The 57,671-nt window shown below is 69.6% G+C and carries 49 protein-coding genes and 1 tRNA gene (1 of these 50 running past the window's edge); 21 read left to right on the forward strand and 29 right to left on the reverse strand.

All coding sequences use genetic code 11. From position 1 onward, the window contains the following. Positions 1-1,304 (forward strand): IS4 family transposase (locus N5079_RS24745; RefSeq protein ID WP_261586424.1); only part of this gene is annotated, 1,304 nt, incomplete at its 5' end. Positions 1,305-1,524: 220 nt separating this feature from the next. Here the strand turns inward: N5079_RS24745 and N5079_RS24750 are convergent. Then, positions 1,525-1,908, reverse strand: coding sequence for an HNH endonuclease family protein (locus N5079_RS24750; RefSeq protein ID WP_261586425.1), 384 nt, complete (start codon positions 1,906-1,908; stop codon positions 1,525-1,527). Between the two features lie 384 nt (positions 1,909-2,292). After that, on the reverse strand, positions 2,293-3,369 hold the full coding sequence (locus N5079_RS24755) for an LLM class flavin-dependent oxidoreductase (protein WP_261586426.1): 1,077 nt from the start codon (positions 3,367-3,369) through the stop codon (positions 2,293-2,295). Between the two features lie 199 nt (positions 3,370-3,568). Between N5079_RS24755 and N5079_RS24760 the strand changes: the two genes are divergently transcribed. Further along, positions 3,569-4,621 (forward strand): LLM class flavin-dependent oxidoreductase, encoded by a 1,053-nt coding sequence (locus N5079_RS24760; protein WP_261586427.1) that lies wholly within the window; start codon positions 3,569-3,571, stop codon positions 4,619-4,621. A gap of 27 nt (positions 4,622-4,648) precedes the next feature. On the opposite strand, the gene N5079_RS24765 is transcribed toward N5079_RS24760, so the two are convergent. Then, the gene (locus N5079_RS24765; protein WP_261586429.1) at positions 4,649-5,308 is read right to left on the reverse strand and encodes a CBS domain-containing protein; all 660 of its coding nucleotides are present in this window, start codon (positions 5,306-5,308) and stop codon (positions 4,649-4,651) included. A 238-nt stretch (positions 5,309-5,546) separates the two neighbouring features. Here N5079_RS24765 and N5079_RS24770 point away from each other — a divergent pair, with 238 nt between their 5' ends. From N5079_RS24770 to N5079_RS24780, 3 genes are read left to right on the forward strand one after another with little or no spacing between them, the layout of a single operon-like run. Then, entirely contained in the window at positions 5,547-7,205 is a 1,659-nt protein-coding gene (locus N5079_RS24770; protein WP_261586430.1) for an FAD-dependent oxidoreductase, read from the forward strand. Next, positions 7,202-8,623, forward strand: coding sequence for an ATP-binding protein (locus tag N5079_RS24775; protein WP_261586432.1), 1,422 nt, complete (start codon positions 7,202-7,204; stop codon positions 8,621-8,623). The genes N5079_RS24770 and N5079_RS24775 overlap by 4 nt, the downstream gene beginning before the upstream one ends. Before the next feature lie 52 nt (positions 8,624-8,675). Then, positions 8,676-9,533, forward strand: a complete 858-nt coding sequence (locus N5079_RS24780; protein ID WP_261586434.1) for an NAD(+)/NADH kinase — start codon at positions 8,676-8,678, stop codon at positions 9,531-9,533. 3 nt (positions 9,534-9,536) lie between these two features. Here the strand turns inward: N5079_RS24780 and N5079_RS24785 are convergent, their stop codons facing one another. Beyond that, the gene (locus N5079_RS24785; RefSeq protein ID WP_261586435.1) at positions 9,537-10,361 is read right to left on the reverse strand and encodes an SAM-dependent methyltransferase; all 825 of its coding nucleotides are present in this window, start codon (positions 10,359-10,361) and stop codon (positions 9,537-9,539) included. Between the two features lie 112 nt (positions 10,362-10,473). On the opposite strand from N5079_RS24785, the gene N5079_RS24790 reads away from it, so the two are divergent. Further along, complete coding sequence (locus N5079_RS24790) at positions 10,474-11,805, forward strand: MFS transporter (protein WP_261586436.1); 1,332 nt, start codon at positions 10,474-10,476, stop codon at positions 11,803-11,805. 103 nt (positions 11,806-11,908) lie between these two features. Here the strand turns inward: N5079_RS24790 and mgrA are convergent, their stop codons facing one another. Then, positions 11,909-12,910 (reverse strand): L-glyceraldehyde 3-phosphate reductase, encoded by a 1,002-nt coding sequence (gene mgrA / locus N5079_RS24795; protein WP_261586437.1) that lies wholly within the window; start codon positions 12,908-12,910, stop codon positions 11,909-11,911. Positions 12,911-13,565: 655 nt separating this feature from the next. On the opposite strand from mgrA, the gene N5079_RS24800 reads away from it, so the two are divergent. Continuing rightward, positions 13,566-17,390 (forward strand): S8 family peptidase, encoded by a 3,825-nt coding sequence (locus N5079_RS24800; protein ID WP_261586438.1) that lies wholly within the window; start codon positions 13,566-13,568, stop codon positions 17,388-17,390. Positions 17,391-17,485: 95 nt separating this feature from the next. On the opposite strand, the gene N5079_RS24805 is transcribed toward N5079_RS24800, so the two are convergent. From N5079_RS24805 to N5079_RS24820, 4 genes are read right to left on the reverse strand one after another with little or no spacing between them, the layout of a single operon-like run. Further along, entirely contained in the window at positions 17,486-18,118 is a 633-nt protein-coding gene (locus tag N5079_RS24805; protein ID WP_261586439.1) for an alpha-ketoglutarate-dependent dioxygenase AlkB, read from the reverse strand. A 41-nt stretch (positions 18,119-18,159) separates the two neighbouring features. Beyond that, positions 18,160-19,359, reverse strand: coding sequence for an FAD-dependent monooxygenase (locus tag N5079_RS24810; protein WP_261586441.1), 1,200 nt, complete (start codon positions 19,357-19,359; stop codon positions 18,160-18,162). A 46-nt stretch (positions 19,360-19,405) separates the two neighbouring features. After that, complete coding sequence (locus N5079_RS24815; protein WP_261586442.1) at positions 19,406-22,651, reverse strand: BTAD domain-containing putative transcriptional regulator; 3,246 nt, start codon at positions 22,649-22,651, stop codon at positions 19,406-19,408. 51 nt (positions 22,652-22,702) lie between these two features. Next, positions 22,703-23,878 (reverse strand): cytochrome P450, encoded by a 1,176-nt coding sequence (locus tag N5079_RS24820; protein WP_261586443.1) that lies wholly within the window; start codon positions 23,876-23,878, stop codon positions 22,703-22,705. 325 nt (positions 23,879-24,203) lie between these two features. On the opposite strand from N5079_RS24820, the gene N5079_RS24825 reads away from it, so the two are divergent. From N5079_RS24825 to N5079_RS24840, 4 genes are all read left to right on the forward strand, one after another. Then, positions 24,204-25,580 (forward strand): lipase family protein, encoded by a 1,377-nt coding sequence (locus N5079_RS24825; RefSeq protein WP_261586444.1) that lies wholly within the window; start codon positions 24,204-24,206, stop codon positions 25,578-25,580. 215 nt (positions 25,581-25,795) lie between these two features. Next, positions 25,796-26,437, forward strand: a complete 642-nt coding sequence (locus tag N5079_RS24830) for a DUF402 domain-containing protein (protein ID WP_261586445.1) — start codon at positions 25,796-25,798, stop codon at positions 26,435-26,437. A 134-nt stretch (positions 26,438-26,571) separates the two neighbouring features. Beyond that, entirely contained in the window at positions 26,572-27,654 is a 1,083-nt protein-coding gene (locus N5079_RS24835) for a GNAT family N-acetyltransferase (protein ID WP_261586446.1), read from the forward strand. 165 nt (positions 27,655-27,819) lie between these two features. Then, positions 27,820-29,826, forward strand: a complete 2,007-nt coding sequence (locus N5079_RS24840) for an NPCBM/NEW2 domain-containing protein (RefSeq protein ID WP_261586447.1) — start codon at positions 27,820-27,822, stop codon at positions 29,824-29,826. A 183-nt stretch (positions 29,827-30,009) separates the two neighbouring features. Here the strand turns inward: N5079_RS24840 and N5079_RS24845 are convergent, their stop codons facing one another. The 12 genes from N5079_RS24845 to N5079_RS24900 all read right to left on the reverse strand — a co-directional run bounded on the left by N5079_RS24845 (position 30,010) and on the right by N5079_RS24900 (position 41,580). Then, positions 30,010-30,651, reverse strand: a complete 642-nt coding sequence (locus N5079_RS24845) for a restriction endonuclease (protein WP_261586448.1) — start codon at positions 30,649-30,651, stop codon at positions 30,010-30,012. A gap of 294 nt (positions 30,652-30,945) precedes the next feature. Next, positions 30,946-31,272: a GNAT family N-acetyltransferase gene (locus N5079_RS24850; protein ID WP_261586450.1), complete on the reverse strand. Its 327-nt coding sequence runs from the start codon at positions 31,270-31,272 to the stop codon at positions 30,946-30,948. A gap of 240 nt (positions 31,273-31,512) precedes the next feature. Continuing rightward, positions 31,513-31,869: a hypothetical protein gene (locus N5079_RS24855; RefSeq protein ID WP_261586451.1), complete on the reverse strand. Its 357-nt coding sequence runs from the start codon at positions 31,867-31,869 to the stop codon at positions 31,513-31,515. Then, positions 31,866-32,513, reverse strand: coding sequence for a DUF4240 domain-containing protein (locus tag N5079_RS24860; RefSeq protein WP_261586453.1), 648 nt, complete (start codon positions 32,511-32,513; stop codon positions 31,866-31,868). The genes N5079_RS24855 and N5079_RS24860 overlap by 4 nt, the downstream gene beginning before the upstream one ends. A gap of 149 nt (positions 32,514-32,662) precedes the next feature. Continuing rightward, positions 32,663-33,016, reverse strand: coding sequence for a 2'-5' RNA ligase family protein (locus N5079_RS24865; protein WP_261586455.1), 354 nt, complete (start codon positions 33,014-33,016; stop codon positions 32,663-32,665). A gap of 22 nt (positions 33,017-33,038) precedes the next feature. Then, positions 33,039-33,572 carry a DUF6461 domain-containing protein gene (locus N5079_RS24870; protein WP_261586457.1) on the reverse strand — a complete coding sequence of 178 codons (534 nt, stop codon included), beginning with the start codon at positions 33,570-33,572 and terminating at the stop codon, positions 33,039-33,041. A 146-nt stretch (positions 33,573-33,718) separates the two neighbouring features. Continuing rightward, positions 33,719-34,555, reverse strand: coding sequence for a hypothetical protein (locus tag N5079_RS24875; protein ID WP_261586458.1), 837 nt, complete (start codon positions 34,553-34,555; stop codon positions 33,719-33,721). 26 nt (positions 34,556-34,581) lie between these two features. Continuing rightward, positions 34,582-36,312 (reverse strand): Hsp70 family protein, encoded by a 1,731-nt coding sequence (locus N5079_RS24880; RefSeq protein WP_261586459.1) that lies wholly within the window; start codon positions 36,310-36,312, stop codon positions 34,582-34,584. Then, positions 36,309-37,685, reverse strand: coding sequence for a hypothetical protein (locus tag N5079_RS24885; RefSeq protein WP_261586460.1), 1,377 nt, complete (start codon positions 37,683-37,685; stop codon positions 36,309-36,311). Before N5079_RS24885 ends, N5079_RS24880 begins: the two co-directional genes overlap by 4 nt. Positions 37,686-37,706: 21 nt before the next feature. After that, complete coding sequence (locus N5079_RS24890; protein WP_261586461.1) at positions 37,707-37,991, reverse strand: hypothetical protein; 285 nt, start codon at positions 37,989-37,991, stop codon at positions 37,707-37,709. Between the two features lie 310 nt (positions 37,992-38,301). Further along, the gene (locus tag N5079_RS24895; protein ID WP_261586462.1) at positions 38,302-40,986 is read right to left on the reverse strand and encodes an AAA family ATPase; all 2,685 of its coding nucleotides are present in this window, start codon (positions 40,984-40,986) and stop codon (positions 38,302-38,304) included. Between the two features lie 520 nt (positions 40,987-41,506). Continuing rightward, positions 41,507-41,580 (reverse strand) — tRNA-Lys (locus N5079_RS24900). 161 nt (positions 41,581-41,741) lie between these two features. Here N5079_RS24900 and N5079_RS24905 point away from each other — a divergent pair. After that, positions 41,742-42,107, forward strand: a complete 366-nt coding sequence (locus tag N5079_RS24905) for a PRC-barrel domain-containing protein (protein ID WP_261586463.1) — start codon at positions 41,742-41,744, stop codon at positions 42,105-42,107. 215 nt (positions 42,108-42,322) lie between these two features. On the opposite strand, the gene N5079_RS24910 is transcribed toward N5079_RS24905, so the two are convergent. After that, positions 42,323-42,919 (reverse strand): nucleotidyltransferase family protein, encoded by a 597-nt coding sequence (locus tag N5079_RS24910; RefSeq protein WP_261586464.1) that lies wholly within the window; start codon positions 42,917-42,919, stop codon positions 42,323-42,325. Between the two features lie 56 nt (positions 42,920-42,975). On the opposite strand from N5079_RS24910, the gene N5079_RS24915 reads away from it, so the two are divergent. Then, a complete protein-coding gene (locus tag N5079_RS24915) occupies positions 42,976-43,479 on the forward strand; it encodes a DUF1360 domain-containing protein (RefSeq protein WP_261586465.1) in 504 nt (167 codons plus the stop codon). Beyond that, entirely contained in the window at positions 43,472-44,026 is a 555-nt protein-coding gene (locus tag N5079_RS24920) for a DUF6328 family protein (protein WP_261586466.1), read from the forward strand. The genes N5079_RS24915 and N5079_RS24920 overlap by 8 nt, the downstream gene beginning before the upstream one ends. Before the next feature lie 147 nt (positions 44,027-44,173). Here the strand turns inward: N5079_RS24920 and N5079_RS24925 are convergent, their stop codons facing one another. Further along, a complete protein-coding gene (locus N5079_RS24925; protein WP_261586467.1) occupies positions 44,174-45,136 on the reverse strand; it encodes an LLM class F420-dependent oxidoreductase in 963 nt (320 codons plus the stop codon). A 119-nt stretch (positions 45,137-45,255) separates the two neighbouring features. Here N5079_RS24925 and N5079_RS24930 point away from each other — a divergent pair, with 119 nt between their 5' ends. Continuing rightward, a complete protein-coding gene (locus N5079_RS24930; protein ID WP_167530303.1) occupies positions 45,256-45,405 on the forward strand; it encodes a GPGG-motif small membrane protein in 150 nt (49 codons plus the stop codon). 272 nt (positions 45,406-45,677) lie between these two features. On the opposite strand, the gene N5079_RS24935 is transcribed toward N5079_RS24930, so the two are convergent. Next, a complete protein-coding gene (locus N5079_RS24935; RefSeq protein WP_261586470.1) occupies positions 45,678-46,409 on the reverse strand; it encodes a metallophosphoesterase in 732 nt (243 codons plus the stop codon). Then, complete coding sequence (locus tag N5079_RS24940) at positions 46,406-46,663, reverse strand: BON domain-containing protein (RefSeq protein WP_261586471.1); 258 nt, start codon at positions 46,661-46,663, stop codon at positions 46,406-46,408. Before N5079_RS24940 ends, N5079_RS24935 begins: the two co-directional genes overlap by 4 nt. Positions 46,664-47,220: 557 nt before the next feature. Here N5079_RS24940 and N5079_RS24945 point away from each other — a divergent pair. Together N5079_RS24945 and N5079_RS24950 are read left to right on the forward strand one after the other, a co-directional pair. Further along, positions 47,221-48,444 carry a glycosyltransferase gene (locus tag N5079_RS24945; RefSeq protein WP_261586472.1) on the forward strand — a complete coding sequence of 408 codons (1,224 nt, stop codon included), beginning with the start codon at positions 47,221-47,223 and terminating at the stop codon, positions 48,442-48,444. 100 nt (positions 48,445-48,544) lie between these two features. Next, positions 48,545-49,531, forward strand: coding sequence for a glycosyltransferase family 9 protein (locus tag N5079_RS24950; protein WP_261586473.1), 987 nt, complete (start codon positions 48,545-48,547; stop codon positions 49,529-49,531). Here N5079_RS24950 and N5079_RS24955 read toward each other — a convergent pair. Further along, the gene (locus N5079_RS24955) at positions 49,491-50,489 is read right to left on the reverse strand and encodes a DNA topoisomerase IB (protein ID WP_261586474.1); all 999 of its coding nucleotides are present in this window, start codon (positions 50,487-50,489) and stop codon (positions 49,491-49,493) included. The genes N5079_RS24950 and N5079_RS24955 overlap by 41 nt on opposite strands. A 215-nt stretch (positions 50,490-50,704) precedes the next feature. Then, positions 50,705-51,748: a glycosyltransferase family 9 protein gene (locus N5079_RS24960; protein WP_261586476.1), complete on the reverse strand. Its 1,044-nt coding sequence runs from the start codon at positions 51,746-51,748 to the stop codon at positions 50,705-50,707. Positions 51,749-52,088: 340 nt separating this feature from the next. Here N5079_RS24960 and rfaE2 point away from each other — a divergent pair, with 340 nt between their 5' ends. The 4 genes from rfaE2 (at position 52,089) to N5079_RS24980 (ending at position 56,845) form a co-directional block, all read left to right on the forward strand. After that, positions 52,089-53,519, forward strand: coding sequence for a D-glycero-beta-D-manno-heptose 1-phosphate adenylyltransferase (rfaE2, locus tag N5079_RS24965; protein WP_261586477.1), 1,431 nt, complete (start codon positions 52,089-52,091; stop codon positions 53,517-53,519). 10 nt (positions 53,520-53,529) lie between these two features. After that, the gene (locus N5079_RS24970; protein ID WP_261586478.1) at positions 53,530-53,778 is read left to right on the forward strand and encodes a hypothetical protein; all 249 of its coding nucleotides are present in this window, start codon (positions 53,530-53,532) and stop codon (positions 53,776-53,778) included. 10 nt (positions 53,779-53,788) lie between these two features. After that, positions 53,789-54,784, forward strand: coding sequence for an SDR family oxidoreductase (locus tag N5079_RS24975; protein WP_261586583.1), 996 nt, complete (start codon positions 53,789-53,791; stop codon positions 54,782-54,784). Between the two features lie 234 nt (positions 54,785-55,018). Continuing rightward, complete coding sequence (locus N5079_RS24980) at positions 55,019-56,845, forward strand: transketolase (protein ID WP_261586479.1); 1,827 nt, start codon at positions 55,019-55,021, stop codon at positions 56,843-56,845. A 236-nt stretch (positions 56,846-57,081) separates the two neighbouring features. Here the strand turns inward: N5079_RS24980 and N5079_RS24985 are convergent, their stop codons facing one another. Together N5079_RS24985 and N5079_RS24990 are read right to left on the reverse strand one after the other, a co-directional pair. After that, the gene (locus N5079_RS24985) at positions 57,082-57,474 is read right to left on the reverse strand and encodes a ChaB family protein (protein ID WP_261586481.1); all 393 of its coding nucleotides are present in this window, start codon (positions 57,472-57,474) and stop codon (positions 57,082-57,084) included. 81 nt (positions 57,475-57,555) lie between these two features. After that, positions 57,556-57,671, reverse strand: partial view of a DUF6458 family protein gene (locus tag N5079_RS24990; protein WP_261586482.1) — the 3' portion only. It continues 142 nt past the right edge of the window; the window shows 116 of its 258 coding nt (coding positions 143-258); the start codon falls outside the window, past its right edge — the gene reads right to left on this strand; it ends in the stop codon at positions 57,556-57,558.

Genomic DNA, 57,671 nt, shown 5'->3' on the forward strand with positions numbered 1-57,671 from the left:
TGGACGCGGTACTGGAGGAGACCGGGACCCGCGAGCGCAGGCTGCGACTGCTGCCCTCGCGGGTGGTGGTGTACTTCGTCCTCGCGCTGGCGTTGTTCGAGCACTGCTCCTACCGGGCGGTCTGGAGTAAGCTCACCGCCGCTTTGGCCAGCTTGCCCCTCCTCGCGCCGAGCCTGTCCTCGCTGTCGCGGGCCCGGCGCCGGATCGGCGTCGCCCCGCTGCGCCGGCTCTTTGAGATTGTGGCCGGGCCGGTCGCCGGACAGGCTGTGCCGGGCGTGTTCTACCGGGGCCTGCGCACGGTCGCGATCGACGGCACGCACCTGCATGTCCCCGACACCGAGGCGGTCACCTGGCGCTATGGCAAGCGGGCGGGTGAGACGCTGGAGTTCGGCTACCCGCTGCTGCGTCTGCTGGTGGTGATCGAGTGCGGCACCCGCGCCCTGCTGGCGGCCGCTTTCGGCCCTGAGCGCGACGGTGAGCTCACCTACGCGCGCCAGCTTTTGGGTGTACTGGACCGTAGTGTGCTCGTGCTGGCCGACGCTGGATTCGACGCCGCCGGCTTTCTGAGCGGCCTGGTCTCCACCGGGGCGCAGTTCCTGGTGCGCTCCTCGGCCCGCCGCTGCCCCCTCATCGCCCGGCGCCTGCCCGACGGCTCCTACCTGGCGAAGATCGGTTACGGGGTGCTGGTCACGCCGCTGACGGTCCGGATCGTCGAGGCGCGCATCACCGTCACCCTGGCCGATGGCACCGTCCGCCGCGAGCAGTGGCGGCTGGTCACCTCCCTGACCGACCATGATCGTTACCCCGCGTCTGAGCTGGTGGAGCTCTATCACGAGCGGTGGCAGGCCGAGACCACCTACTTTTCGATCAAGGCGACGATGCTGGACGGCCGCGTCCTGCGCTCACGCACCACCTGCGGCATCGAGCAGGAGGTCTACGCCCTGCTGGTGACCTACCAGGCGCTCATCCGCGCCGCCGCCGACGCCGTGACCACCAGACCAGGCCTGGACATGGACCGGATCAGCTTCACCGTCCTGCTCCAGGCCGCCGGCGACACGGTGACCACCGCTACCCGGATCTTTGCGACCGGCCCGGTCGATCTGATCGGCACGATCGGCCGGGCAGTTTTAGGCGCGCTCCTGCCCGCCTGGCGCAGGTCCCGCCTCAAGGCCCGTACCCGTAAGAACCCGACAAGCAAGTACAGCCCGAACGCCGGGCAGCATCCCTCGACCACACAGACCTACAGCTTCCACGCCGCCGTCACGATCTTCGAGAAGGGGCTTGCCTCACGCTCCCAGCGCTAAACGCAACGGCGTTGACTCGGACGGGGTCACCTGCATTGACACCGGTGCCACCCAACCTGCGGTAGCTGTTCTTGGTCACGGTCGGCATGGCAGCCGGGAGGGGCGGTCTCCGTGCCGAGGTAGCGTCACCTCTCGATGGACCCTCGCAAGAGATCAGCCGGCCTGGCGGGGGTGCCCTTCTTCGCGGGGCGGCGCCGGTCGTCAGTGAGCGTGTGAATCATCACCTTTTGCAGGTGCGGAGCATGTTGAGCAAGGCCGCCTTCTCCTTCCGGGTGACGAAGAGCCGGTAATGATACTTCACGGTGATCCATGAGGTGGCATATCGGCACCAAAAGCTTCGGCGCGGCGGGCGCCAGCTCTGGGGTCCCTGGCCTCCCTTGGCGATGTTGGCGGAGTGGCTGACCACTATCAGCTCAGGACGGGTGAGGTCGTTGGCGAAGGCACGCCGGCGCGCCTGGCTCCATCTGGCGGCGCCCGAGCGCCAGGCGTATGCCAGCGGCACGATGTGGTCGACGTCCACCTGCTTCACGCTCTTCAGCAACTTGCCGTCGTACGGGCTGTACCAGACGCCCTTGATCGGGTGGCAGGCCGCATTCCTGCGCACGCCCCGTCCGCTGCGGGCAAGGACCACCTCTCGTGCGTCGCACCTACCCCTGTGGTGCGCCCACCGGGGCTGGAACCGGTGATGGCTGTACCCACGGATCGATAACGGCCTGGCGACTTTCAGCTGGGCCAGCATGTGGCGGGTCCGCGCCCCGGCATCGGCCTGTGTCCACTTTCGCGAGTCGGCCGCCGCCTGCGGAGTAGCGGTGACAGCGGTGATCGGGATGACCAAAAGAGTGAGTACGGCGGCGCGGAGGGCCCGGCTCAAGAAGATCATGGTTCCAGCCATACCAGTCACTCCCCGCCGACGGCGGCGATATGCAACACACGAAAGGGCATGCGTCACCAGTAGTTGACGATCATGCTCTGCGCTTCCGAGTTGGGCTCAGGCCATGAGTTCGCGGACTCGGGGGATGACCTTGGTGCCGTAGAGCTCGATATTGGTCATGAGCTTCTCATGCGAGAGGGGGCCCATGCCGTACTTCAGGTCGAAGCGGGTCGCGCCGAGCACCTTGAGGTTCGCCGCGATCTTCTGTGCGACGGTCTCCGGCGAGCCGACGTAGAGCGCGCCGTGCGGCCCGATCTCGTGCCGGAAGGAGTCCTCGGTAGGGATGGCGAAGCCGCGCGTCTTGCTGATGCGGGTGACCATCTCCAGCCAGTTCGGCCAGAACTCCTCACGCGCCTGTTCGTCGGTCGCGGCGACATGCCCGGGGGCGTGCACTCCGACCGGCAGCGGGGGGCGGCCGAACTTCGCCAAAGCCTGCTGGAAGAGCTGCGAGAACGGTGCAAAACGCGCCGGGGAACCGCCGATGATCGCGAGCATCAGCGAGTACCCGTACCGCGCGGCGCGGATGACGGACTGGGGGCTGCCGCCGACGCCGATCCACGCCGGGATGGGGCCGTTCTCCAGGTGCGGCACGACGTCCTGGTCGACGAGCGGAGCGCGCTTCCTGCCGTGCCAGGTGATCGGACCGCCCTTGAGCAACTCGGCGAAGAGCTGCGACTTCTCCTCGAAGAGCTCCTCGTAGTCGGCCAGGTCGTACCCGAAGAGCGGGAAGGAGTCGATGCTGGAGCCTCGGCCGAGGATGACTTCCGCCCGGCCGTTGGAGATGGCGTTGAGCGTGGAGTAGCGCTGGAACACCCTGACGGGATCGTCCGAGCTCAGGACCGTGACGGCCGACCCGAGCCGGATGTGGGTCGTGCGCGAGGCGATCGCGCCGAGCACCACGTCGCCGGCCGACAGCGGGAAGTCGTCGGTGTGGTGCTCACCGATGCCGAAGTAGTCGATGCCGAGTTGGTCGGCGAAGACACCCTCCTGGACGAGGTTCCGGATCGTCTGAGCGTGGGAGAGCGGGCGGCCGTTCTCATCGCTGGTGGTGTCACCGAAGGTGTCGAGGCCGAGGATGAGGGGGAACCGCGTGGAGTCCCCGTCCGATGCCGGCTCGGTGGATGTGGTGGTCATACCAGGTCTCGCTGTTCTGTATGGGGTTCTGCCGTGGTCGGAGTGGGCAAGGCGACCGGGGACGTCCCGGGCGACCCTGCTCCGCAGGGCCTGCTCGAAGTCGTGGCGACACGCCCCGGAGACGGGTCCGCCGGGCCCGCTTGATTGACACGTCAATCATATGCCTATGCTTGATACGTCAAGCATTGAAGGGACGACGATGGCGACCACGCCTGAAGAGCACCCGATCGTGATCGGGGTCGACAGCTTCGGAGACATGACCCTCGACAGCGACGGCACCATGTTCAGCCAGCCACAGAACATCCGAGCGCTTGTCGCGGAGGGAGTCCTCTCGGAGGAGTCGGGCATCGACTTCTTCGGCCTGGGCGAGCACCACATCGAGGAGATGCCGCTGCCGGCGCCGGACCTGGTCCTGGCCTCCATCGCGGCCCGTACCTCACGCATCCACCTGGGGTCCGCGGTGACGGTGCTCAGCTCCGACGACCCGGTGCGCGTCTTCCAGCGGTACGCGACCCTCGACGCCCTCTCCTCAGGGCGCGCCGAAGTGATCCTCGGCCGCGGGTCGAGCATCGAGTCGTTCCCGCTGTTCGGATTCGACCTCGCGGACTACGAGCGCCTCTTCGAGGAGAAACTCGAGCTGTTCGCCCAATTGCGCACGGAACAGCCGGTCACCTGGGCGGGAACCACGCGGGCCGCCCTACCCGGGCTTCAGGTCTACCCGCGCACCGCCGGCGGGGCGTTGCCGACCTGGGTGGGCGTCGGCGGCAACCCCGCGTCCGTCGTGCGAGCCGCGAAGTACGGCTTTCCGCTGATGCTCGCGATCATCGGTGGCAACCCCGCGCGCTTCGCCCGGCTGTCCAAGCTGTACCGCGAGGCCACCGCGCAGGCGGGCCTCGCTCCCCTGCCCATCGGGGTGCACTCGCCTGGACATGTCGCGGCCACGGACGAGGAGGCGAAGGAGCAGTACTGGCCCACCTACGAGAGCTTCATGCTCGACGCGCGGCGGCAGCGCGGGTTCCCGGCGATCACTCGCGAGTACTACGAGCACGAGGTGGCACATGGCTCCCTCTACGTCGGGTCTCCCGAGACCGTCGCCCGGCGCATCGCCAGGACCATGACCGCCCTGGACGCCACCCGCTTCGATCTCAAGTACGGCATGGGCCCGATGCCGCACGAACTCATCATGGAGAACCTCCGCCTCTTCGGCACCGAGGTCGCACCGCGGGTGCGCGAGCAACTCCAGCAGGGGTAGAGGCACTGTTCGTACTGAGCGGCCTGCTCAGATGTAGAGGGGCGGGACGGCCCGGGGGAGATCATCGATCTCGAAGGAGAGGTGTGCCTCCACATCGACGACTCCTTCCACCCTCCAGACCTCGTCGAGCAGAGGGGCGATCTGCGAACGGCGCTCCACGATGCCCGCCAGCGAGACAACGCCGTTGTTCACCCGAACGGAACAATCCCGGCACAGCAGCCCGGCCACCGCGGCGACCTCGTCGCGGATCTCCTCCCCCGGCCGGACGAACACCTGCAGCAGGTCGGACTGGCGGACGAGGCCCACGATCCGTCCCGTCTCGGGATCGACCACGGACAGTTGCTTGACCCTGTTCTTGTGCATGATCCCGGCCGCCCACCGGAGGTCGGTCTCCTCGGTGACGGTGATCGCCGGGCTCGTCATGAGCTCGGCGGCGGTGCGGCCCGCCGCCTTCCTGTGCCGCCGGCGGCGCGACGGACCCTCGAAAATCGAATCGCCGGGGCGTCTGGTGTCGATCTCCTTGAGCAGCAGGTCGTCGTCCGAGATGACACCCAGCACGCACTTGTCCTCGTCGACGACGGGTACGGCGTCCACGTGGAACCGGCACATCGCCTTGACCACGTCGGTGAACGAGGCGCCCGTCTCGACCGCGATCACGAACCGGTGCATGACGTCTCTCACGCTCATCGACATGGTGCACCCCTGCGTCCAGTCAATGCTCGGCCCTCCGCTGAAGCTCCGCCCTCTCCGCTCAAGGCTCCGCCGCCCGGACGGGAGAGGGGCAGCGGCGAAGGTCACCCCGTTCCGGGACTTACGTCCCCCGCCCAGATCACGCTTCTTGTGGGGATCCCCGGTGCCCCCTTCCTGGGGAGATACCGTCAGTCGACTCAAGCAGGCACAGAAAACGCATGGTTTGATGTCGTTTATGGCGAACCCCGCGATCCTGACCGTCGACGACGACCCGGCCGTGTCCCGCGCCGTGGCCCGTGACGTGCGGCGCCGGTACGGTGACCGCTACCGCGTGGTCCGGGCCGAGTCCGGCGACGCGGCCCTTGACGCGCTGCGCGAGATCAAGCTGCGCGGCGAGCAGGTGGCCGTCATGCTCGCCGACTACCGGATGCCGCAGATGAACGGCATCCAGTTCCTCGAGGCCGCGATGGACCTGTTCCCGCTGGCCCGCAGAGTTCTGCTCACGGCGTACGCCGACACCGACGCGGCCATCGACGCGATCAACGTCGTCGATCTCGACCACTACCTGCTCAAGCCCTGGAACCCGCCCGAGGAGAAGCTTTACCCGGTGGTCGACGCCCTCCTGGACGCGTGGACGGCCACCCCGGACACGGCGATGCCGGAGACCCGGGTCATCGGCCACCGCTGGTCGGCGCCGTCGTTCGAGGTGCGTGACTTCTTGGCCCGCAACCTCGTGCCGTACCGCTGGCTGCTGGCCGACGACCCGGAGGGCCGGCGCCTGCTGAGCGCGGCGGGGCTGTCCGAGGCGGACGTGCCGGTCGTGGTGACCGCCGACGGCAAGTCACTGGCCAGGCCGAGCGAGATCGATCTGGCGGCCCACGTGGGGCTGACGACCACGCCGACGTTGGAGTTCTACGATGTCGCCGTGGTGGGCGGGGGGCCGGCCGGCCTCGGCGCGGCCGTCTACGGCGCTTCCGAAGGGCTGCGGACCGTCCTCGTGGAGCAGCGGGCGACCGGTGGCCAGGCCGGCCAGAGCAGCCGGATCGAGAACTACCTCGGCTTCCCCGACGGCGTGTCCGGAGCCCAGCTGACCGATCGGGCCCGCAGGCAGGCGCTCAAGTTCGGCGCCGAGCTGCTCACCACCCGCGAGGTGGTCGGCCTCGAATGCGCCGGTTCGGCCCGGGTGCTGCACTTCGGCGACGGTACGGCCATCGCCGCGCACACGATCGTCCTGGCCACCGGCGTCTCCTACCGGATGCTGGAGGCCCCCGGGCTCGCCGAGCTGACCGGTCGCGGCGTCTTCTACGGCTCGGCGTCGACCGAGGCGCCCAGCTGCTCGGGCGAGGAGATCTACATCGTCGGCGGGGCCAACTCGGCCGGTCAGGCGGCCGTGTACTTCTCCCGCTACGCGAGCCGGGTGCACATCCTGATCCGCGGCGACGACCTGACGCGCTCGATGTCGCGCTATCTCATCGATCAGATCGCCGGCATCCCGAACATCGAGGTGCATCCGCGGACGACCGTCGTATGCGGCGAGGGCACCGACCACCTCGAACGGCTGACGCTGTGCGACCCCAGCTCGGGCAAGACGAGGACCGTCGAGACCTCCTGGCTCTTCGTGTTCATCGGGGCCGAACCGCGGACCGACTGGATCGGCGGCGCCGTCGCCCGGGACGAGCACGGCTTCGTGATCACCGGCCCCGACCTGCTCGCCGAGGGACGCCGCCCGCCCGGCTGGACGCCGCCCCGGGACCCCTACCATCTCGAGTCGAGCATGCCCGGCGTCTTCGCCGCCGGAGACGTGCGAGCCGACTCGGTCAAGCGCGTCGCCTCGGCCGTGGGCGAGGGCGCGATGGCGGTGTCGCTCATCCACCGTTACATGGAGGCCCGATGACCCGGCGGCTCACGCCCGGCGAGTTGCGCACGCTCTTCCTCTTCGAGGCTCTAGACGAGAGCCAGCTCGCCCGGCTGGCCGAGGTGGGAGAGGTCGAGCAGCGGGCTGCGGGCACGGACGTCTACTCCGAGGGCGAGCCGGCGACCTGCTTCTTCGTGCTGCTCAACGGCACGGTCGCGATGAGCAGGCGGATCCACGGCGACGACGTGGAGGTCAGCCGCACCGAGCAGCGCGGGGTCTACGGCGGCGCGACGCAGGCGTACTTCGCGCTGGCCGACCAGGTCTACATGAACACCCTCCGGGCCATCACCGACGCCGAGTTCTTCGTGCTGCCGGCCGACGTCATGGCCGCGTCGGTCCGCGAATGGTTCCCGATGGCGATGCACCTGCTCGAAGGGCTGTTCGTCGGCATGCGGGCCAGCCAGACGATCGTCGGCGAGCGGGAGCGGCTGCTGGCGCTCGGCTCGCTGTCGGCCGGGCTGACCCACGAGCTGAACAACCCGGCGGCGGCGGCCGTGCGGGCGACCTCCGCGCTGCGGGACCGGGTCGCCGGCATGCGCAACAAGCTGGCCATGATCGCCGACGGGCGGCTGGACGGCACACAGCTGCATGACCTCGTCGAGCTCCAGGAGGCGGCCGTCAAGCGGGCCGCCACCGCGCCGGAGCTGTCCGCGCTGGAGACGTCCGATGCCGAGGACGTGATCGCCGGCTGGCTCGACGACCACGACATCACCGGCGGGTGGGACCTGGCACCGACGCTCGTCGCGGGGAGCGTCGAGATCACGTGGCTCGAGCAGATCGCGGACGCGGTGGGCGAGGACAACCTGGAGCCGGCCGTACGGTGGCTGACCTACACCATCGACACGGAACTGCTGATGGGGGAGATCGAGGACGCGGTCACCCGGATCTCCGGGCTGGTCGCGGCGGCCAAGCAGTACTCCCAGCTGGACCGCGCGCCGTACCAGACCGTCGACGTGCACGACCTGCTCATCGCCACCCTCACGATGATGCAGGCCAAGATCCCGCCGGGGATCCGCAAGGTCAAGGAGTTCGACCGGACGCTCCCCAAGATCCCCGCGTACGCCGCCGAGCTGAACCAGGTGTGGACCAACCTGATCGACAACGCGGTGTCCGCGATGGGCGAGAGCGGCACCCTGACCATACGCACCAGTCGTGAGGAGGACCGGCTCCTCGTCGAGGTCGGCGACACGGGCCCCGGCATCGCGCCCGAGGTCCGGCCGAGGATCTTCGAGCCGTTCTTCACCACCAAGCCGGTCGGCGAGGGCACTGGCCTGGGGCTGGACATCTCCTACCGCATCATCGTGAACAAGCATCACGGTGACATCCGGGTGGATTCGGTGCCTGGTGACACCAGGTTCCGGGTCTACCTGCCGATCACCGACGGAGCCTCCGTATAGCGGGTGAGTGGCCAACCTCACTCGCGGGTGCTCGTACAGTGTGGTCATGGGCATGGTCAGCACGGTTGGGCTCGTACTGCACCCTCGGCGTGACTCGGCGGAGGCGATCGAGACGATCGTCGAGTGGGCGCGCGGGCGCGATGTCACGGTGCTCGGCCTTCCCGACGAGGTGGGCCGCATCGACTGCAGTGCCGTACCGGTCGATGCGGAGACCCTGGTCAAGCGGGCCGACCTGCTCGTCAGTCTGGGCGGTGACGGCACGATGCTGCGGACGATGCGGTTGATCGAAGGTCATCCCACGCCCATCCTGGGCGTCAACCTGGGCAGGCTCGGGTTCCTCCCCGAGATCGACGTGGAGGACCTGCCGCCCGCCCTGTCGGCCATCGACAGCCACCGGTTCACCGTCGAGCCGCGCATGGCGATCCAGGCCACCGGTTCGGACGGGAAGACGGCGACCGCGTTCAACGACATCGCGCTGGTACGGATCCCCGGCGACGGGCTGTCCGCCGTGGCGGTCAACGTGTACGGGCATCCGTTCGTGCGGTACGCCGCCGACGCCGTGATCGTCGCCACCTCCACGGGGTCCACCGCGTACAGCTTCTCCGCGGGAGGCCCGATCGTCTCGCCCACGGTGGAGGGTTTCCTCGTCGTCCCGGCGGCGGCGCACTCGGCGTTCAACCGGGCCCTCGTCCTGTCGGCCGACGAGGAGGTCACCCTCGACGTCCTCCCCACCAGCGGGCAGCTCGCCATGGAGGTGGACGGCACGATCGGCGGCTACCTGTGCCCGGGAGACCGCCTGACCGTGACCGCCCTCCGCGCCGCCGCGCAGGTCGTACGGCTCGGCACCACGACCTTCTACGAACGCGCCCGCCGCAAGCTCCGCGTCAACGGCAGCGCCGAGGTCGACTGACGCTCAGCCGTCCGCCCGCGACGGGGAGACACGGCCGACGCCACAGAGGAAGTACGCCTTCGTCCGCTCGATGGACGGGTCGATGAAGGGGTTGTCCGGGCGCCAATCGTGCAGGTTGACCATGCCGGGCTCGACGAGGTCGAGTCCCTCGAAGAACGGCGCGATCTCGCCCGTCATTCGCGCGACGAACTGGGCGCTGGCGTTCTGGTAGACCTTCTCCACCCCGGGCGCGACCTCGGGACGCGCGTCGGCCGCGACGTGCGAGATCGCCATGTGGCTGCCCGGCGCGAGGGCCCCCCGGATCTGGGCGATGATCGCTGCGGGGTGGTCGGAGTCCGGGATGAAATGCATGATGGCGAGCAGGAGGACGGCGATCGGCTGAGAGAAGTCCAGGTGCTCGCGCAGCTCCCGGTTGTTCAGGATGTCCTGGGGACGGCGCAGATCGCCCTCGACGACCCGGACGAGCGGGGTGTCCTGGAGGAGGGCACGGGCATGCGCGAGGACCTGCGGGTCGTTGTCCACGTAGACGGTCCGGGCGTCGGGGGCGTGCTCGCGCGCCACCTCGTGCACGTTGCGCTGGGTGGGCAGGCCGGCGCCGATGTCGAGGAACTGCCGGATGCCGCGCTCGGCGAGGAAGCGCACGGCCCGGACGAGGAACTCGCGGTTCTCGCGGATGCCGATGGGGATCTCGGGGACGTAGCGCAGGACCTGCTCGGCCGCCACCCTGTCGGCGGGCAGGTTGTCCTTGCCGCCGAGGAAGTAGTCGTACATACGTGCCGCATTGGGGACGGTGGGGTCGAAGCCGTTACCGAGGACATCCGGGTCCATGCGTATCCTCCCCATTAGTCGACACTTCGGGCGATCTTAGATTAGACACTAAATTGCATGGTATTTCGTTAAACAATGGTAGGAATATCGCACTTCCTGTCATGATCGTCTCATGGCCGCTTCCCCCCGGCGCCGGGTCCTGGGCGCCCAGCTCGCCTCCGGAATCACCCCCGTCAACATGTGGGCCCTGCTGTTCTTCGCGACCATCGGCACGGCGGTGGTGTCCTTCCTGCCGTCGGCGCAGCCGCACATCCTGACGACGATCCTCGGCGTGCCGGAGTCGCGCCAGGGGACGACGATCGGCGTGCTCAACCTCGCGGCCGAACTCGCGATGGTGCTGAGCCTCGCGTGGTACGGCGCGCTCGCCGATCGGGCCGGTCGGCGGCTCGTCGTGCTGGCCGGCCTCGGGCTGTGCGCGGCCGGCACCGCGCTGTTCCCGTTCGCCGGAAGCACGGCCGTCCTCGTGGCGCTCCGTGTGGTGTTCGGGCTGGGCGTGGCCGCGATCAACGCGATGCTGTCGACCATCGCGATCGACTACGTCCGCACCCGCTCGCGCGGGACGTCGTACGGGCTGATCGGCGTCTTCGGCGGGCTCGGCGCGGTGATCGCCGTGCTCGCCCTCGTCCGGCTGCCGCAGACGCTGGAGGCCGCGGGGCTGGAGCCGGTCGCCGCGGCGCGGCTGGCGTTCCTGGTGATCGCGGCCGGGATCCTGGTGTCCGCGGGCGCGCTGTCGCTGTCGCTGTCGCGGGTGAGAGTGAGCTCCGTCGGCGAGCGGACCCCGCTGCCCCGGCTCGTCCGCGAGGGCGTGTCGCTGGCGCGCGATCCGGGCGTCGCCTTCTCGTACGCGGCGTCGTTCGTCGCGCGAGCAGACCTCGCCATCGTCGTGTCCTTCATGACCCTGTGGATCTCCGACTACGCCAAGGGGCACGCGGGCATGACCAGCGCCGAGGCCGTGGCCAAGGCGGGCGCGATCGTGGGGATCTCGCAGACGGTCGCGCTCGTCACCGCGCCGCTGTTCGGCTGGCTGGGCGACCGCGTGCGCCGCCAGGACATGGTCATCATCGCCCAGGTCGTCGCCGGGGTGGCGTACCTGTCGACGCTGCTGGTCGCGGATCCCCTCGGCCCCGGCATGATGGTCGTCGCCGTGTTCATCGGCCTGGGCGAGATCGCGGTCATCACCACGGCCGGCCCGCTGCTCGCGCAGCAGGCGCCCGCCGACGTGCGGGGGTCGGCGTTCGGCGTGCACACGCTCTGCGGCGCGGCCGGCGTAATGATCATCTCGGCGCTGGGCGGCGTGCTGCACGACACGTGGCGGCCCGCCGGGCCGTTCGTCGTCTCCGGCGCGGCCGGCCTGCTGGTCGCCGCGTACGGCATGTCCGTACGGCGGCGGATCGCGGCCAGGGCGGACGCCGACCTGGCCGGGGAGACGGTTCCCGTCGACTGACAGTGATGATGTAGATGAGCGCCTCCCGGCGGGGCGTGCCGCCGTCCCACAGCCGTACGGCCCCGGGACGGCATCGGCCTTGCCGCCCGAGCGGCTCCAACCGCTATCCGAGGAGACGGTCGATTTCGGCGAGTTCCTCGGAGGACAGGGGCGGGCCGGCCAGAGCGGCCACGTTCTGCTCAAGCTGAGGGACGCTGCTCGCGCCGATCAGGACCGACGTGACGCGGCTGTCGCGGAGGATCCAGGAGATCGCGAGCTCGGCGAGGCTCTGCCCACGGGCCTGGGCGACCTTGTTCAGCCCGCGCAGCGTCTCCAGCAGCTCGGGCGTGAGGTCGTCGCGCGACAGGAAGCGGCCGACGGCCATCCGGGAGTCGGCGGGGACCTCCCCGTCGAGGTAGCGGCCGGTCAGCAGGCCCTGGGAGAGCGGCGAGTAGGCGATGCACCCGGCCCCCGCGTCCTCAAGCGTGTCGAGCAGCCCACCCTCGATCCAGCGGTCGAGCATCGAGTAGTTCGGCTGGTGGATCAGCAGCGGGGTGCCGAGCTCCCGCAGGGCGGCCACGGCGCGGGCGGTCTGCTCGGCGGAGTAGTTCGAGATGCCGGCGTAGAGCGCCCGGCCGGAGCGGACGGCCGTGTCGAGCGCCCCCATGGTCTCCTCGATGGGCGTCTCGGGGTCGGGGCGGTGGGAGTAGAAGACGTCGACGTAGTCGAGGTTCATCCGCTTGAGGGACTGGTCCAGGCTCGACAGCATATATTTCCGCGAGCCCCACTCCCCGTACGGCCCGGGCCACATGTCGTAACCCGCCTTGGTGGAGATGAACAGCTCGTCGCGATACGGCCGGAAGTCGGCCTGGAAGTGCCGTCCGAAGTTCTCCTCCGCCGAGCCGTACGGCGGGCCGTAGTTGTTGGCCAGGTCGAAGTGGGTGATCCCGAGGTCGAAGGCGCGGCGCAGGACGGCCCGCTGGCGGTCCAGCGGCGTGATGCCGCCGAAGTTGTGCCACAGCCCGAGGGAGATCTCCGGCAGGAGGACCCCGCTCCGTCCGCTCCGCCGATAGGTCATGGTGTCGTAGCGGCCGGGTGCGGCGGCATAGGGGGACTGCGGGGACATGCGAGGCCTCTCTTCGTGGACGTACGGCTCCCGCCGGAGTGGCGAAAGCCGTACATAAGGACTATCAGGAAAGACCATGCAGATAGCGCCCAGGGTCGCAGTCGTGGGCCTCGCTCCCGACCACTCGACCGCGTCCTCGGCGCCATTGCCGCGCTCATCACATCGCCCCGCTCCCATCGCCCCGCTCCCATTGACAGGCGTGCCGCCCTGCGGAGGGGCGACGAGCTATGGCATGAGCGGGCCGAGCGCATCAGCGCCGTCGCAAGCGCAGGACCTCTCCCAACGTGCCGGCCGGCGTCTTGGTCTGGGGCGCGACGTAGTCGATCACCTCGTCGGGAAACTCAGCCCCGGCCGCGAGGGAAACGTCCGTGCTGCGTGTAAAACTTCAGCAGCAGCGTGAAGGCCAAGCGCGTGCTCACCTGCTTGTCGTTGACTCCGCGGATATCGGAGATCGGCTATAGAAGCCCGCCCGGCCCCGCGGCCAGGAAGCCGACGGCCCCTCTCAGAAACTCCCAGCCGTCGAGGTAGTAGGGCTTCCTGGCGAGATCGCGACATGTCGCACATTCGCCAATCAAACGATCTTTCGGTGCGCTAACCGCCGTACCCATACTTCCCGCGGATACTCACGTGCCCCAAACCAGTTGAAGGAGCCTCCTTGAGCGCTTTCCCCCCTCGCAAGGCCGGGCTGATCGCCTTGGGGGCTGCCCTCATGGCCATGGCGGGAATCCCGCCCGCGATGGCCGCGCCCGGCGCAGAGCCGCCTTCCCCCCTGGCGGCCGCCCTCGCCAACACGGCCGATGGCGTCCACAAGGTGACCCTGATCACCGGTGACACCGTCACCGTGCGCCACAACGGCGGGCGAGCCACCGGACAAGACGGCGCGGAAGACGAGCGGCAAGACGGCGCCGGCCACAGTGGGAGCCACGGCGGTGGAACGGTGGACGTCCGTCGCCCCGACGGCTCCCCTTCCGAGGCCCACATCGTCGAATCGGGCGACGACCTGTACGTCTATCCGCAGTCGGTCCTGCCGTACGTCGCGGCCGGAAGGCTGGACAAGCGTCTCTTCGACGTCACGCAGTTGATCAGGGACGGGTACGACGACGCGCACCTCGACCGGCTGCCCCTGATCGTGTCCTACAGCGACGGCGCGGCCCAGGCCCGCTCGCAGGGAGTGCCCGAGGGAGCCGCGAAGGTGCGGACCCTCAGCAGCATCCAGGGCGCGGCGGTGACCGAGGACCGCGACCACTCCGCTGAATTCTGGACCGCGCTCACCGGCGGCACGCACACCGCCAACGGCACCGGCGCCCGCACCAGCAGCACCGGCCCGGGCACGGGCGTCGCTGCGCCGGCCTTTGCTGGAGGCATCGCTAAGGTGTGGCTGGACGGCAAGGTCAAGGCCACCCTTTCGGACACCACCGCCCAGATCGGAGCACCCGAGGTCTGGGCCGGGGGGAACACCGGCGAGGGCGTGGACGTGGCCGTCCTGGACACCGGCGTGGACGCCGGACACCCCGACCTGGCCGGACGGATCACCGCCTCGGCCAGCTTCGTCCCCGGTGAGGACGTCACCGACCGGCAGGGGCACGGCACCCATGTCGCCTCGACCATCGCCGGGACCGGCGCCGCCTCCGACGGCAAGGAGCGGGGCGTCGCCCCCGGCGCGAGCCTGCACATCGGCAAGGTGCTCTCCAACGCCGGCAGCGGCCAGGACTCCTGGGTCCTGGCCGGCATGGAGTGGGCCGCCCGCGACCAACACGCCAAGGTCATCAGCATGAGCCTGGGCTCCGGCCCCACCGACGGCTCCGATCCGCTGAGCAAGGCCGTCAACGCGCTGAGCGCGGAGACCGGGGCACTGTTCGTCATCGCGGCGGGCAACCTCGGCGCTCCTTCCACGGTCTCGGCTCCGGGCGCGGCCGACGCGGCCCTGACGGTCGGCGCGGTCGACACCTCGGACCAGCTCGCGCCGTTCTCCAGCCAGGGTCCGCGCCTGGCCGACGAGGCGCTGAAGCCGGAGCTCACCGCGCCCGGCGTCGACGTGCTGGCGGCGCGCTCGCAGTACGCGCCGGAGGGCGTGGGCTACTACCAGACGATGAGCGGCACCTCGATGGCCACTCCGCACGTCGCGGGGGCCGCCGCGCTGCTGGCCGCCGCCCACCCGGACTGGAAGGGGCCGCAGATCAAGGACGCCCTGGTCAGCACCACGAAACCCACCCCGCAGTACGACGCCTACCAGGGTGGAAGCGGTCGCCTGGACGTGGCGGCCGCCGTGCGAGGCACCGTGTTCGCCACGGCCACCGCCTACACCGGCATCCCCGAGGGGGCCCACCCGGGGACGTCGGAGCACGTGGTGACGTACACCAACACCGCCGAGGAGCCGGTCGTCCTCGACCTGGCCGTCGACGCTCCGCAGGCTCCCGACGGCCTGTTCGCGCTCTCCGAGAACCAGGTGACGGTGCCCGCCCGCGGGACCGCGACCGTCACTCTCACCATGGACCCGAGCCGGGCCGCGACCGGCGCGCACTACACCGGCCAGATCCGGGCGTCCGGCTCCGGCGGCGTGGTGCTGGCCCACACCACGATCGGCGTCGGCACGGTGCGCGAGTTCCACACGCTGTCGCTCATCCTCAAGGACGGCGCGGGCAGGCCGATGTCCGGCACGGTGGAGTTCATCGGGGAACACAGCCCCTTGGACTTCCTCTACGTGGACGAGACGGGCAGGCTGGATCTGGCGCTCCCGAAGGACGTCTACTCCGCGATGGCGTTCGTCAACGTGCGGGGCACGCATGGCCCCCACTCCCTCGGGCTCGCCCTGCTGGGAGATCCCGAGATCGTCCTCGACCACGACACCGAGGTCGTCCTCGACGCGTCCGCCGCGCACCAGGTCAAGGCCACCACGCCCAGGGAGAGCGCGACGACGTTCGAGCGCATGGAGTACTACCGCTCGCTGAACTGGCCCTGGCGGTCGTTCCTCCTGTCCGGGGATCGTTACGACAGCATCTGGGCGCAGCCGACCGGGGAGAAGGTGACCCACGGCGACTTCTACTTCACCGCCCGCTGGCGCAAGGAGCAGCCTCTTCTGGCGGTGGTGTCGAAGACCACGGACTACACCGACGTGCTTCCGCAGTCGGGCACGACGCGCCTTCCGGAGGGACATTGGGACCTCCGCGCCGTCTACGCGGGCAACGGCAGCCCCTCCGACTACGCCGGGCTGGACGCCAAGGGCAAGGCCGTCGTCGTACGGCGCGACCCAGCGGTGATCGGCGACCGCGAGCAGGCCGCGGCGGCAGCGGCGGCCGGAGCGAAGCTGCTTCTCGTGCAGAACGACCAGATCGGCCGGGAGGTGCGGAACTACAGCCCCACCCCGCTCGACCGCTCCCCGATCGAGGTGGCCCTGCTCAGCACGGACGAGGGAGAGAAGCTCATCGCGCAGGCGCGAGGCGGCAAGAACACGCTGGAGGTGACCTCCACGCCCGTCAGTGACTACGTTTACGACCTCGTCGAGATGCGGCATGGGGCAATCCCCGCCGACGTGGTGTACCGCGCGGACCGGAGCAACCTGGCCCGCGTCGACGTGGCCTTCCGCCACCCGGATCCGACGCGCCGCGGCGGCGAGTTCCGCTTCGACTGGCCGTCCTACTCCGAGTGGGGCATCGGCTCCCTGACGGACGAGCCCGTACGCGGCAGCCGTACGGACTGGGTCTCCACGGGCGGCGGCTACCGCTGGGGCCAGGAGGCGTACGTCGAGGGCATGCTGTACCAGATCGACGCCCGGGCGAGCTACCGGCCCGGTAGCACCACCAAGGAGGAGTGGTTCGCGCCCATCGAGCGGCCACACCTGAACGACAACTACAAGCTGCCCCGCCGCACCGGTGACACGCTGAGCATCGACATCCCCGGCTGGGGCGGGGCCGACCACGTCGGCATGTCCATGGACTACCAGGGCATGCGGCACACCCTGTCCCTCTACCAGGGGGACACCCTCCTCCGGCAGGCGACCTTCAACACGTGGGTCTCGGCGGACGCGCCCGGCCCCGGGCGGCTCCCGTACCGGGTCGTGCTGGCCGCGGAACGGGATCCCCAGGTCAGCCCCTACTCGTCGAAGACCCGCACGGAGTGGGACTTCCAGTCCGAGACCTCTCCCGGGGAGGAGGGCTCGGTCCTGCCTCTGCTCCAGCTCGACTACGCGGTGGACACGGACGCGGACGGCAGGGTCCGGCGCGAGGGCGACCTGGCCGTCAGCGTGGCGCACCTTCCCGGCGCCGTGGGCGCGGGCGCGGTCGGGCCGATAACCCTCGACGTGTCCTACGACGACGGGGCGACCTGGCATAGGGCGTCGCTGACGTCGACGGGCGCCGGCGCGTGGAGGGCGGGCCTGCACGCCCCGGTGACCGCCCGATACGTCTCCATCCGGGCCGCCGCCCGGGACACCAAGGGCAATGCGGTCACCCAGACCGTCATCCGCGCCGCCGGTCTCCGGTAAGCGGTCTCGCCCGGCACTGCTCGTTGAGCACGGTTCGGCCCCGCTGCCCTTTGCCGGGACGGCGGGGCCGAACCGTGACCCGGCCTGGTGACGGCTCAGGCGACGCCGCGTGGGCGGAACTGGATGCTGATCCGCGCCCCGGCGACCCGTGTGCTCTTGGGGATGGCGTGTTCCCAGGTCCGCTGGCAGCTACCGCCCATCACGAGGAGGTCGCCGTGGCCGACCTCGTGACGCAGCGTGGGGCCTCCGCCGCCACGCGGCCGGAGCATCAGGTTGCGCGGCGTGCCGATCGAGACGATCGCCACCATCGTGTCCTCCGTACTGCCGCGCCCGATGGTGTCGCCGTGCCAGGCGACGCTGTCCCGGCCGTCGCGGTAGAGGCACATCCCGGCCGTGCGGAACGGCTCGCCCAGCTCCTCGGCGTAGTGGGCGTTGAGCGCGTCCCGCGCCACCTCCACCACACCGTCCGGAAGGGGCTCTCCCTCGTCGTAGAACTTCAGCAGCCGGGGGACATCCACCATCCGGTCGTACATGTGCCGCCTCTCGGCATGCCAGGGCACCACATCGAGCAAGCGGTCGAACAGCGCGTCCGACCCGGAGATCCAACCCCGCCGCACATCGATCCAGGCTCCGTGATCGAGCAGGGTCCGCTTCACCGTGGGCCCCAGAGGGCCCACGCAGGTCTCATCGCGCCAGTCCAGCAGCGAACCCTGGAACAGGCTTTCCATAGGCTCAGTGTACGACGTCCATTCGCACACATATTCGATCTTCAGGTGTAGTCCTTCAGCGTGATGGCGCTCGCCGTCTTCCGGACCCCCTTGGCGATCAAGCCCTTCCACGGCACGTACGGCAGGAGCCGGTAGTTCGTGTTCATGAACCAGGCGATGAAGCGGTTCTCCGGGACCATCCACCTGCTGACCCCCTCCCCCTGCTTCTGGCAGCCCCTGGCGTAGTCGCGCATCGCCTCCTCATAGCGGGCGAACGCGGTGCGATGGTCGCCCCCGGCCTCCGCCAGCTCCCCCGCGAGGACGTACGCCGCGACGATGGCGAGGCCGGTGCCCATGCCCGACAGCGGCGAGGCGCAGTAGGCGGCGTCTCCGAGCAGCACCACCCGCCCCGTGGACCACCGGTCCATGTGGACCTGGCTGACCGAGTCGAAGTAGAAGTCGGAGGCGTCACGCATGTCCCGCAGCAGCCGGGGAGTCTCCCATCCCACCCCGGCGAACGCCTCAGCGAGGATCTTCTTCTGCTGCGCGACGTCCCGGCGGTCATAGGCCAGCGACGGCGAGCCGAAGTAGAACAGCGCCTTGGCCTCGGTGTTCTTCCGGGCGCTGTACATGGCGACGAGCTTCCCCGGCGTGCCGTAGGCGTGCCCGGCGTAGTCGAGCCCGAGGTGGTTGGCGGTCGTGAAGATCGCGCAGTAGAGCCCCAGATCCTTGACGAACCGCGACTCGGGGCCGAAGGCGAGCGCGCGCACGTTGGAGTGCAGGCCGTCGGCCCCCACCACCAGGTCGAACCTGCGCGGCGCGCCCCGCTCGAAGGTGACGTCGACACCGTAGGCGGTCTCCGAGATGGAGGTGATCGAGTCGTCGAAGATGTACTCGACGTCGTCCCTGGTCGCGTCGTACAGGATGCGCGCGAGGTCGCCCCGCAGGATCTCGACGTCGCCGCTGAAGAGGTCGGCGGGCATGCTCGCGATCTGCCTGCCGTCCTCGTTGACGTATGACATCGCGCCCATGTTCGTCGCGACGCGCTTGATCTCGTCGAGGATCCCCATGCGCTCCAGCACGGTCAGGTGGGCCTCGCCGCGGAAGTCGACCGCGTAGCCGCCGTCGCGGAGAGCGGGCGCCCGCTCCACCACGGTGGGGGTGAAGCCGTGGCGGCGCAGCCAGTAGGCCAGCGCGGGGCCGGCGACGCTCGCCCCGGAGATCAGGATGTTCGCGTTCGTGTGGCGCTCTGTGGTGTCCATGACTCAGACCTTCGCGGAGGGCGCTCACCGCGCGCTCACCGCGGACTCACCGGCCCTCACCGAACCCCGGACCTGCGGAGCCGAGATCGATGACAGCGCTGATGGGCGAGGCCAGGATGACGGCGTCCGGCACACCCGCGAGGCGGAGCGCGTCCTCCGGGGCCAGCCGCATCCCTTTCCGGTACGCCTCGCCGTACGGCGACTCGCCCAGGATCGCCTGGGCCGCGGCGGCCACCCGCGCCGCCTCGGGATCGCTGCCGGTGGCGACGCCCCGCAGGGCCGTGGCGGCCCCGAGGAGCTCGGCGGCCGACACGGCGTCGCCCTCCGCGAGCGCCACTCCCGCCAGGGCCTCGACCGCACGCGCGCTCCCCGGGAGCGGCCCCACGGTCACCACGACCTCGACGGCCTGCCGGTACCGGTCCCGCGCCTCGGCGAGGTCGCCGCTGGCCTCGGCCACCTTGCCGAGCCCGATGAGCGCGCCCGCCCGGTTTCCCACACTCTTGACCCAGTGCGGGTCGAAGCGCTCCAGCGCCTCCTCATACAGCCGTGCCGCCTCCGGCAGGTCGCCCTCCTGGCGAGCGATGTCGCCGAGACCGCGCAGCGCCGCCGCCAGGTAGGTGAGGCTTCCGGCGCGCCGGGCGATCTCGGCCGCCTTCTCGTAGTCGGCCCGCGCCCCGGCGAGATCGCCCCCGTCCACATCACCACCGCCCATATCAACACGGGCCGAGCCGCCGCGAGAGCGGTAGTCTCCCCGGTTGACGAGCAGGTCGGGGAGGTCCTCGACGGCGCCCAGCTCCTCGGTGAGGGTGAGCGCCTCGTCGATCAGGGTGATCGCCCTCGTGGCGTCGCCGCAGATGTCCGCCACCGTGGCCAGCGCGTCAAGGGCGAACGCCGTACCCCACCGGTCGCCGAGTGAGCGAAAGACGTCGGCCGCCATGGCGAACTGCCGCTCGGCCTGCGCGAAGTCACCCGCGGCGAACTGGGGGTATCCCCACGAGAGCTCAACGAGGGCCCTTTCCCAGGGATCGGGCCCGGCGCCCCCTCGGGTCATCACGGAGAGCGCCACGGACGGGTCGCCCTCCCCAGCGGTCAGCATCGGCCACAGCAGCGTGATGATGGGGTGGCGGTGCCCCCGGTCAGGTGCGACGACGAGCCGCTCGGCCACCTGCCGGCTCCGGTTCCACGCCTTCCGTCCGGCCGCGCTCGCCGCCGCGGTGAGCGCGCAGAAGACGTACTCCTCCCCCAGCCCCGGCGGCGGCTCGGTGCCGACCAGGTCGAGGAGCGCCACGGCCTGTCCCGTCGCCCAGGTGCGCAGGCCCCGGATCCAGAGGTACGACGACAGCGACGCCAGGAGTCTCAGCCCCAGCTCGGCCTCCCCGGCGTCGACGGCCCAGCGCAGCGCGGCCTGGAGGTTCTCGTGCTCGGCGGCGAGGATCTCCAGCCACTGGATCTGCTCGGAACGGCGCAGGCGTGGGCCGGCGTCCTCCGCGAGAGCGAGGAAGTGCTCCGCGTGCGCCCGCCGTACGGCGTCGGACTCGCCGGCGGCGTCGAGCTGCTCGGCGCAGTACGCGCGGATCGTCTCCAGCATGCGGAAACGCCCGTTGCCGACCTCGACGAGCGACTTGTCGGCGAGCGAATCGAGCACATCCTCGGCGCCGGGGACGGCGCACACGCGCTCCGCCGCCTCGGCCGTCGCGCCGCCGGAGAAGACGGTGAGACGCCGCGCCATCACCTGTTCGTCCTCGGACAGCAGGTCCCAGCTCCATGCCACGACCGCGCGCAACGTCTGGTGCCGTGCCTGTGCCGTACGGCTGCCGCGCGACAGCAGGCGAAACCGGTCGCCCAGGCGGGCGGCCAGCTCGGCGGCGTCGTGCGTGCGCATGCGCGCCGCCGCGAGCTCGATGGCCAGCGGCAGGCCGTCGAGAGCCCGGCAGACGTGCCGTACGGCGTCGGCGTTGGAGTCGTCCACGGCGAAGCCCGGCCGTACGGCGGCGGCCCGGTCGGCGAACAGCCGCGCCGCCGCGGAGGGGGACAGCGCGCGGACGGGCCACAGATTCTCGCCGGTGATGCCGAGCGGCTCCCGGCTCGTGGCCAGGACGCGGAGGTTGCGGCAGCCGGCGAGCAGCCGTTCGGCGAGCGCCGCGGCGGCCTCGACGACGTGCTCGCAGTTGTCGAGGACGAGCAGCAGCGGGCGGTCGGCCAGCGCCGCGACCAGCCGGGAGGCGGGCGTCGTCTCGCCCGGCAACGCGAGGAGGCCGCCCTCCCGCAGGCCGAGCGCGCCCAGCACGGCCTGCGCCACCTCCGGCCCCCCTCCGCGCCTGGGCAGGTCGCGCAGCGGCGCCAGCTCGACGAAGCACACGTCGGGCTCCCGGCCGGCCACCTCGATCGACAGCCGGGTCTTCCCCGCGCCACCGGGGCCGAGCAGCGTCACGAGCCGGGTCGTCGCCAGCAGCTCCCCGACCCGGGCGAGGTCGTCCGCACGGCCGACGAAGCTGGTGAGCTGCGCCGGAAGCGACGGCGGCTCGAACAACCGGTCGCCCCGCAACAACGCCTGGTGGATCTCGGCCAGCTCGGCGGAGGGGTCGGCGCCGAGCTCGTCGGCCAGGAGCCGCCTGGTCTCCTCGAACACCACGAGGGCCTCGGCCTGCCTGCCGTCGGCCTGGAGGGCCCGCATGAGTAGCCCGCGCAGCCGTTCCCGCAGCGGATGGCGGCCGGCCAGCTCCTGGAGCTCCGGAACGACGGCCCGGTGCTCCCCGAGCTGGAGATCCGCCTCGATCCGGTCCTCGAGCGCGGCCAGCCTGTGCTCCTCCAGGCGTACGATCTCGGCCTGGATCGAGTCGCCCTCGCCGGGGCCCGCCGCCCTGGAGCCCTGGCCGGCGTCGGCGAGCGCGGGTCCCCGCCACAGGGCGAGCGCCTCGCGGAGCAGGGCGGCGGCCTCTCCCGGCCTGCCGTTCCGAAGGGCGTGCCGTCCCGCGTCGGCGAGCCGCTCGAAGCGATGGGCGTCGACGTCGCCGGGATCGACCGCGAGCCGATATCCGCCGGGAGCGAGCTCGATCGGCGCGTGGTGCCTCAACGCCTGGCGGAGCCTGGACACCTGCGACTGCAGGGCGTGCGCGGCTCCGCTCGTGGCCTGCTCGCCGTACAGGTCGTGGACGAGGCGGTCGGCGGTGACCACCTCGCCCGGGCGGACGAGCAGCAGAGCCAGCAGCGCGCGCCGGGTCGCACCGCCGATGGGCGCCTCGCTCCCGTCGTCATGCCATGCCCGGGTTGTGCCGAGGATCCCGAATCGCATGGTGGTGATTCTGTCGGATGGCCCGGCCACGCCGGGACGGCCGCAGGGGCACTACCAGGTGACGGGGAGCTCGGCGAACCCGCCGGTGAGCCGGTCGGAGCGCGGCTTGAGCTGCTCGTACGGCACAGCCAGGCGCAGCGTGGGGAAGCGCTGGAACAGCGAGGAGAACACGGCCCCCAGCTCCACCCGGGCGAGGCTCGCCCCGAGGCAGTAATGCATCGCGTAGCCGAATCCGACGTGCGGCTCGGCGTTCTCCCGGGCGATGTCGAAATGCTCGGCGTCGGGATAGACGCGCTCGTCCCGGTTGGCCGCGATCGTGGCCAGCATCAGGACCTCGCCGGCCTTGATGGTCACTCCGCCGATCTCGACGTCCTCATGCGCGTACCGGATGATTCCATGCTCGCTGGGGGCGGCCACCCGCAGGATCTCCTCCACGGCGGTGGAGACGAGAGAGGGGTCGCGGAGAAGCGCGTCCCGCTGCTCGGGGTTGCGCAGGAACAGCAGCACGCCCTGGTCGATCTGGTTGACGGTCGTCTCGTGCCCGGCGAACAGCAGTCCCGCGGCGATCCGGGCGACGTCCTCCTCGGGCAGGTCGGCCGCCGCCAGGTCGGAGTACACGTCCTCGCCCGGCCGCTCGCGCTTGGCCTGAACGATGGCGTAGGAATACGCGCGCAACTCCGCCTGCGCGGCGGCGGAACGCTCCCCATCGTCCAGGTCGGCCATGTCGTCGGCCATCGCCCGGAACCTCTCCCGATCCTCGTACGGCACGCCGAGCAGCTCGCAGATCACCTGCATGGGCAGCGGCACGGAGAACCGCTCGTGCAGGTCGGCCGGCGGCCCCTGCTCGGCCAGGCCATCCAGCAGGTCGTCGATCAGAAGCCGGACCCGGTCCGAGAGGCTGCGCATGCGGCGCGCCGAGAAGGCGGGGGTGAGCAGCCGCCGCATCCGCTGGTGGACTTCCCGCTCGGTCTCATAGTCGCCGATCGGGCCGCCCAGCAGCGCGCTGTTCGACAGCCGGGGAGCCGACTCGGGGGTGGGGTGCGACCGGCCGAACCGCGCGTCCGCGAACACCTGTCTGATCTCGTCGTACCCCGTGACCAGCCATGCCTCGTCCCCCGTCCGGGTCAGAACCTTGGCGATGGGCTCCTCGGCACGCAGCTCGCCGAACTCCGGCGAGATCTCCAGCAGGTCGTTCCGGTCGAACGGCAACTGCCTGAGTTCCGTCATGTCAGGATTCCTTTCAGAAAGCCCCCCGACTGACGGTCTCACCGGAAATTGTGCGCGGCAAGCCTCCCTGTCCGCTTCAGGACGTGACGTCCTCAGGAGTTCTCAGTGCTGACCTCGTCGCGGTTGCCGCGGTGAGGCGAACCTCAACCCGGCTGCGAGCCGGTCTGGTGGGCGCCCGCCGAGGCTGGATCCGACGATTTCCCGGTCCCATGGAGAGCCATCTAATGGACAGCTATCTATGAGCGCGTGGGATTTCCCCCATAATCCGCCGGGGATCTGACGACCGGGCGTTTCCGGCCCCCATCCCGTCCGGAAGGTGAATGTCGTGGCAGAGACCGCCAGGCGCACCCCCCGTCAGACCGACAAAGCGGACCAGGGCACGAGGACGACCCCGAGCGCGATGGAGTCGGCGACCAGGGACGCCGCCGCGCGGGACCAGGGCATGCGAGCCCAGGCCACGCGCGAGACTGGCACGAGGGCCATGCCGCGGGCCGGGAAGGCGCCGCTCATGGGAGAGGTTCCCGTCTTGGAATGGGAGCGGAGACTGCGCGACGTGATGGCGGCCGGCGGCCTCTGGACCCGGGACACGCGCGCTCCCAGCTACGAGGAACTCCGGCCTTACGGCCATCGCGAGACCTCCGGGTTCCCCGTCTACAAGGACCTGGAAGAGCGGCTTCTGCGCGCCGAGGACCATCCGGACCCGGTGATCGCCCACGTCCTGGCGACGTGCGCCGGATACGCCTATTCGGGAGCCGAGACGCTTTCGATGATCATGGCGAGGATGGGCCTGGCGGACAACAACTGCCGCGTGATCGCGTCAACCGTCGACGCGATGCTCATCTGCTCCACGTCGTTCGTGATTCAGAGCAACAGCGGGCGGGTCGCCATCCTCTGCTACAGAGGAACCGAGCCCATGAATTTCGTCAACTGGCTGACCGACATCGACCTCGAACCGGAGCGGATGGGCTACCAGTTCGGAGATCCGTGCGCCACCGTGCACGCGGGTTTCTACCGCAATGTACGGACCACCCGCTACGAGGTCATGAACGCTCTCAGGGACGCCTGTAACCGGCGATCCGTGCGCGTCCCACTGCCGAACGGGCTTTACGGCGCCGAGTTCCCCGGCATGCAGAACAATCTCGAAGCGCTGTACATCACCGGCCACAGTCTGGGCGGAGCCATGGCCGCGATGATGGGCGTGATGATGCGGCACGAGCGCAAGTACCGGGAGGAGTTCGCCGACCGGCTCAAGGCGGTGTACACGTTCGGCCAGCCCATGATCGGCGATCCCAGTTTCGCGGAGGCGTGCCAGAGGGACGACTTCCTGCGGGAGAAGACGATTCGATACGTCCACGACAGCGACATCGTCCCGAGCCTTCCCCCGACAACGTCCGGCCGGTTCAAGCATTTCGGCCGGGAATTCCAGTATCAGGTGCCCCATGTCCGGAACGGCCTGATGGACCTGCTCGGCCTACTCGGGTGCACCTACAACCCCAGAAAGGGCCACTGGGTGGCGAAGAAGTCTCCGACTCCGCAGATGCCCGGCGTTCTCGGCATCGCCCTGGGCGCGATGTCCTTCATATCCCGCAAATTCCAGGCGACTCGCTCGCTCCCGGTCATGTACTCCTTCGAAGACCACTTTCCGCACCATTACATTTCGGCTCTGACCCCTTACGGCGTGGCCAACGAGTTCGGCGACTAGCGCGGCGTCAGCCGTCCCCAGAGACCGGACGTCATGGCCCCATGACGCTGGACGAGACTACCGCTACCAACGGATGGGATTCCGCCAGCAGGTAGAGCGCCAGCAGGTAGAGCGCGGCCACGAAAGCACTGTGGCGAGAAGTTCCAGATAGCCCAGCACCAGTCCGGCGACGGCGGCTCGGGAGCGTCGTCGCCCCTGCTGCCATGATCGAACCCATGGATCTCCAACCGGGACAGGTCGTGCGCTGGAACCTGTACATCGGCGGCCATCTGAGCACGGCGACTCCCTTACGAGTGGTGGAGCACACGCCCGACGGTCTGCTCCTTTGGCTCGCGACCGGGTCACCCGTGTGGCGGGTCGATCTGCCGGGTGGAGTGCACCTGCGCGACCTGCCACCGCACGACCGGCCGGCCGGCGGCCATCCCGTCAAGACCGACCGCTGGAGCCTGGGCGACGCGCTCATCTACCAACCCACCGGCGCGTCCCACGCGGTGTTCTGGTTCTACGCCGCCGACCTCGGCTTCCGCGGCTGGTACGTCAACCTGGAACGCCGGACCCGGCGTGGTGAAGACATCGACGTGGAGGACCTCGAACTCGACGTCACCGTGGCGCCGGACCGCAGTTGGCAGTGGAAGGACGAGCGCTCCTTCGCCGAGAAGACCGGCCATCCCGCCTACTGGAGCGCCGAGGAGGCGCATGCCATCCGTGCCGAAGGCCGCCACGTCGCCGGTCTGGCCGAGGCGGGGGCCTTCCCCTTCGACGGTACGTGGTGCGACTTCGTGCCGCCGGCCTCGTGGGCCGTCCCGCCACTGCCTCCCGAGCCGGTATCCACCCTCCTCGCACCGGCCTGGCGGTAGCCGTACGGTGCGGGTCGCCGAGGGAGCGGGCGATATCGGACTGGCGGTCGGGGCGGACAGATGACACCGTGAGACCGTGTCCGGCGGGACCCCGGCTAAGTAAGGACTCAGGCGGATACGCCACGGAGGATCGGGTGGGATTCGAGACGTACGCGCGCCGTGTGCGGAATCGGGACCTCCCATACGGTCACCGGCACGGCGCGCTGCGCAGCGCCGTGCACCTGTACAAACCGCTCGGCTTCACCGCCACCTGGGATTACCTCGCGGCCAAGGCGGGGCGGGTCCGCGCCGATGAGAACGCGCTGCTCCGGGCCCTCGACGTGCTGGAGATCAGCCGCGCCGCCTGGCATGCCGAGAAGGCGGCGTTCGCGGCCCGCCGTACGGCCGAGAAGAAGCAGGGGTACGGCGTGCGCCAGGACGAGGTCCGCTACCGGAACGGGTTCCGCTGGCCCGGCCCCGACGCCCATGAAGCGATGTACGCCACGGTCGAGGCACTGTGGGCCGACCACGCTCCGCTGTCTCGTCCGGCGCCGGAGGTCTCGCGATTTCCGGAGATCCCGGGGCTCGAACCGGTCGTTCCGGCACCGCCTCCGGGTCTGGTCGTGCTCGACGCCTCGACGGCCGACTGCGTCCGGGCCTACCTGCGCGGCGACGGCCGCCTGGACCGGCGTAACAGCGAGGGCATCCGCCGGTGCGCCGCGGCCCTGCGCAAGGTGCACGTCCAGGGGGACCATCAGGCGTTTCAGCACTTCCGCCGACTGTCCACGCTGGTGGAACTGATCCTCCACGGCGCGCTGCCGCTCATCCGGCGGGGATGGATCGGCGACGCCGCCGCGATCCGCCAGGTGTTCCTCGACGCGTCGGCCGGCAAGCCGTACCTGCGGGAGGTGGATCCCGACGTCGGGATCCCGGACTGGATCCAGGGCTTTCTCGACTGTGGCCGCTTCCACGAGATCTGGGTCGCCGAACTCCATGGCCGGGTCGTCGGCTTCACCATGCTGACGTTCGACCAGCTCGGCTATTTCTACGTCAGCCCGGAGGCGCAGAACCGCGGGATCGGAACCGACCTGCTGGCCCACGCCAAGCGACGCCGGCCCGGCAGGCTCATCCTCCACACGCCGGAGGCCAACAGCAGCGCCCGCCGCTTCTACGTACGGCACGGCTTCGCCGCGATCGGCGTGGAGGACGCCGAGGTCACGTACTCCTGGCCCCGCTGACCGCAGCTGCCAGCGCAGCGCCCGGCCGGGCGACCGCCGTGTCCTGACACGGGACTTTACGCGTGACTCTTGCTTTACCCGACCGTGTGCTGTTACAAACAATATCGATCGCGATCAAACAGAAGACCCCACGGAGTTCCACCACAACGCACATCGAGAAGGCTCATGCGTCGAACCATCGCGGCTCTTACCACGGCGTTTCTCGTCAGTTTTGGGCTCACCGCGGTCGCGGCCCCCGCCCACGCACTCGATGACGGCCTCGCCCTGACTCCTCCGATGGGCTTCAACAACTGGAACAGCACCCACTGCCGGGCCGAGTTCAACGAGGCGATGGTCAAGGGCATCGCCGACATCTTCGTCTCGAAGGGCCTCAAGGACGCCGGCTACCAGTACGTCAACCTCGACGACTGCTGGGCCCTCCCCCAGCGCGACGCGGACGGCAACCTCGTGCCCGACCCGAAGCGATTCCCGAACGGCATCAAGGCCCTCGCCGACTACGTGCACGACAAGGGCCTCAAGCTCGGCATCTACACGAGCGCGGGCACCAAGACCTGTAACACGGCCGGCTTCCCCGGCGGCCTCGGCCACGAGGAGCAGGACGCGAACCTGTTCGCGTCCTGGGGCATCGACTACCTGAAATACGACAACTGCAACAATCAGGGCGTCGACGCCGTCCAGCGCTACACCAAGATGCGTGACGCGCTGAAGGCCACGGGCCGGCCGATCGTGTTCAGCATCTGCGAGTGGGGCCAGAACAAGCCGTGGCTCTGGGGCAAGGACGTCGGTCACCTCTGGCGCACGACCGGCGACATCAACGACACCTGGTCACGGACCCTGTCGATCATCAAGGCCAACCTGCCGCTCGCGCAGTACGCGGGCCCGGGACACTGGAACGACCCGGACATGCTCGAAGTCGGCAACGGCGGCATGACGGACACCGAGTACCGCACGCACTTCGGCATGTGGGCCATCATGGCGGCGCCGCTGCTCATCGGGTCCGACCTGCGCAAGGCCACTCCGGCGACGTACGAGATCCTCGAGAACCGCGAGGTCATCGCGATCGACCAGGACCCGCTGGGGGTTCAGGGCGCGGTGCTCAAGTCGACGGGCGGCGCCTGGGTCGTCGTCAAACCGCTGGAGAACGGCGACAAGGCCGTGGCGCTGTTCAACGAGACCGACAAGCCGCAGCGCATCGCGACGTCGGGCACCGAGATCGGGCTCGACCGCGGTGACGTGCCCGCCTATCGCCTGCGGGACGTGTGGGCGCACACCGACACGCACGCCGAGGACGTCATCTCGGCCGCCGTGCCTCCCCACGGCACGGTCCTGCTCCGGGTGAGCGTCGATCACAAGTGGAACAGCTACCCGCCGGCTCTAGGCCTCGACGTGCAGGTGCCTTCCACCTATCCGGGCGGCCCCGTGCTGGCCGAGCCGGGGAAGCCGTTCACCGTCACCGCCTCGGCCACGGACAACGGCCACACCCCCGCCCAGCGCGTGGAGTTGCAGGTCCAGGGACCGGAGGGATGGGACGTCACCGCCACCTCGCCGACCACGATAAAGAACCTGCCACCAGGAGCCTCGACCTCCGCCACCTGGCAGGTGACGCCGCCCGCGACGCTGGCCCAAGGGCAGTACACCCTCGGGCTGACCGCCCGTTACACCAGCAGCGGCGGAAGGGCCTCGGCGTCGGCGTCGTCCTTCGCGGTGTTCCTTGTGCCACCCCCGCCACCGACCGCCGGCGGATACCTGAGCGACCTGCCATGGCTGTCGATGGTCAACGGCTGGGGACCCGTCGAGCATGACCGGAGCAACGGTGAGAAGGGGGCGACCGACGGCCACACGATCACCATCAACGGCGCGAAGTACGCCAAGGGGCTCGGGGCCCACGCGCCCAGCACCATCGAGTACTACCTCGGCGGCCACTGCACCACCGTCACGACGGATGTGGGGCTGGACGACGAGAAGGGCTCGAAGGGAACCGTCAGCTTCGAAATCTGGGCCAACGGCGACAAGGTCGCGGACTCGGGGGTCATGACGAACGCCATGCCCGCCAAGACCCTCACCGCCGACGTGTCCGGCGCCACCCTGCTCCGGCTCGTCGTCACGGACGGTGGTGACGGGAACGACAGCGACCACGCCGACTGGGCCGGCACCACGATCACGTGCGCCTGAACACGGGCGCCATGGTCATGCCCGCCCGAGTGTAGGAACGCCCGCCCGAACGTAGGAACCCGGTGCCCCGGACTCACTTCCGGGGCACCTCGGTTCGTTCAGAGCGCGCCATCGTCGGCGTCCGCGCGCGCCACCCACCCGAGCACCACCCACCCGAGCACCACCCACCCAGCACCAGAGGCCTCACGCCGGGCCGAGGTCGTTCTCCGGCGGGAGGCGGGAGCCCCTGTGGGTGGCGTAACCGCGCCGGAGCCGATCGAGGAAGGCCGGCCGGGAGCGCTTGGCCGGCGTGAGCGAGTAGACACCCATCATCCAGTCGCCGAGCCGATCCCGGTCCACGACGATAAACCCGGCCTCCCTGGCCGCGTGACCGGCCTGGCCACTGAGAACGTGGGAGGTGACCAGGACACCTCGATGGCCTCGGTAGGCCGGGGCCTGGAGAGCGCCGATGAAGTCGCGGACCTGCCCGGGGCCGACCTGGCGTGTGTAGAGCTTGCACTGGATCGCGTACGGCGTGCCGCCCGGGGCGATCCCGATGACGTCGACGCCCCGGTCGCTCCGCCCCCCGACGACCCGGACCCTCGTGAACCCGTCGTTGCGCAGCAGCTCGGCGGTCAGGTGCTCGAACTGTCCGGGAGTCAACCGGTCGATGCCGGCACGCCGGAGAGCTTCGGCCCGGTAGTCGTCGCCGAGGCGGCGGATCAGCAAGGCGGCGATCACCAGCAGCCCGGCGAGCGCGGTGGCGCCAATCAGCAGCAGTGGCCAGCTCGACGCGAGGATGTCCCCCGCCTTGGGCGCCAGGACGAAGAGGAGAATGATCCCCACGACCGCGAGCGGCCAGGTGCTCTGAGATCTTCGCCGCCGGGTTCGTTTCCGTACCGGTGATCTACGCCTCGCCATCGTGAGACCTCCAGGCTCGAAGAAGAAGCGCTTCGATGGCGAGTGTGAACGCCCCCTCCGACAAACAATCTTGAGGCCGCTTTCCGCTGGGGCCCGGTGGAGAGATCGTCCCGCGAGGGGCAACATCGCACCCGTAGCGAACTCGGGCGATGCTCACGCGAGGCGCGACACACCGCACCCGGCGCGAACCTGGCTCCTCCTACTTGCCCCTGGCTCCCCCTACTTGTCCTCCAGGTCGAAGGAACGCCGGCGGGTCGGGGGCACGAGGTCGAGGTATTCCGGGTGCCTGCGGATCCAGTCGCGGATGAACGGGCAGAAGGGCAGCACGTCGAGCCCCCGGTGGCGGGCGGAGTCGAGCGCGGCCCTGGCCAGGATGCCGCCCAGTCCCCGGCCGGCGTACTCGTCGTCGATCTCCGTATGGATGAACAGGATCGCCCTCGGGCGGAAGGCGTATTCGGCGAACCCGGCAAGGTGCCCGTCGACCGTGATCTCGAAGCGGTGCAACTCCGTGTTGTCGGTGACATGGATCTCAGGTGCGCTCGTCATTGCGATGGGCCTTCCAGGTTGTGCCGTCCCGCTCTCGGTGGACAACGGCGAACGTGTGCGACCCACCAAAGGCAGAGGAGCAAGGTCTTGCGGTGCGTCCACTGTTTGCGGATGCGTCAGCAATATAACCGGTCGGGTTCCTGCCTGCCGCAACGGAGGCTCACGGGTGCAGACGCCAGGCCGCACCGGTCCGCGCGATCTCGTGGACGCCTGCTGCCCGAACGCCTGCTGCCCAAACGCCTACTGCCCAAAGGAGAAACGCAGTTGCGCGTTGATCAGAAAGTTGAGCCGATGTCGCAGGTGGTTGAGCACCTGCGACTGCGGCGGCTCATCCGGCGTTAGCAGCGTCCAGCGCAGGGAGCACCCAGCGTCGGCGGACCGGATGTCGAACCGGATCCGGTCCTCGGCCCGTGCCGGCCACAGCGACGACCAGACCACGAGCCCCGGCTCGACCGCCTCGAGAATCCGCGGCTCCATCTCATCGGGGAGCAGGTCAAGCCATTGCCTGCCACCTGGCCGCCGAGGGTTGGCGAGAGATTCCCAGACGATCCGCGGGGGCGGCGGCTGCGTCCGCTCCCGGGCACCCAATTCGATCACTTTTCCACGATAGGCGTGGGACTGGCCAGCTGCTGATTCGGAAACAACCGGCTCAGCCGCGGCAGGCGACCAGCGCGCTCGGCCTGGCCTCCAGGCAGGCCGTCGTCGGGGGGCTCCGGGTTGACCGCCAGATCGATCCCTCGCCTCCACAGGGCATTCGCCAGCCCGTCCTCCTCGCCGGTGACCCGCTCGTAGGCGCGCTCGGCGACGTAGTCGAGCACCTCCCACTGCGGCTCCTCCCATTCGTCGTCTTCGCCGTCGAGTTGACGCAGCACGGCCGGGACGTCAGCCAGGAGGTCGGGCTCGGCGGTGACCCGTTCGAAGGTCTCGCGCCCGAGGCTGATGAGCCAGGACTGGAAGTACCAGAAGACGTCCTCCGAGCACCAGCCGTCGGCGATGAGGTAGGCGGCGCCCCACATCGGCCAGGTGTCGGCCGCCTTCTTGACCTCGGCCCGCCGGATCTGAAAGCCGATGATCTCCTCGGGAGAACGCCTGGACAGCGCCTCGGTCAGCCATTCGGCCCGCTCATCCAGGGCAGCCCGCAGATCCGGACCGCCCCGCTCATCCAGGCCGGCGTGCTCATTCCGGCCGGCCACCTGCCGCGCCGACCCGTCGATCAGCGCCCAGAATTCATCAGCATCCACGACATGGGAGTCTCGCAAACCCCACTGACAATCTCTGCCTGAGGCGCGGTCGTCTCATGACCTTCCCGGTTCCGTACGGCAGAGCAGGCGGAAGCGCCGGCGACTGCGGTGCGCGGGTCGCGATCCAGGCAAGCCGAGCCTTTCCGGGCTCAGGTCGAAGCGGCTCGGCGGCATGCTCGTGCTCCTCCGGCAAGCCGGTGGTGGTCGTCTTGTCGCCACGAAGGATTGCGGCGACCAGCGTGTCCCACAAAGGGGAACCGTCCGCACCGTCTGAACCGCACGTCGAACGGCGACTGCGCGGCGAACAGTTCACGCAACTCCCCAAGCGTCCCCTGATCGAGGCGGTCAGAGGGGAGAAAGGAATAGAGCACGGTGACGTGCGCCGGCACACCGTACGCGGCCGAGCTGTCGTAGCGCTCGCGCCACCGCCCCGCGACCGGCTCGGCGGCGAGCACAGGCATCGCCAGTGCCGTCTCACCCGTCCGGTACGGCGTGCTGGTCACGATGGTCCTCACTATCGAAGTATCAGTAATGCTCCAGTACGCCGCGGACGGCGGAATCGGTGTCCGCGAAGTCGTCGACGTTGAGGCCGGTGAGACGACTCGCCAGCACGAGCGCCCGGTGCACCCCTGTGTCGGGGGCGTCCTTGTCCTCCTCAGTGAGCAGGCCCAGCTCGCGCATCTCGGGCAGGAACCCATCGGGCTCGCTTCCACCTCGGCTGAAAGAGGGGAACTGCGGGTCGAAGCCGAGGATCTCCACTCCGTCCACCCAGTGGGTGAAGGTCTGGTCGTGGTTGACGTTCCGGAACACGCTGGCCGTCACCGTGCCCACCGACAGCGCCCGCTGCACCTCGTCCAGGGTGCCCGCGAAGCCGTTCTCCTCCACCAGGAGCGTGCCGCCCTCAACCCGCTGGGCGGTGATCAGGCCCTCGTCGTCGTCATCGTCCTCCTCGTACGGCTCCGCGCCGATGCGCCGCAGCGCCTCCTCCGGCGTCAAGCCGCGCACGAAGGTGAAGCAGTATCCCAGGTGGCTGCCGTCGAACCAGTCGTACGTCTCCATCGTGATCTCCTGACAGGTCGGAAGTGATCGCATCCTGCCAGAACCGACCGACAGATCTGTCCGGGTGAGGACACGGTGCCAACCGGGCGCCCGGGCATCCCGTCTCCCCTCGGCCCCGTGTGTCTCGCTCTTCCGGGTCAGCACGCCTAGGCGGCGACGGTGAAGACCTGCTGAGGGACGATCTGCTTGCCGTCTCCCACGAGGTAGGAGGGGGTGACGACGAACGCCACCCGGACGTCTGCGGCGGTCTCCCCGAGTTCGGAGCCGACGAATGGGCGCTGTCGTTCCGGGTCGTACCGGTCGTCCGGGCAGGAGAACTCCCACCGCTGGTCGCGGCCGAGTCGTTCCGCCTCGGCTCGCAACCGTCCGGCGGCCGCGCACAGTTCGTCGAGGGTCTCTCGGTCCGCGACAAGTTTGTGGGCGGCCAGCACCTGTCCGAGCCGCGCCGGGACCGCCGCCTCGGAGCCGAACAGGCTCTGGCAGACCTCCGCGATGACCTCGGCCTGGCCGCGCGCGTCGAAGGGCTTGCCGCCCGTCCGTTCGAGGTAGACCAGCGGCTGGACGTGCCTGACCAGGTAGTCCGCATAGGCGGCGCCGAGATCGAGATGGCCGTGCTCGTCCTCGGTAACCTTGCCCGGATGGATGACCGAAGCAAGGTCTCCAGCGATGTTGGTGAACCGCCGGTCGAGGCCGGTGAACCGATCCTCGAGCGACTGAAGCTCGGCGACCTGCTTTTGCAGGTTGTCGACCTGCCCCCGCAGCCGGCTGGCGGTCGTCACCGCCTCGGACAGCTCGGCCCGCTGCCGGGCGACCAGGCTCCGCAGGTCGGCGTTCTGCTGTTTGAGCTCGGACACCGACGTGGTCAGACCGGCCAGCGCCACCCTGACATCATGGACGGACGCCGTGACGCCCGACGCCCACTCGCTGAGCTCGACCAGTTCGGACTTGCGGCCCGGAATGCTGATGCGTACCGCGTCGACCAATTTCTCCACCAATCTGCGAGGGCCAATCACCATGTCGGCTTCCATTTGATTTCCGCATGGTTGTTCTCTCCCGAGTCCAGGTTCTTTGCCTCGACCCGCACCCGCGACTCGCCGAAGAACATCTTGACCTCGACGGCCCGTTTGTCCCGGGGCAAGTGCATGGACTTCTCCAGGCTGATCTCGATTGAGGCCACCTGGTCGACTCCCGCCTGCGTGGTGTACTCCGGATCGGCGGCGCGGGTGGAGAAGACGTCAATCTGGAGGCCCGTCTGCGCCTCGTAGACCGGAACGTAGGTGCTGCGCTCGAAGGAGTCCGTGTCGACCGGATCCCCGTTGGCTACGAAGACATCGAACCGATCGGCGCACAGAACCTGGCCGTCCTCGTCTTCGAACCGCTTGGCCTTCGGGTCGACGCCCTTGCGGAACAACTTCGCCGTGCCGACCCCGTAGGTCAGCGGCGCCCGGCGCGCTCGGATCACGGACGGGTCGTAAGCGAAATGGGTGGCACCCGCCAGCACCGCCAGCGACGGGCGCTGCGGGATATGCAGCGCGACGCCCTCCGAGGCCAGATACTCGGTCAGCCGCTCTCTGAGGTACGGGGACTCGGCGAACCCGCCCACCAGGATGGCCACCTCGCTCCCGCTCGTCCCGGCGGCGGTCCGCATGCGGGCCAGCTGCTGGCGGGTCTCCTCGACGACCGTGGACACCACCCGCTCGAAGACATCCCTGGCCTCCTGCGCCGGGATGATGATCGCCGTTCCGACCGTCCCCTGTCGTTCCGCGAACCGCGCGGACGCCTCGGCGTCCTTGGCTACCAGTGCGTACATCTCGGCGGTCAGCGGCAGGGTGAGGTTCTTGGCATAAGTGGTCGTCACCGTCCGCTTGAGCCCCTCCCACGACTTGACGAGCTGGTAGAGGACGTGCGGGTGCTTCTTGGAGATCTTCTCGATGAAGCCCACTCCGAACCGGTCGCACAGCACTTCGGTGACGAAGAACCGGTTGAGGTACTCAGATCCGGCCTTGTTGCCGTTGGCGGCGGCGAGCTGGCTCAGCTTGCGGCCCGGCTCCACCCGGTAGGAGGTGATGTCGATGGTGCCACCGCCGGCGTCCACGACCATGAAAACCTGGCCCGGACGCTGCAACGCCTCCTCACCTTTGACGATGCAGTACAGCGCTGCCGCCTCGGGTTCCGGCGACAACAGCAGCCGCTCCCGGTCGTCGGGGAGACCGGCCTGGACGGCGGCGGCGTACATGAGGTCGGTCGTGTAGTCGTCCCAGATCGCCGGGACGGTGATGCACCAGCGGATGTCGTCCTCGGTGTAGATTCCGCCGCGCTTGATGTGATCAATAGCCTTCTCGTAGACCTGCCTGAGGCACAGGCGGATCAGGTTCTGCACGTCGTCGACCTGATCGGACAGCACGCCGTCGCCCTCGCCGACCTTGACTTCCTTCTTCTTGCTCATGTTGGCCTGCAGGGCCATCTTGTAGCCGGAGAAGTACCGGCGGCCCTGCACAGGGCCTTCGCTGTACCAGAGGGCTTCGGCCGCGTAACCCCACTCCAGCAACTTCCCGTCTCGGTCAAGGACGAGGGCCGACAGATTCTTGGCGTAGACGACCTGCTGGGAGCCCCAGTCCTCGAAGTAGAAGATCTCTCGCTGAGTCATCTCCCGGTTGGTCTCGTTGACGACCGCCCAGGCGAAGCCCGTCCCGTGCGTGCCGAAGTCGATCGCCGCGACCACGCGATGGTTGCCGCTCATCGTGCCTCCCCCCAGCCCAGCCGGTACAGGACGGCCTGCCGTCGCAGTTCTTCCAATGTCATGTGGAACATCCGTCGGGTCTCCTCGTCGGTGCCGTCCTCGACCAGGGCGATGAGGCGGCTCAGCAGATCGGCGAGTTCGGGGTCGTGCGCTCCGCCCGCCAGGGCCGACCCCAGGGCGGGGAGACCCGCTCTGACGAGGTCCACGGCACGGGCCGTGTGGCCGCCCTCAGCGAGTACAACGGCCTGAGTCAACCGGGAGCGGTCTTCGGTGACGAGGCCGCGCTCGGCGCAGATTTCGTAGAGGGCGGCGCTGTTGGCCGCCAGGACGCTGCGCTCGGCGTCGTACTGGTCGGGCAGCATGGTGTGCAGTTTCGGCGGGCGGCCGCTCTTCAGGATGTGGAACCATTCGGCGTAGGCGCCCGTGGTGAGCGTCACCAGGCCGGAGACGTGGTCTTCGAAGGCGAGCCGTTCGACTGTGGTGGCCGGGCGGCCCTCCTCGACACCGGGCAGCATCATCGGCGGGAAGTCCACGTCGACGACCCGGGTGCCGCTGGTGTCGCCGAGGTTCCAGGCGGTCATCGACACCCAGGCGCGGGCGCCCGCCTGCACCTGGCCCTGGACCAGCACCACCGGCAGGTCGTGCAGGAGCATCCTGATGGTCTGGATGTCGGTGTCGGTCCAGATGAGGGGCCGGTTGACCAGTCCGCCGAAGATCTCGACATCCTGCGCCCAAGCCGCTGTTCTCAACGCCTGGCGGATGCCCAGGTCGGCCTTGACGACCGCGCCGGGTTCCGCGTCGTGGAAGGGAGCGATGATCACTGCGGGCACGCTGCCGCCGCCCGTCCTCTCTTCCACCCGCTCGCGGATCTTCTCCAACGGCTCCGCGAAGGGGCTGTTGGCCTGCTCCAGTGTGCGGCGCTGCAGTTCCCGCTGGGTCTCCAACTGCAGCCTCGCCTGGACGATCGCGAGATGCTCGGACCTTTCGAGAGCGAGCTCGGCCTCCTCAACGCGGAGCTTGGACAGGTACGCGTCGCGCTCCAGCGCCCGGCCGTATGCGATCGTCGCCTCCTCCGCACGGTCGGCGGCCAGTTGCCGGTCGCGTTCGAGGGTCCGTTCATGGGCGAGGGCGGCGTCGCGCTCCCTTTGCGCCGTCGCCTCGCGCTCCCGCCGGAGCGACCGCTCGTAGTTCTCGCGGTCGCGGGAGAGGAGGTTCTCGTGGGACCGCTGGATCTGCTCGTTCTTGACCTTGGCCAGGTAGTCCTGCTGCTCGCGCCACGAGCCGTCGCGCTTGCCCTTGTACCAGTTCATCACGTGGCCGGCGGCCTGGCTGAGGGCGTAGACGCCCAGCAGGCTGGCGGTGATCGGTTCCACGTCAGCTTCTCCCGAGTGGCATCAGGGGGCTATCCCGGAGCCGCCGCAGTACCAGCAGGGTTCCTCGGTCTGCGAGGAGATCCACACAGTGCGGCCCCCGTGGCAGTGGACGCACTGGCCCGCGCCGAACTTCAGGTCGTGCTGCGCGGGATCGGGGTGGATGTACGGGTCGTGCGACCCGTGAGGGTCTGTGCCGTCCGAGGCGCCGGGGTCGAGGTGGTCGGACGGGTCGAGGGCGTCCGGGACGTCCGGGACGTCCGGCAGGTCGTGGCCGGAGAAGCCGCTGAAGTCAGGCAGGTCCACCATCTTCGCCTCTATAAATCTCTCATCGCAGAAAGGGCAGACGTCGTGACTCGACCCGTAGATGCAGTGCAGGCAGATCGGCCTTCCGCAGCAGACGGCCGTTCCGCCAGGCATGGGGTCGGCCCCGCAGCCGGCGCACGGGCCGGTCGTCCGGACCGGCACGGCGGCGAGCCAGCGCACCCGCGAGAGCTCCCATGGCATCGCCGTTCAGAGGACTGCGGGAATCGGATTCGCCATACCAGGAGCGTGATCCGGCGGAAGGCGACTGACATCAGTGAAGGCACCCCGAAGAATGGGGAAAGGCACCCTGAAGTCAGTCGCGGTCGCCGAAGAGGCGGCGCAGATCGTCCCGGGACACGTCGAGGATCCGATAGACCGCACTGAGCTGGGTTTCGACAGTCTTGACGCTGATCTTCAGCCTGTCGGCGATCTGCTGATTGGTGAGCCCACGTGCGGCGGCGACCGCCACCCTGTGCTGGCCCCGGGTGAGAGCCGCCTTCGGCGGCTCGGCGGAGAGGCCGAGCGCGGTGAGCAGGTCGGTCGCGCGGTCGTGGAAGGCGCGGGCGCCCATCCGGTCCAGCGCGGTCAGAGCCTCGACCATCGTGATCTCGGCGCGGGTCTTGTGGCCCGCCGCCGCGAGTGCCTCCCCGAGCAGGACGCGGATCCGAGCGGCCTCAAGGGGCAATCCAACCTTCACCGCCAGCGCGAGGGCGTCCCGGCCGTGGACGAGGGCGGCCCCGTGGTCGCCTTCGGCGAGGGCCAGCCTTGCTCGGACCCGGCCGATGCCCATGCGGTGGGAGTCGCGTTCCGACGGGAACCGCTGCTCAAAGAGGTCCAGGGCGTCGCGGGCTTCGGCGAGGCGGCCCAGCCCCGTCAGGGCGTCGGCGCGGGCGGGGCCCAGCAGATAGGTGCCGGGTTCCAGCGGATCGAAGAGCTCCTCTACCTGCTCGGCGGCGCGGAGCAGGCGCTCATCGTCGCCGCGGGCCTGGGCGATCAGGGCATCGGCCACCGCCGCCGACACCAGGCCCGCCCGGCTGCCGACCAGCGGCGCCCACTCCCGTGCGGTCGCCGCGTGGGCCTCGGCCTCCTGCCACAGCGCCATCGCGGCGTGTGGGTAGCAGGCCAGGCCGTTGAGCAGCGCGTAGTCCCACACCCGCTGGTTGGCCTCGGCGTCCCCGACCGCCAGGCGGGCGCATTGCACCGACTCGGTCAGCTCGCCCCGACGGTACAGGACCTCTCCGAGGAAAGCCATTGCCTGGCCGACCCGCAACGGCTCGCCGAGCAGGGCCCGGTCGACGGCCTCGCGCAGATCGCGGTCGGCGCCCGGGAGATCGTCCGTCCAGAGCCTGACCATTCCCCGGGCCACCAGTCGGTCGAGCCCGGCTGTCAGGCCGGTGTCGGGCCGGGCGAGGATCTCCAGCGCCTCCGCGGAGCGCCCGGCCAAGGCGAGGCCGACGGTCTGCGCGAATTCGGCGAAGGCCGCGACCCTTGGGCTACGAGTTCCGGCCGATCGCGCGACCGACCCGTATTTGATCATGGACTGGTAGGCCAGGGTGACGATTCCCACTATCGCGAGCTGGGTCGCGATCCTCGCCTCCAGGTCCTGGGGCGCGCCCTTGGGGCTCGGCTGCCCGGCCTGGACCTTGGCGAGGGCATCCGCGAACAACTCGGCGGCCTCCTCGACGCGGCCTGAGAGCAGGGCCTGGTAGCCGGCCACGTAGTTCCACCAGGGGCTGCCGTCGCCGCCGGCCTCGACGGGAAACTCGCTCGCGCCGATGACATCCCCCGCGACCAGCAGGGCCTCGACGGTAGTGAGCAACCGCGGAACCCGGTCGGGACCCGGTGGGGTGAGGTCGAGAGCCGTACGGGCGGCCTGTGCGCCCGCCGAGACCAGGCCGCGCTCCAGTAACTGTCCAGCCACCCGGTCCAGGTCGGCGGCAAGGTCGGCGTCCGGCCCGTCGGCCGCCCGGACCCGATGCCGCAGAGCCTCCGGGCCGTCGGTGAGGCGAGCGGCGGCGCGGTGGAGGGAAGAGCGGGCGACGACGCTGAGCCGGTCGTAGACGGTCGTGCGAACGGATGGGTGGAGGAAGGCGACCTCGCGTCCGGCGGTGCCGGGCGCCTCCTGGATCAGCAGGGCCCCGGCCGCCTCGTCGAGAGCGGCCCCGGTCGAGTCGAGCCCGGCAAGCTCCCTCGCCCTGGCCAGTGGGAAGGGGTCGCCCAGCACGGCCCCGGCGTCGAGCAGCGCCCGCGTCCGCTCGCCGCACCGGTCGTATGCCGCCGCGATCGACGAGGCCAGGCTGCGGTGCGCCGGAAGGGCCCCGTCACCGTTGACGATCACGTGCATCGGCACCTGGTCGAGGACAGCCCGCGCGTGCAGCGGATTGCCCAACGTGTGTTCGAAGAGCCGGGCCGCGCCGGTCGGCGAGAGCCCCGGGCGCCCGACAGCCGTCGCGAGCCGCATGAGCTCACCCGGTGAAAGGCCGCCCAGACTGAGTGACCGGCTGTTGTCCATCTCCAGGATGTGCCGCCACCCGTCATCGAACTGATGGCCGTCATTGTGCACAATGATCATTAGCACGGGAATGCCGAACATGTGTTGCGCGGCGAACCTGAGCGCCTGCCCTGATTTGGGGTCCACCCATTGGACGTCGTCCACGAAAAGAACGATTTCGCCGGCCGTTTTGAGATCGGCCAGCACCATCTGCCCGACGTACCACGGCTCCGCCTCTGGACTGGGGCCGCCCTCCGCAACCACCCGCGCCAGCTCTGACCCGGGCAGCCCCTTGGCGAGCTGCCGCAGTGTGCCCCACGGCACGCTCATCCCCTCGGGGGTTGCCACCGTCCTGGCGATGTCCGCCCCGGTCCGCCGCACGAACTCCGCGACCAGTGCCGTCTTCCCCACGGCTGTCGCGCCCACGATCCCCGCGACCTGCGCACGCCGCCCGCGGACCGCACCCCACACCTCCTCCAGCACCGCTAACTCAGCCTCCCGCCCCACAAAAGGCTGCAGAATACCTTTGTCCAAGAATGGCCTCCCGGGACCGATGCCCATTGCCATCCCAGCACATTTCGCCCGCCTCTGTCCCACCTCCCCGAAGAACATCCCGCGGCCCTGGCGCCTTCGGAAAGTCCCATCCCGACGGCCCTGTCGGCCCATCCCAGAAGGAAGCAGATTAATCCCTTAAAGGGCAGCCCAAAATGCAAGAACCGACGGCTTGCTCCGAAACAGCGAAGGGCTTGGCAGACTCGCTCAGCCGACTCGTCCCCCTCCGATGCGGGACACAAAGAGTCGCGCCCCCCGAATCTGACGACGCCCACTGGCCGCCGCGGGCGCCTGAGGCCGTCGTGTGACACCGCAATGGAGCATCCGCTGCGCGGAACATCCTCCATGGCGGGTTGGCGGGACTGGCGGCGTTCCAGCGCACAGGGACGGAACACGAGTCGCCGACCGGGGGCCTGAACGCGACCAGCGCACCCACGGAACCGTGGAACCGTGGATGCGCTGGTCGGATGCGGTGTGCGCCGCCAGGGACTCGAACCCCGGACCCGCTGATTAAGAGTCAGCTGCTCTAACCAACTGAGCTAGCGGCGCGCGACCCCCATAAGGGTAGCGGCACTCGGAGGCGCCCGGAGCCACCGGCGGGAGCAGTGTCGAAGGGTGACCTGACCCCGCGGCCACCCGGGCCTAACCCCTCGTCGATGTTTCAGGCTTTCGGCTCGGGTAGAGGGTGTGGCAACGAAGGGAGAGAAACCATGACACCGGACCTTTGGTCGTACCCCGAGAACGTGTACGACACCGGACAGAACCTCGACGTGATCGGATACGACGTCGAGGCGACGGACGGAAAGATCGGGTCCGTCGACGAGGCCACCTACGAGGTCGGCCAGAGCTACATCGTCGTGGACACCGGTCCCTGGATCTTCGGCAAGAAGGTCATGCTGCCGGCGCGCGTGGTCACGCAGATCGACCCGCAGGAGCGCAAGGTGTTCGTCAGCAGGACCAAGCAGGAGATCAAGAACGCTCCGGAGTTCGACGAGTCGGCGTTCAAGGAATCGGCCTACCGGGACCGTCTCGGCGAGTACTACGGGCGCTTCCCCTACACGGGCGGCGGCCTGTAAGACTCGATCAATCCCCTAGTTGATCGGAAGGGCCGCGCCGGAAGGCGCGGCCCTTTCCTCATGTCCCGATTGTCCGTACGACAGGGCCGGGGCTATTTATACGACATGTCCGCGGTTGTCCGTACGCGTTGTGCGGAGCCGGCTATGTCTTCCTTCACACCCGGCCCCTTAAGGTCACCTCCCCTTCGGGGCCGGGCGATCAGGCCTCGGCCGGATCACGGCCACGGGCTGTCCCCGGACGGCGAGGTCGGGGCGATGACGTTGAGCCGTTCGAGCAGGGTGACGAAGGTCGACGCGTACGGCGACGGCGCGACGACCGCGGCCACCCGGTCCCAGTTGACCTGCTCTCGCATGGCCCGGACCATCGGCAGCAGCGAACCGTAGTCGCAGGTGTGCTCCGAGAGCGGCAGGATCCAGGAGATGACCAGGTCGGTGGCCTCCAGGACCGGCAGGCTCAGCGCGGCCGTGTTGATCATCTCGGCTCGGGCGATCATGGCTTCGGTGACCGGCCGGTCGGCGAGCGAGAAGATCATGTCGACGAGCACGCCCTCCTCGTCGAACGCCTTGACCAGCCAGTCCTCCGGCGGTTTCGCGGTACGGAATCCCAGGTTCTCCAGGGTTTTCAGCGCGAGGGGGACGTCTTCCTCGACCAGGGCGAAGTCGACGTCGTGTAGTGATGGCGCGGCGCCTCTGGCATAGCCGGCGCATCCTCCGGCAAGAGCGAAGCGCACCCCGGCCTCCTTGAGGCCGGCGCCGGCGCGCTTGAGCGTTTCGAGGATCGCGTCGGTGACGGCGTGACTGTGACTACCCACTCACGACGCTTGCCCAACCAGGTTCGTCGCAAACAATCCGGGGTAGGGCGCGTGCCATGACGGAGACTCTCAAGGAAATCCAGCGCGACTACGAAGGCGATGAGAGCCGCCCACTCGAGGGATATGCCCGGGTCCTCGGGGTGTACGGCGGAGCCGTCTCGGTCCTGCTCGCGGCGGCGAAGCTGACCGGCCGCAGGGCGCCGGAGAAGATCAGCCCGATGGATCTCATGTTGATGGGCCTCTTCACGCACCGGCTGTCCCGCACCTTGGCCAAGGACACGGTCACGAGCCCGATCCGGGCGCCGTTCACCCGATATGTAGGCGTTTCCGGCCCTTCGGAGCTCAAGGAGGAGGTCCGCGGCTCCGGGCTCCGGCACGCTCTCGGCGAGCTGGTGAGCTGCCCGTTCTGTCTGGCCCAGTGGGTGGCGACGGGATACGCGGCGGGCATGGTCTTCGCCCCCCGCTTCACCCGCGTGGCCGGAGCGACGATGGCGGCGGTGGCGATTTCCGATTGGCTCCAACTGGCCTACAGCCGTCTGATGAAGGCCTCCGATGGGTGAAACCCTTGAACCTCTGGCCGACCCCGGGGAGACCCCCAAGGAGCGCGTCGATCGCGAGCTCGGCGAGCTGCTGCAGGGGCTCCGGGTCGCCGGCACGGGCGTGCAGGTCCTGTTCGCCTTCCTACTGACGCTGCCCTTCTCGTCCGGCTTCCACAAGATCGACACGATGGGTCACGGGCTGTTCTACGTCGCGGTCGTGACCGCGGCGGTGGCGTCGATCTGCTTCATCGCCCCCGCCACCCAGCAGCGCATCCTGTTCAGGTCGGGGCTGAAAGAGCTCCTGCTCCGCCGGGCCAACCGGCTGGGAGTGGTGGGCGGAATCTCGCTGGCGATCTCCATGGCCTGCTCGACCAGCCTGGTCGTCGAGGCCATGACGGGTGGGTGGCCAGCGGCGATCATCGGAGTGGCAGTGGGCTTGTTAAGCGCCTGGCTCTGGTTCATCCAGCCGCTCATGTCACTCCTCCGCGCCCGGAAGCGCGGCCAGTCGCCCACGGGCGGCCGCACATATCACGTGAGCCGCGATCTTGAGAACGGCCGCGCACCGTAGGTTCGCCGGACACCCGCATCGCCCCAGCCGCCCGGCGCCACCCCCTCTCACCCACGTCGGCGCGCACGCGAATTACGGCAACGCCATCCCAAATCACAACAGCGCGATCGTGGAATTCGTCGTACGCCCTGGAAGGTACTTCCGGGACTATTCGCCGTCCCGCAGCCGAGGCAGGATCTCCGAAGAGTAGAACTCGAAGAACCCGTCCTGCTCCGGGCCGATCTGCGAGATGTAGACCTCGTCGAAACCGGCCTCGACGTACTGCCGGATGGACGCGAGGTGTGCCTCCGGAGAGGGCCCGCAGGCGATCGACTTGGTGGCCTCCTCCTCGGTGACGAGCTCCGAAAGCTGCTTGAAATGCCGCGGCAGCGGCAGCAACTGGTTGGCCTCACCCGGGATGGCGCTCGTGGGCCACAGCCGGTGGACGGTCTGACGGGCCCCGCTCTCGTCGGTCGACCAGCAGACCTTGACCCCGGCCGCCGAGGGCTTCCCCTCACCGCCGGCCTTGTGAAACGCCTCCACGAGGTCCGCCGCCGGAGCCGTGGAGATGTACCCGTCGCCGAGCCGTCCGGCCAGGTCGACAGCCTTGGGGCCGAAGCCGGAGATGTAGATCGGCGGCAACCGCTCGGGCAATGAGTAGATTCTCGCGGTATCGACCTCGTAGAACTCACCCCGATGGGTCACCAGCTCACCGGTCCACAGCTCGCGGATGATCTCCAGAGCCTCCTCCAGCATCTGCTGGCGTTCCTCCGCCGGAGGCCATCGATCTCCGAGGATGTGCTCGTTGAGTGCCTCGCCCGTTCCGACGCCGAGACGGAACCTGCCGTCCAGCAGAATCTGCGCCGTCGCCGCCGCCTGCGCGATGACCGCCGGATGGATCCGGATGAGCGGGCAGGTCACGGCGGTCGTCACGGGCAGTGACGTGGCCTCGGACAGTGCCCCGATGACCGACCAGACGAACGAACTCTGGCCTTGCTCGTCGAGCCAGGGATGGAAGTGGTCGGAGATCCACAGCGCCTCGAAGCCGGCCTGCTCCGCCAGCTTGGCCTGCCGTACCAACTCCTTGGGGTCGTGCTCCTCGCTTGACAGGAAGTATCCGAACGTTGTCATGTTCTTCACATGCCCGGCATCGGTAAAGCAAACGTCAGGCGGAGGTATTGAGCGGCAAATTCGACTTCCTCTGGGGCTTGGTGATGTTACGAGCCCATTTGTGAGGGCAGTTGAGGGCCATGGCTACTCTGCTCTGGATCATCGCCGTAGTACTGGTGATCGCCGGGATCTACGTCATCCTGGCCCGTCGGGACATCCTCTGGGGGATCGTCCTCATTGTCCTCGGGTTCCTCGTCGGCCCGGGTGGCGTCAGTATCTTCAATCCCTAACCGTTTCAGCCCTGATACGACGGGCGGCGGCCGGCTTAGCGACCGGCCGCCGCCCGTACAAAGCTGTCCCCGACAAAGCTGTCCACGCAAGGCTGCCCCGGACAAGCCGTCCCGCGTAAAGCCGTGTGTCTGCGAAGCTGCGCGGACAAAACCTACAGAAAGCCGCCTGCGGAAAAGGACGCACGTTTCTCTACAACACCGCCAAGACTGGGCGACACCAAGACAGGGCACGCGTAAGGGCCGCCCATGAAAGGCCGCCCCGTACGCGCTGATCAGCAGTCGCCGTCCCCGTTGAGGCAGTAGACGACGTAGGCGTGCTCGATCACGGGAAGCGCGACGTTCCGTACGCGAATCCCGCCGGGGGTCATGCCCTTCTCGGTTCCCGCGTGGGCATGGCCGTGCACGAACAGGTCGGCCCCCTCCGCGTCGGCCGCCTCCGCGAGGAGGTAGCTGCCGAGGAACGGGTAGATCTCCGGCGGCTCTCCCGTAAGGGTGTCCTTGACTGGCGAGTAGTGGCTGAGCACGACCTTGTGGTCGGCTTCGAGGCCCTTCAGCGCCAGGCGCCACCGCTCGGCGATCTCCCTGGTGTGCCGGACGAACGCCTTGGTCTCCGGCTCGCCGAACTCGCTGGCGCACTTGCCGGCGAACCCCCCGCCGAAGCCCTTTCCCCCGGCCACGCCGAGCCGTAGCCCGTCGAGCGGCACCACCGTGGAGTCGTCGTCGAGCACGGTGATCCCGGCGTCCCTCAGGACCTCGATGATCTCCTTGTTGGCGTCGGAGTGGTAGTCGTGGTTGCCGAGCACGGCGACGACCGGAATGGGCAGGTCCCGCAGCTCTTCGGCGACCACGCGGCCTTCCTGGACCGTCCCGTGCCTGGTCAGGTCCCCACCGACGAGCAGGACTTCGGCGCGCTGTTCGATGCCTTCGAGCTTCTTCCGGTAGTGGCCGCGGACGTCCTCGCCCAGATGGATGTCCGCCACCGCGGCGATCCGCAGGTCCCTCACAGGTGTTCCTCCTCCCCCGGCTCGCGTACCTCCACGAGCTTGATCTCGTTGTGCACCCTCAGTCCGGGAGCCGTCTCCCGCGCGACATCCTCGATCTGGTGCCGGCGCTCGTCGCTGGACACCTGGCCCCGGAGGAACAGTTCCTCCCCGCGAACGTCCACCCGGATGCCCAGCTCGTTGGTCCGGTCGTCCTCAGCGAGCACCCGCTGGACGCGGGCCGCGACGTAGTGCGGCGCATAGTGCGGCGTCTCCATGGTTTCCCCCTCAATCCTGTACGGCTACCGCCGGCGCGTGCTGCCGTGCTGCCCACCGGCTTAGCGGCGAAACTCACTGGTTTGAGGTCCATCTGTCAGGATATGGTGATTAAGGACCTTGGTGCCTAAGACGCAGGTATCTCCTTGGCGTAAGCATGCCGTTATGGAGGAGCGTTCTTGGGAATGGGTCGCGTCTCCCCGCGCGTCGACAGGCCTCTGGGCCACGTCGGCGCAACCCTGGACAAGGGCCACACCCAGTGCCGCACCAAGCGTCTTCCGGCGCGTCCGCAGAGGCGTTACCGCCCCGCGGATCACGCCACCGACCACGGGCATCTCCCGAAGCCCGGCGACACACACCCCGGCCGTACACAGCCCGGCCGTACACAGCCCGGCCGTACACAGCCCGGCCGTACACAGCCCGGCCGTACACAGCCGCCCGCCGCGCAGCGCCGTCTCCCCGCAGGCTGCGCCGATCTGTCCGGTTTCCGGGCATTCACACCTGGACTCCATGACCCCCGAGCCGGGTACTCGCCACTCCCACTCATGGAGGTACCCCGGTGAAGGTAGCAATGGTCTCCGAACACGCCAGTCCACTGGCCACCCTTGGCGGCGTGGACGCTGGCGGCCAGAACGTCCACGTCGCCGCGCTGGCCCGGGAAATCGCCGGGCAGGGGCACGAGGTCACCGTCTACACACGCAAGGACAGCCCCGACCTTCCCGAGTCGGTCGCGTTCGGCCCCAGGCTCAACGTCGTCCACGTGCCGGCGGGCCCGGCCAAGGAGATCCCCAAGGACGAGATCCCGCCCTGGATTCCGGAGTTCGGGAAGTGGCTGCACGACCGGTGGCTGTTCGACCGGCCGGACATCGCGCACAGCCACTTCTGGATGAGCGGCCTCGCCACGCTGGCCGCGGCCGAGGAGCTCCGCGTCCCGGTCGTCCACACCTACCACGCGCTGGGCAACGTGAAACGGCGCCACCAGGGCCCGGCGGACACCAGCCCGCGTGACCGGATCAGGGCCGAGGCCGGGATCGGGCACCGGGTCGACGCGATCATCGCGACCTGCCGCGACGAGGTGGACGAGCTGATCCGGATGGGCGTGCCACGCCGGGCGACCCACATCGTGCCCTGTGGCGTCGACGCCGGCATGTTCAACTCCCGCGTGGCGCCGCTGAAGCGGCCGGGTCGTCACCGTGAAACGAGGCCGCGGCTGCTGTCGGTCGGCCGCCTCGTGCCGCGCAAGGGTGTCGACACGACCATCGAGGCTCTGCGGTACCTCAGGGACGCCGAGCTGGTGATCGCGGGCGGCCCCCCCAGCTCGGCGCTGCACCGCGACCCCGAGGTGACCCGGCTGCGCTGGACGGCGGCCCAGGCGGGCGTCGGCGCCCGGGTGCGCTTCCTGGGGCAGGTCGGCCGGGAGGCGCTCCCCGGGCTGATGCGCTCGGCGTCCGCCGTCGTCTCGGTCCCGTGGTACGAGCCGTTCGGCATGGTGGCCCTTGAGGCGATGGCCTGTGGGGTCCCCGTCGTGGCCTCGGCCGTGGGCGGCCAGAAGGAGACCGTCGTCCACGGCGTGACCGGCGTGCTCGTCCCGCCGCGGAAGCCGTTGGTGCTGGCCAGGGCGCTGCGGAAGCTCCTCGACGACCCCGTGCTGCGCACCGCGTACGGCATCGCGGGAGCGGACCGGGCCAAGGTCAGGTACAGCTGGGACCGGATCGCCTCGGAGACGCTGGCGATCTACAACGGGGTCCTTTCCTCCCGGACCCTCGAAAGGAACGCCTCTTGAGATCACCGCTCGTAGAACTCGTGGACCTCGTAAAGCTTTCAGGACGACAACTCTCAGAACGACTGATCGACACGTACGCGCCGGAGGACAGATCGTGGCGGTGACGGCTCTTGTTCTCCGCTCAATGGGCATCGGCGGCCTGCTGACCGCGGTGCCCGCGCTCCGCGCCCTGCGGCGTGGAGGGATCCGGGTGGTCCTCGCCACCCCGCCCGAGCTCAGCGAGCTCGCCGCGCTGACCGGGGCCGTGGACAGGATTCTCCCGACGTACGGCCTGGCCTCCCTCTCGTGGCCGGGCCCGGGTGAGGAGGAATCCGACCATCCGCCGCTCATGCCGGACCTGGCGATCAACCTGCACGGCAGCGGCCCGAAGAGTCACCAGGTCCTCCACGACCTCCGGCCACGCCGGCTGTGGGCGTACGCCAACCCCAGCCTGCCCTGGGTCAAGGGCCCGCGGTGGGACCCGTCCGAGCCCGACGTGCTCCGGTGGTGCCGCCTGGTCGAGTGGTACGGCGTGCCGGCCGACCCGGAGGATCTCCGGCTGCCGACCCCGATGGTCGCCAGCCCCGCGCCCGGGGCCGTCGTGATCCATCCCGGCGGGCTCGACGTGGCGCGGCGCTGGCCGCCCGAGCGGTTCGCCGCCGTCGCGCGGGCCATCGCGGGCGAGGGGCTGCCCGTGGTGATCACGGGCAGCCGCCGGGAGCGGCCGATGGCGCTGCTCGTCGCGACGCAGGCCGTGCTGCCCCCGCAGATCGTGCTCGCGGGCCGCACGTCCCTGCGTGAGCTGTGCGCCCTGGTCGCCGGGGCGCGGCTGGTGATCAGCGGCGACGCCGGGATGGCCCAGCTCGCCACGTCGTACGGCACGCCGTCGGTGGTCGTCCTCGGCCAGCAGGGATCGGCGCGCTCGGCCCAATCCGGCGAGAGGTCCGGTGGGAGCCGTAAGCATCAGACCCTCCTCCAGACGTTCTGCCCGTCATCGCCCGGGTCGCCGCGGCAGTCACTCCAGCGGAGCACCGACGTCACGGACGACGTCCTGCCGGCTGAGGTCCTCAAGGCCGCCGAACGCGCTCTCGGCGCAGGAGTGCGATGACGGCCTCCTCCACCGGGCCATGGGTGGCGAGCTGCCCCTGGCCGGTGTCCTTGCCGAGCCCTTCGAGCGGGATCGTCTTCCCGCGCTCGTAGAGCTCGACGAGGCGGGGGTCCACGTAGGACGCGCGGGCCACGGCCGGGGTGTTGCCGAGATATTCGGACACCTCGGTCATCACCCTGGAGACCGCCTTCTTCCGTCCCGCCGTGCTGTGCACCGGCTTGGATACGGCGAGGCCCACGGCGGCCAGGACGGTCGCGTGCCAGGTGCGGAAGTCCTTGGCCGTGACCTCCGTGCCGAACACGTCCCTCAGGTAGGCGTTGATGTCGGCGCTGCGGACGTCGGCCCAGCCCTCATCGGTCTGGTAGCGGAGCAGCTCACCCCTGTGATTGGACAGCGCGCCGACGACGGCGCAGACATCGGAGTCGGCCAGCACCTGCTCCCGCTCCTTGCGGCCCTTGGCGAGGTATTTGCACACCACCTTGCCGTCACGGCACTTGACGTGCGAGGTCCGCAGGGTGGCCAGGCCGTACGAGTCGGTGTACTCCTCGCCGCCGACACGGAAGAAGCCGATGTCGAGCATCCTCGCGGCGGCGGCGAGCACCCGTTCACGGTTCAGCCCGTCGCCCTGGAGGTCCTTGGCCACCCGCTCCCGGAAGGCCGGGAGCCGCTTGGCCATCGACAGCACGTGATCGAACTTGGCCTCGTCCTGCTGCCGGCGCCACACGTCGTGATACCGGTACTGACGACGGCCGGCCGAGTCTGTCCCCACGGCCTGGAGATGCCCGTCGGGAGACCCGCAGATCCACACGTCGGTCCAGGCGGGCGGGATGGCCAGCGACCTGATCCGCCGCAGCGTCGAGGCATCCCTGACCGGCCGTCCGGAGGCCCAGGTGTAGCCGAACCCGCGCCCGTGCCGCCGCCGCCTGATGCCGGGCTCGTTCGGATCACTTGGACGCAACGTGATCGCGGGAGCCTCGAACGCCTTCGCCAGTGCTTTCCTCGATACCTTCCCGGAAGGTCCCGTGGACGCCCTTCCCCCCGCCCTCCTCACGCTCTTCGTGGAGATCGCCGCCGACGCCCTCCCGGGGCTCTTCGCCGATCGAGCCGGCTCTCCCGCCTTCGCCGCCTTTCCTGATCGGCCCGACGCCTTGGCCCGAGCCGCCCTGGACGCCGTCATCGGAGGAGATCCTGAGCTTGGTCGAGCACGTCGTCCACGATCACGTCACCGACCCAGGAAGCCGAGCGATGCCCGCAGTCCTCGATGCCGGGGCTCGTGCCGTCCCTGCCGCAGGTCGGGCAGCGCGTGGTCCACGAGATCAGCGGCCGGTGCAGGCGCCTGCTCAGCGGGCCCCAGTTGATCAGATTGCCGCACCAGTAGACGCCCACGGTCGGCGTCCCGGTGGCGGCGGCCAGGTGACGCGGCCCGGTGTCGTTCGAGACGAGCAGGTCGCAGGCGGCGTAGAGCGCGGTGAGCCCACCCAGCGACAGCTCGTCGATCACGGCTCTGGCGGGCCGCTTCATCGCGGCCAGAGTCTGCTCGACGACGTCCCGCTCCGCCTCGGTGCCGGTCACGACGACCGGCCGCCCCAGGCGGTCGGCCACCTCGGCGAACCGCTCCGGCGGCCAGCGACGGCGGGGGTCCCCCGCTCCCGGGTGGATCGCCACCAGGCCCCGGGGCAGCCTGCCGAGAGTCTGGTTCAGCTCGGCCCAGTCCTCCCGGATGACGGCCACTCGAGGCTCGACGTCGCAGGTTCCCGCGCCGAGAAGCCCGGCGACCTCCAGATAACGCAACGTCTCATGCTGGTAATGGATATAGGGAACCCACCTGTCGAGCCGCTCGGCATCCGGCGTGCACAGCCCGGCCGTCAGCGCCGCCCCCAGCCGGCGGATGAAGGGGTTGGAGTTGCGCCCGCCGCCGTGCATCTGCACCGCGACGTCAAATCTGCGTGCGCGCAGGTCATCATAGATCTCGCCGGGAGCCTCGGATCCGTCGGCGGTCACACCTGAGATCGCCGGGAGGGCCACCACCTCGTCCACGGGGCCCGGACGATTCCGCAGGAACCGGGCGTGCCACTCCCGCCCCAGCAAAGTGATCTTCGCGGAGGGATACGCCCTTCTCAACGCTTCCATGGCGGGCAGGGCGAGCAGGAGGTCGCCCAGGGCGTTGGCCCTCAGCACGGCGATCCGTTCGACGCCTTCGACCAGCAGCGCCGTCATGGCACCCGCCCGCCAGCCGCCACCATGCCGCCCGACGCGCTCAGACCGGCTGTCGTCATCGGACCGTCCGCCCTCATCAGGACGTCTGCCGTCATCAGGCTCATGCGGTCGCCCATACGCACCCCCCACTCCATGCGGCCCTGTACCGCACCGGTTCCGGCCGAAACCTCCCCATTTGCTGCTCGTCCCGGCCGCCCCTGCCCCCGGCGGCGACCGTGCCGCGATACTCGTCCCGGCTACCCCATGAACCTCCACGCAAACACGGTGCGGACCGCCGCCGGGGTGGGGCCGGGCGAGTGGCCGCCGTTTCCCTCCGGCTTCTCCGGGTAGCCGCCCCTTTATGACGGAGGAGACGCTCAACCGTTTCGGTGATGTCACGGCCGTCGTGGTCGGGGACGTCATGCTCGACTCGTGGCTGCGCGGCCACAGCGACCGGATGGCGCAGGAGGCGCCCGTCCCGGTGGTCGCGGTGGAGGAGATCGAGGACCAGCCCGGCGGCGCGGCCAACGCCGCCGTGAACCTGGCCGCCCTCGGCGCGCGGGTCCACCTGGTCGGGGTGACCGGGGCCGATCCCGCCGGGGCCACGCTCAACGCCACCCTGGGACGGCTCGACATAGAGGGCCTGGTGATCGTCCGGAGCAGGCGGACCTCGGTCAAGCGCCGGGTGCTCACCGACGGCCGGATCGTGGCCCGTTATGACGAGGAGGACGGCTCGCCGCTCTCGGAGGCCGCCGAGCGCGGGATGATCGATCAGCTCGTCACGCTCGCGGCCGGCGCCGACGTGATCATCGCGTGTGACTACGGCGGCGGTGTCTGCACCCCGGCCGTACGGCAGGTCGTGTGCGAGCTGACCCAAGGGGGCCGAGGGCCGATTCTGGTGGTGGACGCGCACGACGCCGGCAGGTGGCGGGACTGCCACGCGAAGGCCGTGCTGCCCAACTACGCCGAGGTCGCCCGGCTCCTCGGCGAGAACGGCCACGCCGACCGCGTCGGCTTCCTCTCCGCCCAGTCGGAGCGCCTGCTCGACGCCACCGGCGCCGAGTCGGTGGTCACGACGCTCGACGACGAGGGAACGCTCCTGCACAGATGGGGGCGAGAGCCGTACAGGACTCATGCGACACCCGCGCCGGACACGATGAGCATCGGCGCGGGCGACACGTTCACGGCGACGTTCGCGCTCTGCCTGGCCGTCGGGACGGACGAGGAGACGGCCGCCGACGTCGCGCAGGCGGCGGCGAGCGTGGTCGTCAACCGTCCGGGGACGGCGGTCTGCACCAGGGAGGACCTGCTGGGCGTCCTGCGGCCGGACATCGCGCTCTCCCCGGACCAACTGGCCGGACGGATCGCCCGTGACCGGGCCGAGGGCAGGCGCGTCGTCTTCACCAACGGCTGTTTCGACGTGCTGCACCGGGGTCACGTGGCCTGCCTGGAGGAGGCGGCCCGCCTCGGGGACGTGCTCGTGGTGGCCGTCAACAGCGACGACGGCGTCGCCCGGCTGAAGGGCTCCGGGCGGCCGATCAACACCTGCGAGGACAGGGTGGCCGTGCTGGCGGCTCTGGGCTGCGTGGACTACATCGCCGTCTTCGACGAGGACAGCCCGGAGGAGCTCCTGCGGCTCGTCCGGCCCGACCTCTACGTCAAGGGCGGCGACTACCACCCCGCCATGGTCCCGGAGGCGGACCTGGTCAGGGAGCTGGGTGGCGAGGTGCGGGTGCTGGGGTACGTCCCGGACCTGTCCACCACGGCGATAGTGAACAGGATTCGAGGGTAGGGGGCCGCCCATGACTGAGGAACAGCGATCACCGACTGGAAAGCCCATGGTGCCGGCGACGCCGAAGGACGTGATCCACGTCCGGATCGGCTCGTTCGCGTTGGTGTTCTGCGTCGGGGTCGGCCTCCTGTCGGCCCTCGTCCACCTGTGGTGGCTGACCGCGGTCGTGCTGGTGATCGCGGTGGTAGTGATCGCCGACATGGTGCTGGCCGTGCGGAGGCAGCGAAGCCTCGGCGGCGGCCCCGAATCGAGAGGGTGAGACCGTGAGCCTGAGCGACAAGGTCGTCGTGGTGACGGGAGCCAGCGGCGGGGTGGGCCGGGCGGTCGTCCGGCAGCTCGGCGATCAGGGCGCCATCGTGGCCCTGATCGCGCGGGGCGAGGCCGGGTTGGCCGGCGCCGCCGTCGAGGTCGGCGTCGGAGGTGGAAGCGCCAAGGTCTTCAGCGCCGACGTGGCGAATTACGACGAGGTGCGGCGTGCCGCCCAGCGGATCGAGGCCGAGCTGGGCCCCATCGACGTCTGGATCAACGTCGCCTTCACCACGGTGTTCGCGCCGTTCATGGAGATCACGCCTGAGGAGTTCGAGCGGACGACCCAGGTCACCTACCTCGGCTATGTCTGGGGCACCCGGGCGGCTCTGGAGGTGATGAAGCCCCGCGACAAGGGCGTAATCGTGCAGGCCGGGTCGGCCCTGGCCTACCGCGCCATCCCACTGCAGTCGGCGTACTGCGGGGCCAAGCATGCGATCAAGGGCTTCACCGAGTCGGTCAGGACCGAGTTGTTCGCCGAAGACTCGGGAGTGAAGATCACGATGGTGCAGCTCCCGGCGCTCAACACGCCGCAGTTCGACTGGGGGCTGACCCGCGTTCGCCGCCACCCCCAGCCGGTGCCGCCTATTTACCAGCCGGAGGTCGCCGCCCGGGCGGTGCTGTTCGCCGCCGAGCATCCCGAGCGGAGGGAATACTGGGTCGGCGCGACCACGGCGGCCACCATCATGGCGGAGAAGTTCGTGCCGGGCCTGCTCGACCGCTACCTCGGCAGGACCGGGGTCAAGTCGCAGCAGATCGAGGGCAAGGCCCCCACCGGGGTGTCGAACCTGTGGGAACCGGCCGACGACGAGCGGGACTACGGCGCCCATGGCAGCTTCGACGACCGTTCTCACCAGCGCAGCGTGCAGGTGTGGATGTCCCAGCACCGCCGCCTGGTGACGGCCGGAGCGGCGGGGCTGGCGGCGGCCGCCGCATACGCCCTCCGCCGCCGCCACTGAGGCTGCCGCCGCTCAACCCGCGCGGAGACCGCCGCCACCGAGACGACCGCCACCGAGACGACCACCACCGAGACCGCCGTCACTGACACCTTCGCCGCTCAACCCGCGCGGAGACCGCCGCCGGCTGGGCGGCGCTGCGACGCCGCTGAGTCTGCCGGCTTCGCGGGGCCGGCATGCCGCTGTTGTGGGCATTTCGATGGAATATGAAGGCGTATGGCGGGGTAGTCGGGGGCGATGGACGAGCCTGACTATCGCTTTCTGTGTGAGCTCGCGGCCCAATTGCGCGTGGACTCGGTGCGCGCCTCGGCGGCGGCCGGTTCCGGCCATCCGACGTCCTCGATGTCGGCCGCCGAGCTCATGGCCGTGCTTCTCGCCCGCCATCTCCGCCTGGACCTCACCGATCCCGCCAACCCGGCGAACGACCACCTGATCTTCTCCAAGGGGCACGCCTCTCCCCTTCTCTACGCGATGCTGAAGGCCGCGGGCGTGATCACGGACGAGGAGTTGCTGACGTTCCGGGCTCACGGGAGCCGCTTGGAGGGCCACCCCACCCCACGGCTGCCGTTCGTCGACGTGGCCACCGGCTCGCTCGGCTTCGGGCTGCCGGTCGGCGTGGGCCTCGCGCTGACCGGCCGCAAGCTCGACCGCCTGCCGTACCACGTCTGGGTGCTCTGCGGCGACAGCGAGCTGGCCGAGGGCTCCATGTGGGAGGCGTTCGAGCACGCGGGGCACCAGGGCCTGGCGAACCTGACCGCGATCATCGACGTGAACCGGCTGGGACAGCGTGGGCCGACCCGGCACGGCTGGGACCTCGGGGCGTACGCCCGGCGTATCGCCGCCTTCGGCTGGCACACCATCGAGATCGACGGCCACGACCCGGGGCAGATCGACTACGCGCTGGGCGACGCGTTGAGCACCCGCCGCCGTCCGACCGCCATCCTGGCCAGGACCTGCAAGGGCTTCGGCGTCTCCGCCGTCGAGGACAGGGAGGGCAAGCACGGCAAACCGCTCCAGGACGCCGAGCAGGCGATCTCCGAGCTGGGCGGCCCGAGGAGCGTCACCGTCCCGCTGAACCGGCCGCTCGGGGTCAGCCAGCCGTACGGCTTCGCGGAGGGCGCGCTGACACTGCCGACCTATGAGGTGGGTGAGCGGGTGGCGACGCGCACGGCCTTCGGCGAGGCGCTCGCCGCGCTCGGGACCGCCCGGGGGGACGTCGTCGCGCTCGACGGCGAGGTGGCCGACTCGACGAAGCTGGAGACGTTCGCCAAGGCCCACCCCGAGCGGTTCTTCGAGTGCTACATCGCCGAACAGCAGATGGTCGCGGCCGCGATCGGCATGCAGGCGCGAGGTTGGAAGCCGTACGCCGCCACATTCGCCGCCTTCCTGACCAGGGCGTACGACTTCGTGCGAATGGCCGCGATCAGCCGCGCCGGCATCCGCCTGGTCGGCTCCCATGGCGGCGTGTCGATCGGCGAGGACGGGCCGTCTCAGATGGGCCTGGAGGATCTGGCCGCGTTCCGGGCCGTCCACGGCAGCACGGTCCTCTACCCGTGCGACGCCAACCAGACAGCCCGGCTGGTGGCGGAGATGGCCGACCTGGACGGCGTGAGCTACCTGCGTACGACCAGGGGCGAGACCCCGGTCATCTACGGCCCGCAGGAGACGTTTCCGGTGGGCGGGTGCAAGGTGCTCCGGACGGGCGGTCACGCCACGATCGTCGGGGCGGGGATCACCGTCCACGAGGCTCAGGCCGCGGCCGAACTCCTGGAGGAGGACGGCATCTCGGTGACCGTGGTGGACGCCTACTCCGTCAAACCGCTCGACTCGGACGAGCTGCGGATCATGGCCAACGCTACGGGCAGGGTCGTCACCGTCGAGGACCACTGGCCGGAGGGCGGTCTCGGCGACGCCGTGCTGTCGGCGCTCGCCGACCTGCCGGTCCAGGTCGTGAAGCTCGCCGTCTCCGGTCTGCCTGGCTCCGCCACCTCGGAGGAGCAACTCGCCGACGCCGGCATCGACCGCCAGGCCATCCGCGAAGCCGTACGGAACATGGTCCGCTGAGTTTCGCGCATCCGTGCCGTACATCTCACGAAAGCCCTGGAGCCGATAGGCCTTGGCCCGCATGGGAGGGCCTACGGTAGGGCCTTTGCCGCGACCGCGGCCGGGTAGGGCGTCGCGCCACCCGGCCGCGATCGGCCCGGTCCGGCGGATCCGCACAACCCGCGTCCCGGCCTCAGCGCGTCGCAGCCTCAGCGCGGCGGTCTCAGCGCGGCGAGGTATCCACGCTCGCCGTGGTGTCAGCGGGCCTTGGCGGTCGCTCGGCGGTTGGCCTTCTTGATCGCGTCCACGAGTTCCTCCTTGGTCATCCTGGACCTCCCCGTGACGCCGAGACGGGCGGCCGTCTCGTAGAGATGCTGCTTGGACGCGTTCGCGTTCACACCCTCGGCGGTCTCCCCGGCCTTGGGAGTGCTCTTCGCCGCCTGCTCGTCCGAAGGGCCGCGCCTGGCCTTATTCTCCCAGTGGTCGCCGACCTTCTCGAAGGAGTGCTTGAGCGCGGCGAACGCGGTCCGGTGGGCTCGCTCACCCTCGCCGTACGTCTTGACGGCGGAGTCGTGGGCCTTGATCCATGTCTCCTGGGCCTCCTTCGGGGAGCGCTCCAGGGTCGACGGCAGTTCCTTGCGTCCTGGCATGATGATCGTTCCTCCGTTCGGAGCCCGGCGAGCGGGAGCGCGTCGTGACCGGCGGCACGCGGCTCCCGTCCGCGGGTGGTCTCAGATCGGGTCGGTGTAGCGCCGCTCCTCGTAGACGTGGCGGTGAGTGGTCGCCTCGTCGACGGGGACGGCGGGGGTGATGGTGGCGGTTCGGCGTACCGTGGTCAGCCGCCAGA

Origin of the sequence: Planotetraspora sp. A-T 1434 (assembly GCF_025420585.1) — a bacterium.
Classification (GTDB): Bacteria; Actinomycetota; Actinomycetes; order Streptosporangiales; family Streptosporangiaceae; genus JAOEGB01.

Excerpts from the sequence above, each read along its gene's own strand:
- N5079_RS24980 (WP_261586479.1), top strand. The coding sequence starts at position 55,019 with ATGGACGAGCCTGACTATCGCTTTCTGTGTGAGCTCGCGGCCCAATTG.
- N5079_RS24820 (WP_261586443.1), bottom strand. The coding sequence starts at position 23,878 with ATGACGGAACTCAGGCAGTTGCCGTTCGACCGGAACGACCTGCTGGAG.
- N5079_RS24880 (WP_261586459.1), bottom strand. The coding sequence starts at position 36,312 with ATGAGCGGCAACCATCGCGTGGTCGCGGCGATCGACTTCGGCACGCAC.
- N5079_RS24755 (WP_261586426.1), bottom strand. The coding sequence starts at position 3,369 with ATGACCACCACATCCACCGAGCCGGCATCGGACGGGGACTCCACGCGG.
- N5079_RS24780 (WP_261586434.1), top strand. The coding sequence starts at position 8,676 with ATGGTCAGCACGGTTGGGCTCGTACTGCACCCTCGGCGTGACTCGGCG.
- N5079_RS24760 (WP_261586427.1), top strand. The coding sequence starts at position 3,569 with ATGGCGACCACGCCTGAAGAGCACCCGATCGTGATCGGGGTCGACAGC.
- N5079_RS24920 (WP_261586466.1), top strand. The coding sequence starts at position 43,472 with ATGGGTGAAACCCTTGAACCTCTGGCCGACCCCGGGGAGACCCCCAAG.
- N5079_RS24810 (WP_261586441.1), bottom strand. The coding sequence starts at position 19,359 with ATGGACACCACAGAGCGCCACACGAACGCGAACATCCTGATCTCCGGG.
- N5079_RS24930 (WP_167530303.1), top strand. The coding sequence starts at position 45,256 with ATGGCTACTCTGCTCTGGATCATCGCCGTAGTACTGGTGATCGCCGGG.
- N5079_RS24765 (WP_261586429.1), bottom strand. The coding sequence starts at position 5,308 with ATGAGCGTGAGAGACGTCATGCACCGGTTCGTGATCGCGGTCGAGACG.
- N5079_RS24785 (WP_261586435.1), bottom strand. The coding sequence starts at position 10,361 with ATGGACCCGGATGTCCTCGGTAACGGCTTCGACCCCACCGTCCCCAAT.
- N5079_RS24870 (WP_261586457.1), bottom strand. The coding sequence starts at position 33,572 with ATGGAGACGTACGACTGGTTCGACGGCAGCCACCTGGGATACTGCTTC.
- N5079_RS24830 (WP_261586445.1), top strand. The coding sequence starts at position 25,796 with ATGGATCTCCAACCGGGACAGGTCGTGCGCTGGAACCTGTACATCGGC.
- N5079_RS24850 (WP_261586450.1), bottom strand. The coding sequence starts at position 31,272 with ATGACGAGCGCACCTGAGATCCATGTCACCGACAACACGGAGTTGCAC.
- N5079_RS24840 (WP_261586447.1), top strand. The coding sequence starts at position 27,820 with ATGCGTCGAACCATCGCGGCTCTTACCACGGCGTTTCTCGTCAGTTTT.
- N5079_RS24775 (WP_261586432.1), top strand. The coding sequence starts at position 7,202 with ATGACCCGGCGGCTCACGCCCGGCGAGTTGCGCACGCTCTTCCTCTTC.
- N5079_RS24770 (WP_261586430.1), top strand. The coding sequence starts at position 5,547 with ATGGCGAACCCCGCGATCCTGACCGTCGACGACGACCCGGCCGTGTCC.
- N5079_RS24960 (WP_261586476.1), bottom strand. The coding sequence starts at position 51,748 with ATGACGGCGCTGCTGGTCGAAGGCGTCGAACGGATCGCCGTGCTGAGG.
- N5079_RS24790 (WP_261586436.1), top strand. The coding sequence starts at position 10,474 with ATGGCCGCTTCCCCCCGGCGCCGGGTCCTGGGCGCCCAGCTCGCCTCC.
- N5079_RS24915 (WP_261586465.1), top strand. The coding sequence starts at position 42,976 with ATGACGGAGACTCTCAAGGAAATCCAGCGCGACTACGAAGGCGATGAG.
- mgrA (WP_261586437.1), bottom strand. The coding sequence starts at position 12,910 with ATGTCCCCGCAGTCCCCCTATGCCGCCGCACCCGGCCGCTACGACACC.
- rfaE2 (WP_261586477.1), top strand. The coding sequence starts at position 52,089 with ATGACGGAGGAGACGCTCAACCGTTTCGGTGATGTCACGGCCGTCGTG.
- N5079_RS24805 (WP_261586439.1), bottom strand. The coding sequence starts at position 18,118 with ATGGAAAGCCTGTTCCAGGGTTCGCTGCTGGACTGGCGCGATGAGACC.
- N5079_RS24940 (WP_261586471.1), bottom strand. The coding sequence starts at position 46,663 with ATGGAGACGCCGCACTATGCGCCGCACTACGTCGCGGCCCGCGTCCAG.
- N5079_RS24925 (WP_261586467.1), bottom strand. The coding sequence starts at position 45,136 with ATGACAACGTTCGGATACTTCCTGTCAAGCGAGGAGCACGACCCCAAG.
- N5079_RS24985 (WP_261586481.1), bottom strand. The coding sequence starts at position 57,474 with ATGCCAGGACGCAAGGAACTGCCGTCGACCCTGGAGCGCTCCCCGAAG.
- N5079_RS24970 (WP_261586478.1), top strand. The coding sequence starts at position 53,530 with ATGACTGAGGAACAGCGATCACCGACTGGAAAGCCCATGGTGCCGGCG.
- N5079_RS24890 (WP_261586461.1), bottom strand. The coding sequence starts at position 37,991 with ATGGTGGACCTGCCTGACTTCAGCGGCTTCTCCGGCCACGACCTGCCG.
- N5079_RS24815 (WP_261586442.1), bottom strand. The coding sequence starts at position 22,651 with ATGCGATTCGGGATCCTCGGCACAACCCGGGCATGGCATGACGACGGG.
- N5079_RS24905 (WP_261586463.1), top strand. The coding sequence starts at position 41,742 with ATGACACCGGACCTTTGGTCGTACCCCGAGAACGTGTACGACACCGGA.